Genomic DNA, 57,671 nt, shown 5'->3' on the forward strand with positions numbered 1-57,671 from the left:
AATAATCATCCCGCTACCATAACAAAGATGATGATCCTTGTCATAAATCACTCCATATTGTCCAGGAGCAATTCCTTGAATTTTATCATCACTTTCGATACGGTAAAGGTCACCGATACGGCGTATATAACCATGAGTAAATTCCGGAGTGTGACGGATTTTGAATGTTATTTCCTTTGCATCATCAAACTCGCCCCAAGGATCTTCAGTTATGAAATCAAAACCTTGAAGGTTTACAGTCTTTCCGTATTGTGTTTCCGGATCATATCCGTTGGATACATATATTATATTACGCTTTATATCTTTCTTGATAACGAACCACGGACCGCCGCTCAAGCCCAAACCTTTGCGCTGACCGATAGTGTGGAACCAATATCCGTTGTGCTTGCCGAGAACCTTTCCTGTTTCAAGCTCGATTATTTTTCCGGTGCGGCGTCCCAGATAACGCTCAATAAAATCATTGTAATTGATTTTACCGAGAAAACAAATTCCCTGACTGTCTTTTCTCTTTGCGCTAGGCAATTTCTGAGCCTCGGCAATAGCGCGCACTTCGCTTTTCATCAGATGTCCGATAGGAAACATCAGTTTCTGAATCTGCAAACGAGTGATTTGTCCAAGGAAGTCAGTCTGGTCTTTCACCGGGTCTTTAGCTGTTGAAAGCCACACTTTACCGTCAATCTCAGTTGTTGTGGCATAATGTCCGGTTGCAATCTTATCGAAATCCTTTCCCCACTTTTCTTCGAAGCAACCAAACTTTATAAACTTATTGCACATCATATCCGGGTTTGGAGTCAGACCACGCTTCACTGATTCGATAGTGTAGCTGACAACTTTCTCCCAATATTCATCATGCAAGGAAACCTGCTCAAAACGGCAACCATATTTCTTGGCGATATATGAAGTTATTTCAATATCTTCCTCAGCCGGACAATCAATATATCCGTCTTTATCTTCCATACCGATACGGATGTAGAAGATTGTCGGGTCATAACCCGCCTCCTTTAACTGATGAACAACAACAGAGCTGTCCACTCCACCTGATACTAATGCTGCTATTTCCATAAATCTTTATCCTTTCGTCTGCAAAGTTACATATTATCCCTGAATTAGGAAGTATATTAGAAGTTCATAGAAGCATAAATGCCACAGTGTCCGTTTCCGGCAACCGGACTGATAGTAAGATTATGCTTTTTTGCAAAAGGTCTTGTAAATATATATGAACTGCCAACGCCAATCACGGCTCCCGCAGCCACATCCCACCAGTCGTGTTTCTTTCCGTAAACGCGGCTCCAGCCGACATAAGTGGAAAGCAAATATGCCGGAACTCCCCATTTCCATCCGTAACGTCGCTGTATGAATGCTGCTCCGGCAAAAGAAACAGAAGTGTGCATTGAAGGGAAAGACTGGAAATCACTCCTGTCCGGACGCTGCTTATCAACTATTAATTTCAGAGCATAAGTAACACCAACCGTTGTCACACCAGCCAAAGCTCCTTGCTTTAATCCTTCCCAATCCTGAAGGGCAAGAACAGTGGCAAGACTGGCAACCGGAGTAACAAACACCAACACATCTCCCGATGTGCGCACAGCCTTCCTGGCTCCGGTAACCTGTATTTCTTGTGCCGTCACCGAAAAGCCACAGATAATAAGCATTAATGATAATAAAATTTGCCTCATTGATAATGTATTTATAATTGAAGTTGACAAGACTACAGATACGAGTTGACAAGGATTATATTCTATGCTAAATAAGCGCAAGTATTTTAGGAATAAAAATAATCAATCCTACTGTTGCAGCAGCAATAGCCAGAATAAGAACCGCTCCTGCGGCAAGATCTTTAGCTTTCTTTATTGCCTCATTATAGCCGGGCGACACAAGATCGCACAACGCCTCGATTGAGGAATTGACAGCCTCAGCAGCCAAAACCATTCCTATGGCAACCGAAACAGCTATCCACTCGTAACTTTCTATATCCAGCAAAAAGCCCAAAACGATAACACATACAGCTGCAAAACAATGTATCCATGCATTATGTTCATTCCGGATAAGCATATATATGCCATTGAAAGCATAGGTAAAGCTTTTCAACCGCTTTTTCAAGGTGAAACCTTTATTGTCCATAAACAAAGAGAGTTGAAAGATTAAAGTTGACAAGGCAACAGAAACAAGTTGACAAGGTAACAAGAGTTAGTGTTTCTATCTTGTCAACTCGTCCCTGAAGCCTTGTCAACTATCCTAGTGTTTTATAATCATCAGCGAGAAATAAGGGAAAACCTTGCTTATCAGTTCTTCCTTATCAGTTGTATAATATTCTCTTTCCGGCAATGATGCGTTTTCAATATAATGATAATTCAGCTCCGGATGATTTACTATATATTCTTTCACTACATCCTGGCATTTCGACAGTTTCATAATCACAACAGTATGGTTTGTTGCAAAATAACTGTCCAACTCTTCTGCTGTAACATTTCCCGGAACAACAACCAGACGTTCATCCTGTTCCACCATTTGCAACTGCGCACATGCTCCGGCAGCAATAAAGGAAGGAACACCACTTATCTGAGATACGGGAATATTCATCTCCTTAAGGAAATCCATAATATAATGAGTTGATGCATAAATGCCGGCATCACCCTCAACAGCCACAACAATACGTTTTTCCTGCAATGAAAATTCGTTTATTTCATCGGCTATGGCTCTATATATTTCTAAAGCTTTAGTACGGTCTCTTTCCATCGGAACGATAAACAGACGGATACATTTCTTCAAACCAAGGTCGCATATCAAATCATTAGTACGTGAAATCACATTGCCATCCTTGTTTTTAGTAGCCGGACAAAATATAATATCTGCATCAGAAAGTCTTCTAAGTGCCTTCATTGTAATATAGTCCACATATCCGGGACCGAGGGAAACAAACGAAACTGTTTTGCTCATAATTGTTGGTTCTTTTATATTTTCATAGTGCAAAAATCAGTAAAATAACTAAATGAAACAAGATAAAACCGATTATCTTTTAATAAGAGAGAACACGCTTCGGGAAAGCAAAATCAAAAACAAGTTTTTTTTCCTATCTTTGCCATCAATAAAAAACACATCAATGAAGAATCTATGGTTTGCATCCATGCTGTTTGCATTTTTAGGTCTAATTGGTTGCCAGGAAAAAACAAACTCCACTAGCGGACAGCATAATACAGTTATATCAGATACATCATCTGTCAGAATTTCTCCTTCTTACGCAAAAGGATTCAAAGTGTCGTATCCAAGTAATGGAGTCAGACTTGTTGATATCCAGGACCCGCAAGGAAAGCAAGGCGGGACATATCACTATGCTCTTGTGAACAAAGGTGCCGGCACTAATAATATTCCAAGTGAATATACAGTGATTGAAGTCCCTATCAAAAAGACTATTTGCATGACTTCTCTCCAGCTTTCCAACTTCATAAAATTGGGTGCTTTGGATTTTGTGGCAGGAATCACCAGCACCAGACATCTTTTCAACGAAGAAATGCAGGAAAGACTGAAAACGGGAAAAACTGCAAAAATAGGAATTGAAGGGAATTTCGACAATGAAATTATTATAGCTGCCAATCCGGATGTTATCCTTATCTCTCCTTTCAAACGTGGAGGATATGACGCTCTGAAGGAAGTCGGCATTCCTCTGATTCCTCATCTTGGATATAAGGAGATGACTCCTCTGGGTCAGGCAGAATGGATAAAATTTGTCGGTATGCTCACCGGAATAGAGGAAAAAGCAAACAAAAGTTTCGAAGCTATAGAAAAGCGATATAATGAACTGATGGCTCTTTCACGCAGTGTTGACAAACGTCCTGTCGTATTCAGCGGTGAGATTAGAGGCGGAAACTGGTATGCTGTTGGCGGACAAAGTTTCCTTGCCCAGCTATTTGAAGATGCCGGTGCCGATTATTTTCTGAAAGATGACCCACGTTCCGGCGGTGTTACTCTCGATTTCGAAACAGTTTACAGCCAGGCTGCTCATGCCGACTACTGGAGAATCGTAAACAGTTTCCACGGCGACTTCTCTTATGATGTTCTCAAAGACGAAGACCCTAGATATTCTGATTTCGACGCTTTCAACAACAGGAAGATTATATATTGTAATATGAGACTTATCCCGTTCTATGAAAGTATGCCGACAGAACCGGAAATCGTGCTTGCCGACCTTATAAAGATTTTCCACCCGGACTTGCTTCCGGAGCATCAGCCTAAGTATTATACACTTCTCAAATAAACGGTTATGAGCAGGAAAGTCGTCATTTACATGCTTCTTATCACAGCATCAATATTTTTCTTTTTCTGCCTGAATCTGCTTTTGGGTTCAGTTTCCATTCCATTCCGTTCGATTTGGAATATTCTTTGGGGCAGCGGAGATTCTCCGGTAATTTGGGAGAATATTGTTTGGAAATCCAGAGTTCCGCAAGCTCTTACTGCATTGGTTGCCGGAGCCGGATTGTCAGTCAGCGGATTACAGATGCAGACTGTTTTCCATAATCCTCTTGCCGGACCGTCGGTTCTTGGTATCAGTTCCGGTGCTAGTATGGGAGTTGCCTTTGTTGTTCTGCTTTCAGGTAGTATCGGAGGTGTTGCCCTCAGCAGCATAGGTGTTATTGGAGAAGTGGCGCTCACGATAGCGGCAATCATTGGTTCGCTGTCCGTAATGGCGCTGATAGTTTTCGTGTCGCAAAAGGTACACGGAAATGTAACCCTTCTTATTATCGGTGTGATGATTGGATACGTAGCAAACGCTGTAATCGGAGTTCTGAAATATTTCAGTGTGGAAGAAGATATCAGAGCTTACGTAATCTGGGGTTTGGGCAGCTTTGCCCGTGTTTCCGGAGACCAGATGAATCTTTTCATCTGCCTTATGGCAATACTTCTTCCATTGTCATTCTTATTAATTAAAACAATGAATCTGCTATTGCTCGGAGAGTCGTATGCACGAAATCTCGGTCTTAATATCAAGCGGGCAAGACTTATGGTAATCGGTAGTGCCGGTATTCTCACGGCTATAGTCACTGCTTATTGTGGACCTATCTCCTTCCTCGGACTTGCAGTTCCACATTTGTGCAGAGGAATATTCCAGACATCAGACCATCGTATTCTTATGCCTGCATCACTTCTTGTCGGGGCATCACTTGCGCTGGTATGCAATCTTATTGCCCGTATGCCGGGATTCGAAGGAGCATTGCCGGTCAACTCCGTAACTGCACTTATCGGAGCACCGGTTGTTATGTCAGTATTGTTCAACAAGCGTAAAGAATCTATACAGGAATGAAACAGGCTGCCATAAAACTAAGAAATCTCACTACCGGCTATTCAACTAAGAACAGCACAAAAATAGTAGCCGACAAAATAAACGCTTCTATCTACAGTGGCGAACTGACTTGCCTTTTGGGTTCCAACGGAGCCGGCAAATCAACTTTGCTACGCACTCTCTCAGCCTTTCTTCCTGCAATATCCGGAGATGTGGAAATTCTTGGGAAAAGTCTTTCCCTTTATTCGGACAAGCAGTTGGCACGCATCATCGGTGTAGTTCTCACCGAACGATGCAATATCCGCAATATGTCAGTCATAGAACTTATCGGTTTGGGCAGAAGTCCGTACACCGGCTTTTGGGGAACTTTGGATAAAAAAGACCGTGAAATTGTTGACGAAGCTATCACTCAGGTTGGAATCGAAAGTCTGCGCAACCGCATGGTGCATACTCTAAGCGATGGCGAACGCCAAAAGGTGATGATTGCGAAAGCCCTTGCACAGCAAACTCCGGTGATTTTCCTCGACGAGCCTACTGCTTTCCTTGATTTCCCTAGCAAGGTGGAAATGATGCAACTCCTGCATCACCTCTCCCGCACTCTGAACAAAACTATTTTCCTTTCCACTCACGACCTGGAACTAGCTCTTCAGATTGCCGACAAAATTTGGCTGATGGATAAAGAACGTGGCATTGCCATAGGAACACCCGAAGACCTTTCCCTCAGCGGTAAATTAAGTTCTTTCTTCTCCCGCAAAGGAATTTCATTTGATATGGAAAGCGGACTTTTCCGTATCGACAATGATTTCAACCGGGAGCTGCGCCTCGTAGGCTATGGCTGCAAATATTCAATGGTTAGAAAAGCTCTGCAAAGAAACGGAATCAAAGCTGATCGACACATCGATTCCAAAGCATTCATCGAATGTGGCAATATGGAATCGGATTGTTTTGTGTGGCATCCGGAAAGTGGGGAGGAACTAAAGGTTAGGAGCATTGAGGAGCTTTTGGAAGTGGTTTTAAGGGGATAAAACACAGAGGCACAGGGACACGGAGTTTTATTTATTATATTTATAATCAATATAATTTACACTTCTCCCTGTGTTATTTAACGTGAGTTCGATGAATTAAAAATGCTAACAGATTTGGGAAATAATTATTCCAGGAAAAAGGACATAATATTAAGGCTGAAAGCCTTGATAGATAGTTCAGGATTCGTCGAACTCTCGTTATTTAATTTTCTGTTCCAACGGATTTGCAATCCGTTGGTCTGATTAGGCGGATTTGCAATCCGCATTATAAGGTAAGGATTACAAATCCTTGATTAATTTAACATCGGATTGCAAATCCGATGGAACAGACACAAAACAGAAGGCTGCCTCCCCGAAGAGAAACAGCCTTCCTTAGACATTTAATTTTTATTCACATGCCCTTTCATTCCTCACGGAGTTACTTTTTGTGGGCTTAGAACTTTTTATTACACTATTATTATTAATAACTAAAAATTAAAGGTTTCGCTCTCACGAGTTACTTTATAAATTGAAAATTGAGAATTGAAAATTGAAATCATCATCCAACCCAATCCTCAATTTTCTTTTTCTACGTTTTATTGCTTATTGAACTTGAAAATTTACTCACCGAACTTCTAATTTTCAATTTTTAATTTTCAATTTTCAATTAAAATCAACGAACGTTGATTTTGAAGCTTTCACCTTCAACAGCAACTACCACGATACCTGCAGGAACATTGATTGTTGCATTGTCTGATGTCAATACTTCGTTAGCTACTACCTGACCTAAGATTGTAGATACTACTACGTTCTTACCAGCAGCGTTCTTAACTACTACTGAACCGTTGTTAGCTACAACTTTAACTTCAGATGTTGCTAGACCTTCGTTTGATGTTGGAGCTTCAGCAGCAACTACATCGAATTTAGCAGCCTGATCTTCATCGTTTGTAAATACAACTACATCGTTCAATACTTTAACGAAGTTAGAGCTACCGTTCTTCAATACAGCCTGACCATCAATATCATAAACATTGAACTTGAATGGTTTCAAGTCTTCAGCCTTAGTATAAGTTGTGTCAGCCAAAGCTACTTTATCAGCTGCTTCATATTTAGCTTTCTGGAATTTAACCATCACTTCGCCATTCTTCATGTAAGCATCTCTCTTAGCTTCCAATTCTGCAATTTCTTCAGCATCAAATACTGGGCTAAGTTCAGAGATTTCCTTGTTGATAGCAGCGATTTCGTTAGCTGGGCTATACATCATCTTACCATTTGAAGACAAGTAGTAAGAAGGAGTCTTAGCTTCTTCCTTATCAGCGCTGAATGCATAGAATGAGAATGAAGCATCAGCAACTGTTGATTTCAATAATGAAGTATCATTAGTCATGATAGCGTTGCCATCAGCTTTAGAACCAAGGTATGCGCCGTTAATCTGCAATGCGATATGAGATTCTGGAACATCGTATGCTGGAGCTTCGAATTTGATTGCGTTCAAAGAGAACAACTGGTTATTATTTTCTGTACTAGTATTTGCTTTAATAGTCCCCGTAAACTTGAACTCTTTAGAATCTAGTTTAAGCATATTATGAGTTGCTGTATAATCACCTTTCAAAGCAATCTGATACTGTTCACCGACCTTACGGAAGATTACATTAACAGCAGTTTCATCTCCATCTTTCTTAATAGCTAAATCATTTCCGGAACTTGCTTTATAAACTTTATTCTTATCACCTACATTCTGCAAGTCAACGAAGTTATAGCTGATAGCCTTCAATGTATCTTTAGCAGGAGTGTAAACACCATCCTTATAATAACCATAAGAAATAACATTTACCATCACTGTATCTTTCTTAGTAGCATCATCTACCTTAATAGATGCAGGTGAAAGTTTAAATTTGAATGCTTTATCTACGTTGTCATCTTCGCCAACAATCAAGCCTTCTTTATCTTCATTTGGCACAACAGCCAATTCTGTTTCAGCGAACATATCTTTTGTATTTTCAACACTCAAAGAGTATTCTGTGCTGTTGATATCTTCATCAGAAACCTTCAAGAAACCATCCCACTGAGATGTGTTTTCAACTGTGCGAAGTTCTACATAGCATTCTGTTAAAGCTTTTCCAGATTCTGAAGCTGTAATACCTGTCGCAGCTGTAGAAAGAGAATAAACACCTTCTTTTGGAGTTGTAAACAATGTTACATTTTCAATCTTGAAGCCAGACTCACGGTTGATAAATGTTACTGTATTTGCATCTTTATTAGCACTTACAACCCACTGAGCATAAACGGCATCCTTATGTGCATTTGTTTCATCTGTACTACCTGAAATTGTTGCACCTTTAGAAGTTGCCTGTGTTGCATAAAGAACTCTCTTCATCACTGTTGAGTTCTTATCTTCAGAAGCCAAGATATTAACTACCCACTGACCTTTAACCAAGTTCTTAACTTCTACTGCAGAACCACCTGTTACTGTTATCCAAGAAGGATTTTCTGCTGATGCCAAAGCATCCTCTGCTCCACCTACTCCGGCATCTGCATAGCCGATATATGAAGGTTTATTAGTTGCATTAGTATCTTCATAATTACCGCTCGCATCCACTGTCCAGATACCTGCACTCTTGAATGCATATTTACCTTCATGGTTAGCATTCTTTTCTGCAGTAAATATTGCATTCTGAGCTGCCTGCTTTCCTTCAGTTTGAGCACTACCATTACTAGCAAATTCCAATTTTTCACCTTTAACCTTAGTGTAAGTATAACCTACAGAACCGCTTGGTGTAACACCTTCAGCAGCTTTCGGTGTCAATACAATGAACTCAGCAGCTTTGAAAGCTTTTTTATGATCTTCATTTTCTTTCAAATCATAATTAGAATAAGCCGCCTTACCCACTTGAATTAAGAATGCACCACTTTCAGTATTAAAAGAAGAATTAATCAAGTCACCAGCAGAAACTGTAACAAAAGAAACTTCTTTGAAAAGATCTTCTCCATCAATAGCTCCTTCCAAGTCCATCTTAACTCCTGTACCGATGTTCTTAAGTTCTGTGATATCAGAAACCGGAGCATTTTCGACCTCAACTAACAAAACTTTTTTTCCTGAAGCAGTTAATTCCAGACCAGTATTAACACTTAAATAATGGCTATTCTCTCCATCATAATTCAAAGTATTATCGTCAAGCACCCATTTACTATCCAATTCAGAACCATTTGAGTATTCCTGAGTATTCACTACCAATGCACCATTGTTATCAAGATTAACAGCCAAAGGAAGACCTGTTTCAGCATTCACCAATGTTACATTAGTCTCATCATTAACAGTTTCAACCACAACTTTCCATATATATTGATTCTCTTTACCTGAATCAAAATCTGGCAACTCAGAACCACTAATTTTTTTATTAATATCATAAGATATTACTCCTGAATTTTTATTTACAGAAGAGCCTAAAACCACATCATCATCAGTTACTGTAGTAGATGCTGCTAACACAACATGATAAGACTTTCCGTTGTCTTCTTTTGTTATTCCATCACCTGTTACAGCCGCATTAGCCGAGAAACCAGCAGCCAACAGTGCAGCCACCATAAAAGTAAATTTCTTGTTCATAATAATTTAATTTTAAAATGTTAATAAAAATAGTTCCGTAAGAAGAAGCATTTCCGGCTCAACATCTTAAAATCTTTGATTAAGTATGAACATAAAAAAAGCGCAGACGTTGTATTTATTATTTAATTGAAGGCTCTGGAATGCCCGTTGCACAAATAATAAAACAACAGCCTGCGCTTATTCGGTTATATAAAGTATCCTATATATATGTATATAGATACACATCTCACTCTTGAATAAAAAGGTGTGACTTTAGTGTATGAAATATACACGAATAGATACAACAATGTCATATAATCCGTCAGCGCAAGCATTTCATGTTGTCTATCATTCCGTGCAACTAAAAATTTTCCAGATTTTCAATTTGGAATAATCACCATAAAATGCTTACATAAATATGTCCTTCCTCAAGTGCAGAACGCTATCTGCCTAATGGAATTGCTGCAAAGTTAAGTAGTAATTATTAATCTGCAAGAGAAAGTTGGTATTTTTTTTCAACATAGTGGGTTTATGGGACGAAATATAGGGTTTTGGGGGATAAAACATTTAAACACGGAGAAGCAAAGACACAGAGGAATATTTAAACAGAGAGAAAAGAGGAAATATGGAAGATACGGAGAAAACAGAGTTTTTTCTATTATATAATTCTCTGTGTCTCTGCGCCTCTGTGTTGAAAATATACAATAAGGGTGTATTAGATTTCAGACCGAAAAGTAAAGAAAACCGATTTTGTAAATCCGCCGAATCCGCCGAATCCGCCATATCCTCCCATTCCGGCGGACTTTACTTACATAAACAGCTTTATATTTCTGATACACATATTATTATATAGATTTCACCTGTATTTTCGCCAAGTATTTGCAATGCCCATTTGGACGGTACTAAAAAACTCATTTTTGGAGCATATTGAAGGCTTTTTGAAGGAGATATTATTACTTTATTTTATACAATAAGGGGGGGGGCATTGCAAAAGTAATTTAAACACAGAGTCACAGAAACACAGAGATTTTTATTTTTGTTATTCTCAATTATTACCTCTGTGACTCCGTACCTCTGCGTTTGATTTTTTCTGCTTTTACACCCCTTATTGTAAAATTCAACAGCAATATCCCCATCAATATATGGTAAAAACGAGAGCGACCGGAAGGAGATTGGAGAGAATATCAGAAAAGAGGTCTACAAACACCGACAAAATACATATATCCGCTTATTATTCAACACTTTATTCAACTACACAAAACAAAACTTCCAACACTTCACCTAAAAATTGGCGGATTCGGCGGATTCGGCGGATTCGGCGGACTTTTTCTGCGGATTTTGCCCCGAAATAATAGGGACTTATTGTAAAAAACACTGCAGTGTTTCCCAGGAAACATCACAGTGTTTTTCCGGAAACATTACAGTGTTTTTTTGAACCCACCAATTCCCCATCCTCCAATATAACATAAATCCTCAAATCACCTTTCGGATAGACTTTGGCACAATGCTTATGGCAAGATTGTAAGAGAGCTTGCAGGAAAAGCTGCAAATCTTCCGGCGGGAAAAGTTCGGCAATCTCACGGGCAAGAGTTATATTATCCAAAATATTGAGTGATTGCGGAGAACAACCGGCATGCAAGGCTAGGGATTTGATGAAATCACGGTCCATCACCACCTTGTGGCTGTGAGTATCCAGATGTCCAGCGGCAAGTTTCACCGCCTTTCCCATCATTATACCAAGGGTTACGTTTGCAATACCAAGGTCGGCAGCAATACTGAGAGTATCACCGATAAAGTTTCCGAAATGAATGAAAGCCTGGGGCTTGAAATCGGGATAAAGCTGGCGGATATATTTTTCGCTTTTCGCTCCGGAATTTATCACCACATGATTTACTTCCAAGGCAACAGCCACTTCCATTTCGCGGCGGATTGCATCTACAAATGCTTCGGATGAGAAAGGACGGACAATTCCGGATGTTCCAATGATAGATATTCCGCCCGTAATACCCAACTTAGGATTGAAAGTGCGTTTTGCAAGTTCCTCTCCGTCGGGAACAGAAATTACAACATCGAGGGCTCCTGGATAGATTGCAGAAAGTTCGCGTTCTATCATTCGACGTGGAGTGATATTGATGGCAGGCTCGCCAACAGGAATACCAAGTCCGGGAAGAGTTACCAAGCCAATGCCTTCGCCTCTGATAAAATTGATGCCACTGTCACGGGAAGCAGAAAAAGAAACCTTCACGCAAATTGGATGGCGGTGAGTCACATCGGGGTCGTCGCCTGCATCTTTTATCACTGTTGCTATGCAACCTCCGGAGCAAGGTTCTACTCGGGCAACGGGCATACGCAAAACTTCGCCATCGGGTAAAGTAAACGGCACAAGTGCCGGAACTTCTTTCCCAAGCAAAGCCATCAGTGCCGCCTTTGCAGCAACAGTGGCGCACGATCCGGTTGTGAATCCGCTGCGTAAAGGATAGAATGAAGGAACAATGCTTTCCACAGCCTTTCTCAATCCATGATTTCCTGTCACAACAATAAATGACGGTGATAATCTTGGACGGGAAACAACAAACAGTGGGATTCCGGCTTTGCGGCAAGCTTCTTCTTTTTCGGCAAATCCGCCGCTCTCACCGCTTTCCTTTGTTATTACGGCATCCGGTGAGAATCGTGAAATCAAATCTCCAACAGGTTCGCTTGCATCATAAGTAATCAAAGCGGATTTAGGAAAACCTGCAGATTCAGCCAGCTGATATGATTCTTCTCTGTCCAATATACGGAAAAAACATTCATGCTCTTTCCAGAAATCTTTTAGGCGGGATATGGTTTTAACTCCCGTAAGAGCAAGCAATCGCCTGACACCATGGTGTTTCATCTTTACCACAGCATCATCATAGTCCGTACAAACAATATCGGAATGATGAAGGGACGGGAATATTCTTTCATAGCGAACAACAGGCAAGTCGCATTCTTCGGAAACCTCAGAAATGGTACGATGAAGCTCTGCTGCAAAAGGATGTGCAGCATCAACGATAAGATGGATTCCATTCTCACGGCAGAACGAAACCATAGTTGTTGCGTTCATAGCTCCGGTAAGGCGTGTACCATTACGGCTCTCCACCACCTGCTCCGCTCCGCGTGTGGAATAGAAAAAGGGAGAGCCTGCCTCGTCGAGAGTTTTCACGCAAGCTCTTCCTTCTGTTGTTCCTCCAAAAACAAGTATCATTTTCTGAACAAATGTTTGAACTCGTCGGCATAAAGGCGCGACAAGCCGTGTCGGTTGTCAATTGCATCACCCACAACAAGCAGGGTTGTCAGAGTGAGTTTGTTTTCCTTCACTATCTTGGCAAGGTCTTTAAGCACTCCGCGATATATACGCTCGTCTTTCCATGTCAACTTATAACATGCTGCGACAGGAGTTTCTGGCGGATAAGCCTGAAGAAGTTCTTCCTGAACTTTTTCCACTATTCCGGCACTCAAATAGATACACATTGTACTCTGGGATTTAGCCAATTTATGAAGCTGCTCTTTTTCCGGCATCGGAGTTCTGCCCTCGCCACGAGTCAGAATTATTGTCTGGACTTTCTCAGGAATTGTGAACTGAGAGCGCAAAGCTGCGGCAGCAGCCTGGAAAGAAGAGATTCCCGGAGTGATATGATAACTCATATTATACTGGTCGAAATATGCCATTTGTTCCTGGATGGCACCATAGATACAAGGGTCGCCTGTATGAAGACGGACTACGAGAAGACCACGGTCGTAGAACTCTTTCATAAGTTCAAATTGTTCCTCAAGATTCATACTTGCCGAGCTGCGGACAGTTGCACCAGGCTTTGCATAATAAGTAAGTTCCACAGGAACAAGACTTCCGGCATAGAGAATCAAATCTGCCTGCTGAAGGAAATGTTTTCCACGGACAGAAACAAGCTCTGGGTCGCCCGGTCCGGCACCAACAATCTCGATATGGCCTTTGCGTACAGCTGATTTGCTGATTGCCACGGCAAAAGTGAAGTTTGAATTATCGTTAAGCACACCTTTCTGTTTTTCAACAACAAGGCTTCCCATATCGCTACTTTTGATTGCTGTGCTTTCAGCAACACCATATACACCGGTAACTTCAAAAGCTTTTTCCGATGGATTTGGAACTGCTATATCTTTCAATTCTTCTGCAGAATATATTTCCGGAGAAGATATGTTGAAATAAGAGGCAAGCGACTGAAGAAGCGGTTCTTCTTTTTTCAGTTCTATAGTGGAAACTGAGGCTATTGAGGAAGATGCTATTCCTTTTGAAGCTAATTCTTTTCCGATATATTCAGCTATTCCTTCCGGATTGCATTGCTTGCGGCAACCTACACCAAGATGTAAAACCTGAGGACGGTAATATAATACAGGCAAACTTGTCTCATAAATGAATGGAGTAACCGCTATCAGAAGTTCATATTCTTCAGGATTGATATCACCGAAATTGTAATATACTTTGATATGCGAAGGCAAAGAACCTTCAAGGAAATCTGTTCCACGGTCACGGATGTCGAGCAGCAAAGCTGTCGGTCGGCGATTGACGAAAGACGAGATAAGAGCATTCATGCTTGCGCCTTTTGTCTCGGTCTTCCAGTTATATTTTGCACCGATTGTATCCAAAGCCCAAAGACCTTCATTGTCACTTTGAGTAGTGACTACGGCTGTAGCGCTGATAATTCCGGCAATGCGTGTTGCAAGAAGATTTGCACCGCCAACGTGTCCTGAAAGTACAGGTATTACGAACTTACCGGTACTGTCGATGCAAACCACAGCCGGGTCTTCGTATTTATTCTTTATATATGGAGCAATTTCACGGACACAAATTCCCATTGCACCGATAAATACTATATTGTCGTATGCATGGAAAGATTCACTTATTTTCTTTCGGAAAGAATCAAGGCGAACGCAGCCTTCGGCATCAGCTTTGGTGAAAACTACGGATTCCGTAAGTTCACGGCTGATAAGTTGCGCCATAGGAATACTGCTTTCCGATATTACAAATATCGCTGTCTTTATATTATTCATTGTACTTTCAATATTTCAATAGGATTAAACGAATCAACGGCAAGATGAACGGACGATACTATTTCCATACCCAATTCCGACGCGCCTTCACGGAAAAGACGCAAACTTTCTTCGGAAACGGAATTGAAGACAATCACTCCGCCTGGCGACATTACTGATTTTACTTTACGCATAATATCCTTCAACTGTCCGTTGTGACCGCCGATAAATACAGCGTCGGGAACGGGAAACTTATCCAAATCTGCCTGCATAAAATCACCAATGTGGACATTTATTCCGGGAGTTCCGAATTTACGGCTGTTGAGCCTCATCAGCTCCTCTCCTTCCGGACGCACTTCAAATGAAGTAACCTTCAAATGCGGGAATTGCAACTTTGCCTCAACAGATATGGAACCGGTACAGAAACCTATATCCCAAAGAGAAGAACGGTTATGCAAATCCAACATCGAAAGACTGAGAAGACGTATCGGCATTTTTGTTATCATCTTTGTCCTGCCGTTAAGGAGATGAAACTCACTTTCCGGTATTCCGAAAAATCTGTCCTTGCGTGATGTACGCTGAAGGATTATACAATTCGGGAATTTGAAGTCCGATGTTTCCGCAGCCTCTTCAATTGTAAACGAACGGACACGCTCTGCCTCATCATTTCCGAGAGATTCACCGACATACATAATATAATTGTCATATCCGTAATCTCTCATTCTGGAAGCTATGACTGAAGGAGTGTTGTTTCTGTCGGTGAGCACGCCCATCATTTTTTCCTGATTAATCAAAGCCTCATCAAAGGCATCCCAAGGTCTGCCCGTAAGCGACACCATATGCATATCCTGATATGGAAGCTCAAGTCTGTGAGCTAGCATTTGCAGGGAATTGAACGAAGGGAAAACCTTGATACTTGCCTGTGGCAAACGTGACTTCAGTGTATTGGCAAAACCGAAGAACAGCGGGTCGCCCGAAGCGAACACCACAATATCCGTATATTGACGGTATGAATCGAAAACCTTATCCAAAGGCACAACTATATCAATCCATACCGAATCCTCCGGCAAGAATGGCTTCATTATTTCATAATGCCTTTTTCCTCCGGAAAATACTTTGCTTCCGGAAATAACAGACATTATTTGTGGCGGGAAAAACTGATTCCTGCTATCACTTATCCCTATTACTGTAAATGACTGGACAGACATTAATATAGGATTTAAAAATCAGACATCTCTTCCCGGACGCAACTGCTCTGCATCATTATAACACAAAATAGCATTTGTCAATGTTGCCGCAAGGTTGCTTCCGCCTTTTCTTCCTTCAACAATGAGTTTAGGAATATGAGTGAAAGGTTTCACCATGTGTTTTGATTCGCATACATGAACAAAACCGACAGGAGCTGCAATTATTCCGCAAGGTTTTGCCTTGCCTTTCCTTATCAGGTCGCAAAGCTCCATCAATGCAGTAGGCGCATTTCCGAAAACAAAAAGAGCGTCAGGATGCTCGGCTACGGCTAGTCTTATTCCTGCCTGTGTGCGGGTTATACCTTTTTCTTTTGCCAGTTCAACAGCACGTTCGTCGGACAAATAACATTTCACTTCCAGTCCCATCCTTTGAAGAGCACCTTTTCGGATACCGGATGCAGCCATTGTAACATCCGTAACTATTGTACGGACTTTTCCACTGCTCAGTGTTTCATATAAAGAAGGAACAGCGTTATCGTCGATAAGCAGGACATTCTCCATATCGAAATCTGCTGTTGTATGTATGGCATGAAGCAAAGCCCACTTCTTGTCCAAAGGAATATTCGGATTCTTAAGTTCCTTTTCGATAGTGCGGAAGCTGTTAATCATTATTTCCTGTCCGATACCGGCTGCTTCGGTTGTCTGATTACGGTAATATCCGCGCGGAGTTATAAAATGATTGTCGTAGATATAGGATTGAGAGTTACCGATAATCACAATGGTAAACATATCAATATCTTCAGGATTGAATTCGCCTAAAGTAGTGACTGTGACATTCTGCTCCTCACGTCCTGCCTGACGCACGAAACCGACAGGAGTAGCTGCATCTCTGTATTGCAGGAATATCTCCTTCAGTCTGTAAAGTTGCCAATATCTTCCCTCGCTTTTAGGATTATAAACGGCTGTGATGAAATCACCGTCGGCAGCTGCTTTGATACGTTTCTCGATACGCTCCCAAGGTGTCATCAAATCAGACATTGATACGATACAGAAATCATGACCAATTGGCGCGCCAAGCAATGAAGCTGCTTTCTGGAAAGCACTTATTCCCGGAAGAACCTCGATTTCTATATCACTTCCACGGTCACGCTTCATTTCATAGATAAGTGGAGCCATTCCATATATTCCGGAATCACCTGAGCTTATCACGCAGACAGTGTTACCTTCTTCTGCCATTTCAAATGCTTGCTGGGCACGAAGTTTCTCACGTTTCATTCCGGTATCGATACAACGAGTTTCCGGTCTTAAGTATGATTTTATAAACTGAAAGTAATAGTTATATCCTACAACTATATCGCTTTGGGCAACAGCCTCAAGCACTGCAGGAGTTATATCTGATGCGGAACCGGGACCAATGCCGGCAACTATAATTCGTCCTTGTTTCATTGATAGTCTTTAACGTTTATGAATGGATTGGTAAAGATACGAAGATTTTCACAGAATTTTTCCCTCTATTGCCACCTTTATCACTCCGTCTTCTCTGTTCTCGAAAACCTGATAGGCACGCTCTATATCACTCAAAGGGAAACGGTGAGTTATCAGCGGAGTCGTATCAATCTTTCCTTCAGATATAAGCTTTAATATTTCCGGGCAATCGCAACCGTCAACTCCACCCGTCTTGAATGTCAGATTCTTCCCATACATTTCAGGCAAAGGCAAAATCTGAGGTTTGTCATAGAGGGCAACTATTGTGACCGTTGCGTTTGGACGGGCACATTCCCAAGCCATGCGGAATGTGTCATCTGTTCCGGCAACTTCAAGCACTACATCTGCACCTCCGTGCAATGAATTGTCAAGCACATCGGATTTACAGTTTTCCGGACTGGTTACAATCACTCCGGGATAATGTTTCCTGACAAATTCTCTTCTTTCTTCCGACTTTTCACACACGATGATTTTCCGTGGAGATTTTAGTATAACACAGAGGAGAGTACAAATCCCAGTCGGACCAGCTCCTATAATAAGAACCGTATCTTCCTGTTTGATATCAGAAATGCGTGCGGCCCAAAATCCTGTTGCCAAAATGTCTCCCACAAAGAGAGCCTGCTCGTCAGTTACCGAATCAGGAATAATGCTCAATCCCTGATCTGCATAAGGAACACGTACATATTCTGCTTGTCCGCCGTCAATACGGCACCCTAAAGCCCAACCTCCGTTTTTATCCGTACAGTTATTTACGTAACCGTTACGACAAAAGAAACATTCGCCACAAAATGTCTCAACATTGACAGCAACCCTATCACCTGGTTTTACGGAACGGACATCCTTGCCGACTTGCTCGACAACTCCTACCATTTCGTGCCCGACTGTTATACCGGGAACAGCACGCGGAACACTGCCATGCTTTATATGAAGATCACTTGTGCATATACTTCCCAATGTTATACGCACCAATGCATCACGCGAATCCAATATTTCCGGCTTCTTCTTCTCCAGAAGCTGGAATTTTCCTTTTTCTATAAATGTATATGCTAGCATAGATGAAGATATTTATAGTTGACGAGGCTACAGAGACAAGTTAACAAGGTATATTTTGTACAAACAAATATTCTGTCAACTTATCACCACGTCCATATAAAAACAAAGTTCGGAACATTTCATATATCATGAAACATTCCGAACCCTATTTTAGTTCCAATAGTCCCTATTTATTAAATACTTTTATTCATCACGATTAGCTCCAAGGAACATCATTACATAATATAACAATGTAGCCAAAGAACCCAAAGCAGCGACAACATATGTGTAAGCAGCTGAACGCAAAGCATCTTCAGCCTTATCATGTATTGCAACATTTGTTATACCTGCACGGCTCAACCAAACCAAAGCTCGCTGGCTGGCATTAATTTCAACCGGCAATGTTATCAAACTGAACAATGTTGTTGATGCAAACAAGATTATACCGAAAAGCATAAGCTGAGGGAAAGAATGAAGCAAAAGCATTCCACCAAGCAAAACCCACTGCACAATATTTGAAGCAAAGCTTACAACCGGAACCAATGCAGAACGCATCTTCAACGGAGCATAAGCTACAGCATGCTGAACTGCGTGTCCGCATTCATGGGCAGCAACGGCAGCAGCTGCAACACTGTTACTATAATATACACTTTCACTCAAGTTCACTGTTTTGTCCATCGGGTTGTAATGGTCTGTCAAATGTCCCGGTGTACATGTCACTTTTACATCGTAAATACCATTATCATGCAACATTTTTTCTGCTACATCTCTACCTGTCATACCCGAAGGCAAAGGTATTTCCGAATACAACTCAAATTTCTTCTGCAAACGTGAAGAAACCAACCAACTCAACACGGCTACGCCGATAAATATAATCCAATAAATCATATAAAATAAATTTCTAATTATTGTTTATCAATATAATAGCAAAAAGTTTGCCAAATAAAAAATGGCAGAAAAAGTCCTTATAAAGGAAACATTTTTCTGCCATTTTTACCTATTTCGTTAAATTCAAGACCTTTTGTCGGCTAAATTCCAGTTCGATACGGATTTAAAGCCTTGTCAACTTGTTTTCTTGTCAAGCTGAGCAATCAGTCTTCTTCTGTATATCTTTCGATAGTCTGTTCGCGGTCCGGACCAACTGAAACAATCTTGATACGAACACCAAGTTCTTCTTCAAGGAATGTCAGGTAAGCGTTGAATTCTTCTGGGAATTCATCTTCGCTCTGCATTTTTGTCATATCAGTTTTCCAACCAGGAAGTTCTACATAAACAGGTTCAACACCTTCATCAATTGAATATGGGAATTCTGTTACTTCCTCACCGTTTATCTTGTATGCAACGCAAGCCTTGATAGTGTCGAATGTGTCAAGAACGTCACTCTTCATCATAATCAACTGGCTTACACCATTGATTGTAATTGCATATTTCAAAGCTACAAGGTCAATCCAACCGCAACGACGTTTACGGCCTGTAACGGCACCGAATTCATGACCCAACTGACCAATCTTCTCTCCAACTTCATCAAACAATTCTGTTGGGAAAGGACCACTACCTACACGTGTGCAGTATGCCTTGAAAATACCATATACTTCACCGATATTACGTGGAGAAACGCCCAAACCTGTACAGCAACCTGCACAAATAGTATTTGAAGAAGTAACGAACGGATAAGAACCGAAGTCAACATCAAGCATTGTTCCCTGAGCTCCTTCAGCCAACACAGACTTGCCTTCCTTTAGCAAGTTGTTAACAACATGTTCGCTATCAATCAACTTGAATTGTTTCAAATAGTTCAATGAGTCAAACCATTTTGCTTCCAATTCAGTAATATCATATTCATAATTCAAAGAACGCAAAATAGCTTCGTGTTTTGCTTTTGCTGCTGCATAGATTGAATCGAAGTCACGCAACAAATCACCAACGCGAACGCCATTACGGCTAACTTTATCTGTATAAGTCGGACCAATACCTTTACCGGTTGTTCCAATCTTACCAGCACCTTTTGCTGCTTCATAAGCTGCGTCCAACATGCGGTGAGTAGGCAAAATCAAATGAGCTTTCTTAGAAATATAAAGCTGCTTTGTGATGTCATGTCCGCTGGCAGCCAAAGCTTCAGCTTCTTCTTTGAACAAGACAGGATCCAATACGACACCGTTTCCGATTACGTTTATCTTTCCTCCCTGGAATATACCTGAAGGAATTGAACGCAACACATATTTTTCACCGTTGAATTCCAATGTATGACCTGCGTTTGGGCCGCCTTGGAAACGAGCAACAACATCGTATTTCGGAGTCAATACGTCGACAACTTTACCCTTGCCTTCGTCGCCCCACTGTAATCCTAGCAATACATCTACTTTCATGTTCTTTATATAATAGACTGTTAATATACTTATTTTTGGAGGTTGTCGCATTTAGAGCTTAAACCACACAAAGGTAGCTTATTTATAGGAACAAGCAAAAACTTATGGAACTTTATTTGCATAAAGCTGATTTTACAAGCCCTAATCAAAGCAATCCATTCGACTTTAACCATCTCTTTCCGGATGGAGTCAGAAACCATAAAAGAGCCAAAGCACATGGTATTCCAACCATTGACAAAACAAATATAGTTGCCATAATTACACCATTTGGTTTTTACAAAAATAGGCAATCTCTGCTTGAATATCAAGCAAAAACTGCCTATTTAAATGTTATTAGTCAATTTAAGTTTCGCAAGTTGCTCAACTTAACAAGTCAACAAGGCTTCAGAGACAAGTTGACAAGGTCAAAATACCTCCAAATTATTTAATGCTCTTGTCAACTTGTTTCCTTGTCAACTTGTCACCTAAAATTGAACTTCCGAAACCTCTCAATCACTCAAAAAAATATTCGAACTCAAACTTCAAGTCATTGAATATTTCTTCCAATTCCGCCTTTCCACAATTCTCATATTCCGAAACCAGGTCCATAACTTTTGCCGCAGAGTTACGGTCTTTCCTGCCATAACGCTTCAAAGCAAGAGAAGCCGAACGCTGTGATGTAGAAATTCCACAATTCAAAACTTCTTTGGCTTTAGCAAAGAACTTGGTTTCCAGTTCCTGAGAAACTGTTTTTTCCTTTATATACATATTTGCCAATGTAAGGAATGCACATACATATGTATATTCAGAAGGTGTATCACTTTCAAGGCAAGCGCTAACTATTTCCTCAACAGAAGGAGAATTTGGAATAAGATTGGAACAAAGCTGTTCCGCTATCTCCATATATTTTATATCCGCAATCCATTGCAAAGCCGTTTCTTTCCGAAAATCACCCGCCGGATATAAAAGTGTTGCCAATATTTTCAGCTCACGGACATCTTCTTTCCATAAATCTTCTGCCAATGAAACACTTGGAGTGCAACTGCCGGCAATAAGCTTTATTTCAGGTATTGGAGTACCGAAGATAAGCTTATAGTTCATTCCTTTCTCACGCAGGCTTGTCGAAATAACTCCATTCATAGCAAGACGGAGTTTTTTTCGTATTTGCTGAACTTCAGTATTCATTTACAATAGTTTTAGATACGAGGTGACAAGGTTTCATGAACAAGGTAAAAATCCTTGTCAACTCGTTACCTTGTCCACTCGTCCCATATAATCAATTATAACTAGGCAAGAATGAATAATCACGGCTATAACGAAGCATCTGTTCAACATAGCCTTCTGTATAGTCAAGAACTATATCAGTAACTTCACCGTTATCATTCTTAACTTCTTTCATAACCGGATTTACAAATCCTTTGTATGGAGCAAGATTAAGTTTCTTGTATCTTTCAAGAACTTCCTTATGCAAATCCTGATCCACTTTCACTGCATAATCCTCAACAAGACGTTTTCCGGCTTCAAAATCACCTTCACTCTTCACACGCTGAACTTCTGCCAACAGCTGAGCGAACAAGCCACGCAATTTATCATAATCGTTTACGACTACATAAGTTTTGCCATCACGCTGTTTCAACTCAACAACATTGTCGGCTTTACCTTTTTCGTAAGCCCATTTAGCAATAAGCTGGCGGTTACGCATATGTGCTTCTTCAACATCTTTTCCTGGTTCGATACGCACAAGCTGAGTCATCAAACCATTCATCATATACTGATAATATGCAGCTTTGTATGCATCTGCATCAGGAAGCAAGCCCAAATCTACCATTTTCTGATCTGCCATATAATACAAACCGAACAAGTCTGCACGTGCTTCTTCCAATGTTGAGCTGTAAGCACCCAAAGCATCAGGATCAACACCATCAAGCAATTTACCTGAACCGTGACCCAGACATTCATGTAAGTCTGTATGCAAGTTATCTGTCATAAAGCCGTATTTCTTAGCCTGTTCACGCTCTGCGTCACTCCACATGAATTCTGCAGACATACCACTTCTCAGAGAAGCTTTGTCATAAGCTTCAGTAATATTTTCGATTGTCACAGACTTAGAACCATGGTCGCGACGAATCCAGTCTGCATTAGGCAAGTTAATACCGATAGGAGTTGAAGGATAGCAGTCGCCACCAAGCATTGCAACAGTGATAACCTTTGCACTCACACCTTTAACTTTTTCCTTGCGGAAACGTGGGTCGATTGGTGAATTATCTTCAAACCACTGTGCGTTTTCGCTTATTATCTTTGTGCGCTCAGTAGCTTTTTTGTTTATGAAATTAACTGTTGATTCCCAGCTAGCCTTACGTCCAAGAGGGTCGCCATAAGTTTCGATGAAACCATTTACGAAGTCAACATCTGATTTTGTATCTTCAACCCAAAGAACTGAATAAGCATCGAAAGTCTTCAAATCACCAGTCTGATAATATTCAATCAACTTTTCGATGATAGCCTTCTGAGCATCGTTTTCAGCGAAAGCTACAGCCTTCTGCAATTCTGCTACGATATGCTCGATTGCTTCAGTGTACAAACCGCCGACTTTCCATACCTTTTCATAAATCTTTCCGTTTTCCTTAACAAGGCGGCTGTTCAAACCATAAGAAATAGGTCTTACTGAATCCTGACCAATCTTCATTTTATTATAGAAGTCGTTGACTTCAGTCTGAGTCAAATCTCCTTCATAATAATTGTTTGCAGAAGCTTTGATAATATCATTTGCTCCACTCTGAACTGTTCGTTTGTTCAAAACAGCAGGATCAAACATTACCGGAGTAAGTTCTTCGATAAGCTGCTCAACTGTTTCTCCTTCGCGCAAAGGCAATGCCGACGGCTCAACTTGTTTTACACATTCAGCAAAAAACTCTTTTGAGAAAGTTGGCAAGAATTTATCTTCTGCATAATGATGATGAATACCATTTGCAAACCAAACTCTTTTAAGATAAGTTTCCAAAGCCTTGAACTCTTCACTGTTCTTATCGCCCTTATAAGAAGTATAAACAGCTTCCAAAGTGCGACGGATAGGCAAATTGTAACGGCAATTCTGGTCTGCAAGAATATCACGACCCATCAATGCCGCTTCCGACAAATGATATAATAATTGTTTCTGACGAAGTGTCAGTTCTTCAAAACCAGGCACCTGATAGCGGAGAATCTGCAAATCTGCAAATTGATCTACCACATAATTAAAGTCATTGTTTACAGCCTCAACCGTTTTTGTTTGCTGTCCACCGGTGCAAGCTGTCATTCCAATAGCTGTCATAACAGATAAAATTACGTTTTTCATATTTCTATTGTGTTTTTTATTCCAATGCGCAAAGATAGGAAAAATAAAAAAAAGACCAATCGGAACTTGCACAAGCTCCGATCGGCCTTATTATATCATCTTATAGAGATAATTCTTTTTTCAGTTCAAGAGTAAAAATAGAGTCATATTTCAGAATGTCATATTATCTAAATCTGCTGCTTTCACACGAATAATCTGTCCGTTACGAGAGAATACCAATTCGCCGTTTTCTTTCTTTTTCTGGCTTACCAAGCGCTGAAAAGCCATATTAGCACCCTTTACTATATTCTCTTCAAATTCTCTAAGTTCTTGTTCATTCATGATTCTCTAATTTTTTATAGATAACCGGATTATATATTTCGATTTTATCTCTTTTGAAGCCTTTTGCAATAATCTGCATCGGCGACATAGAGTTATCGGCTATCATCCAATAGTCACTAATAGAAAGGTACAGTTCAAACAAATTGCGAATTCCGGCAGCATAACGTCTTCTGATTGTTTCTACCGGTATATTGTGTCCTCCGGCTGAAACTCTCATTTTTACTCGTTCTATTGCCAGCTCCGGCGTGTTAAGCCAGAAATACAATAAGGTGACGTAATAACCTTCCTTTTGAGCCTCCCGTATCAGGTTTGCCACCGAACGGGTTGCCAGCGTAGTTTCCATCGCAAAGGTCTCGCCTGCAGCGATTAGTTCCTTGATGCGTTTATACATAATACGACTTGCTTCTACGGCCACCGCAATGCTGTCAGAATTAAAGGGAGAGAGACCTTTCGCGATCTCGTCAGAGTTAACGAACTCTTTACATTTAAGCATTTCCGGCAGTATAGTAAATGAAGCAGTTGTTTTTCCTGCTCCGTTACAACCCGCTATTATATATAGGTATGGCACTGTTTCGCTTATTTTTCCGGCTACAAATATATGAAGAAGTTTTATATCTCCACACATTTTTGACACAAAAATGCGATATGTGTGCAAAAAAAGTACTTGATAACCTCAATTTCGTCATAAAAACCGGTGCATTGGTACTAAATTTACACCCACAACAGGTCGCTCATTATGCCGTCGGATATAAAAACTCCTTTCTCTGTTAAGGTAAGATTTCCGTCTTTCCGGGATATCAAATCCTGCTCAATATATTTTTTTGCCTGCACTTCGCAATATTTGCGGCGTTTATCTCCGTATCGTTTTTCAATTTCATCGAGATTTATTCCCCACATCGTACGCAAGCCTGTAATGATATAATCGTTATAGCTTGTGTCTGCATCTTCAACCTCTTTCTCAACGGCTGGTTTTCCGACAGCCAAAGCCTCAATCCATTTTGGCAGTGATGACACGTTCCATTCCCTTCCTTCGCCATTAAATGAATGTGCCGAAGGGCCAAGTCCCAAATAGCTTATGCCTTTCCAATATGAACTGTTGTGACGCGAGAAAAATCCTTCTCTGGCAAAATTGGAAATCTCATAATGCAAATATCCGGCTTCCTTGAGTCGGGATATCAATTGCGAGAACAATTCAACGCTGGTTTCCTCATCGACGGACGAAACCTTTCCCGCCTCCCAAAGTTTATACAAAGCTGTGCCTTCTTCATATATTAAATGATATGCCGAAATATGCGGTATGTCTAACGAAATAGCTTTCTGCAGATTTTTCTCCCATTTCTCTGGTGTCTGACCGGGAAGTCCGTATATCAAATCTATACTTATATTATATATATCATGATTTTTGCATATCTCAACGGCACGGATTGCCTGTTCACTGGTGTGACGGCGGTTAAGAAACACCAAATCTTCCGAATCAAAACTCTGCACTCCCATACTGATTCGATTGAACGGAAGAGTTCTCAATTCCGACATATATTTATCTGTAACGTCATCTGGATTTGCCTCAAGGGTTATTTCGGGATTGTCACTTACATTATATATATGGTATATCGAATCAAATATCTCCGAAAAGTCTGACGCATCCAGTTGCGAAGGTGTTCCTCCACCAAAATATATGGTTTCAATCTCCTCTCCTTTCAGATAATCTGCACGGAGCTGCATTTCCTTTATGACCGAAGACACATAACGGCGCTTATAGCTCATGTCCGTATTTGAATAGAAATCACAATACAAGCATCTTTTGGCACAAAACGGAACGTGAATATACAATCCTGCCATAATCAATTAAATTTCTCTGTCTAAATAAAGATTTTTCGGATACAAAAATAGAGAAAGGCGGGGGGAGAGCAAAATAATAAACTTGTTTTTGATTTTACTATTCCGAGCCGCATCCTATCTTATCAAAAATAATGAGAAATATCATTTTGGCATATCTCCGGTTTTTCATCGCAATGAAACTTTTTTTCCACATATTATGAAAAACTTTTTCCACATATTATGAAAAACTTTTTCCATATATTATGAAAATTCTTTTTCATCAGCATGAAAATTTATTTCCATATATTATGAAAAAAGTTTTTCAAGGCATAGAAATACGATGAAAATGTAAATACAAGATTATAAACATATTAACAAAATCGATTCAGAATACTACATTTTAGACAAAATACAGCTTAAAAACATGCAAAAGTTATAATACAAGAATATTGAACAATAGAAACAAGCCCTAAAAACATAGTTAATAATCAGATAAGCGGACAAATAAGGCTATACAACTGCTGAACAACATTGTTTTCAAACAACAGATATCTTTTGCTTTTCTAGAAGAGTATTTATAATTTGCGCTCACGATAAAACAAAAATCGTAACAAAACTATATGTTTAACCTTTAAATACCTATATGATATGAAAGTATACCAAACTAATGAAATTAAGAATATCTCCATATTGGGAAGTTCAGGCTCTGGGAAAACCACTCTCGCTGAAGCAATGCTTTTCGAGGGTGGAGTTATAAAACGTCGCGGTTCCGTTGAAAACGGGAATACTGTGTGCGACTATTTCCCGGTTGAGAAAGAATACGGATATTCTGTTTTCTCAACCGTTTTCAGTGTTGAATGGCAAGACAGAAAACTGAACTTCATTGACTGCCCGGGTTCTGATGACTTTATCGGAGGTGCGGTTTCAGCTCTGAATGTTACAGATACAGCATTGATGGTGTTGAACGCACAATATGGTGTTGAAGTTGGTACAATAAATCAATTCCGCTATACAGACCAGTTCCACAAGCCTGTAATCTTCGTTGTCAATCAGTTGGATAATGACAAAGCAGATTATGAAGGTACTGTAGCCCAGCTTAAAGACCGTTGGGGCAGCAAGGTGGTTCAGATTCAGTATCCTGTAACTTGCGGTGCTTCATTCAATGCCGTTGTGGACGTGTTGAAGATGAAAATGTATCGCTGGAAACCGGAAGGCGGTGTTCCTGAAGTTCTTGAAATCCCGGCTGAAGAATCTGAAAAAGCTATGGAATTGCACAAGGCATTGGTTGAATCTGCAGCAGAACACGACGATGCTTTGATGGAAAAATTCTTTGAAGAAGGTACTTTGAGCGAAGACGATATGCGTGCCGGTATCCGTGCTGGTTTGGTTACTCGCAATATGTTCCCTGTATTCTGCGTATGTGCAGGCAGAGATATGTGCGTTCGCCGTACATTGGAATTCCTTGGCAACGTTGTTCCTTGCACAGACAAGATGCCACGTTTGGTTACAACTGAAGGTGTTGAAGTTACTCCAGATGTAAACGGACCAACAAGCTTGTTCTTCTTCAAAACTACTGTTGAGCCTCATATCGGACAAGTTTCATACTTTAAGGTATTATCAGGTAAGGTTAAAGCCGGCGACGATTTGCAGAATGCCGACAGAGGTTCAAAAGAACGTATCACTCAGTTGTTCTGCATTGCCGGTCAGAACAGAACAGAAGTTCCTGAAATGGTTGCAGGTGATATAGGTGCAACTGTTAAACTTAAAGACGTTCGCCGTGGAAACACATTGAACGGCAAAGGTTGTGACTATCGTTTCGACTTCATTAAATATCCGGATCCAAAATATCGCCGTGCTATCAAGCCTGTCAACGAGGCTGACGCTGAAAAGATGATGGAAATTCTTTTCCGTATGCGCGAAGAGGACCCGACATGGATTATCGAACAATCAAAAGAATTGAAACAGACAATCGTTCTCGGACAGGGAGAATTCCACTTGCGTACTCTGAAATGGAGAATCGAGAACAACGACAAATTGGCTGTTGAATTTATGGAACCGAAGATTCCATATCGTGAAACTATCACTAAGGCAGCTCGCGCTGACTACAGACACAAGAAACAGTCTGGTGGTGCTGGCCAATTCGGTGAAGTTCACCTGATTGTTGAACCTTATTACGAAGGTATGCCTGTTCCTGACACATATCGTTTTGGCGGTCAGGAATATAAGATGAACGTAAGAGATACTCAAATAATTGATTTGGATTGGGGTGGTAAACTGGTATTCGTAAACTGTATTGTTGGTGGTGCAATTGATTCACGTTTCTTGCCTGCAATTTTAAAAGGTATTATGGGACGCATGGAACAAGGTCCATTGACTGGCTCATATGCACGCGACGTACGTATCTGCGTTTATGATGGTAAGATGCACCCGGTTGACAGTAACGAAATTTCATTTATGCTTGCCGGACGTAATGCATTCAGTGCAGCGTTCAAAGAAGCAGGACCTAAGATTCTTGAACCTGTTTATGATGTAGAAGTTTCAGTACCGGCAGATTTCCTTGGCGACGTGATGAGTGACCTACAGAGCCGCCGAGCATTGATTATGGGTATGAATAGTGAAAAAGGTTTTGAAAAGCTATTGGCTAAGGTTCCTTTGAAAGAAATGTCTAACTATTCTACTTCATTAAGTTCTATCACCGGTGGACGAGCTTCGTTCACAATGAAGTTTGCTTCATACGAATTGGTTCCTTCAGATGTTCAGGAAAAACTGTTGAAGGCTTATGAAGCATCACAAACCGAAGACTAATATTTTTTTGTTTTAGGTTAAATAATAAAGGCGGCTAGTTTCGTGAGAAACAGGCCGCCTTGCTTTTTATCAAATATAACTTATTATCTCGTCAACTCATTAACTCGTCAACTATAATTATCTATTCAACGCTTGCTCAATATCAGCAATTATATCATCAGCATTTTCAATACCAACAGAGAAACGGATAAGGTCCGGAGCAATTCCTGCCTCACGCAACTGTTCGTCGGACAACTGACGGTGAGTGTGACTGGCCGGATGCAATACGCATGTACGAGCATCAGCAACGTGAGTAACGATTGCTGCCAACTTAAGATTATCCATAAAGCGGATTGCTACATCACGACCACCTTTCAAACCGAATGAAAGAACACCGCAAGAACCGTTAGGAAGATATTTCTGAGCTAGGTCATAATATTTGTTGCTCTTCAATCCAGGATAATTTACCCATGCTACTTTGTCGCACTTTTCAAGCCACTCTGCAACCTTCTGAGCGTTTTTACAATGCTGTGGAACACGGAGATGCAAAGATTCAAGACCAAGGTTCAGAAGGAAAGCATTCTGAGGTGACTGGATTGAGCCAAGGTCGCGCATAAGCTGTGAAGTTGCCTTTGTGATAAATGCCAGTTTTCCGAATGTCTTTGTATAAGTCAATCCGTGATATGATTCATCTGGAGTGCACAAGCCAGGGAATTTGTCTGCATGAGCATCCCAGTCGAAATTACCGCTATCAACAATGCAACCACCAACACAACAAGCATGGCCATCCATATATTTTGTAGTTGAATGAGTAACAATATCAGCTCCCCATTCAAACGGACGGCAGTTGATTGGTGTAGCAAAAGTGTTGTCGACAACCAATGGCACTCCATGTTTGTGAGCAATACGGGCAAACTTCTCAATATCCAGAACCATCACGCCAGGATTAGACAAAGTTTCGCCAAACATCATTTTAGTGTTAGGGCGGAAAGCTTTGCTTATTTCTTCCTCGCTAGCATCCTGGTCAACAAAAGTACATTCGATGCCCATCTTTTTCAGCGTAACAGAAAGAAGATTGTATGTTCCACCATAGATACTTGTTGCACTTACGATATGGTCGCCAACCTCACAAATATTGAAGAATGTGAAGAAATTTGCAGCCTGACCTGAAGAAGTAAGCATTGCAGCCACACCGCCTTCAAGAGCTGCTATCTTTGAAGCAACAGCATCATTTGTAGGATTCTGAAGACGAGTGTAGAAATATCCGCTGTCCTCCAAATCAAACAGACGTGCCATCTGCTCGCTGGTTTCATATTTGAATGTTGTACTCTGATAAATAGGAAGCACACGAGGCTCTCCTTTTTTAGGATTCCATCCTGCCTGAACACAAAGTGTTTCCGGCTTAAATTGCTTTTCCATATAATTTAAATATTTGAATTATTACAATCAGACTATCAATAATGTCAAATCGACACGCAAATATACCTAATTTATCCAAGTTTTCACCAGATTTTCTTTTCAAGGATTCTGAACCATATAAAAGAAACTATACCTTTCAATATGCTGGAAATACTGATAGCCCACCATACACCTGCAATTCCGAATCCTATATAACCAAGGAAGATTGCCAACGGAAGACGAAGAGTATTGAATGTTATACTTATTATTGCCGGAGGGACAGTGCGTCCGGTGCCATAAAACAAACCCTGCATGGTTATTTCAATCATCATGAAAATCATTGAATATCCGTCAATTTTCAGGAACAGACCTCCGGCTTCATATGCAGCCTTTTCAGGAACAATCACAGAGAATAGTTCTCCACCAAAGAAAACAAACAACAAAGTGCAGAACAGTCCGAACACAGAAGTCATCAACATAGTAGTGCGATATGCACTGTAAACCCTTTCTCTTTTTCGTGCAGCATAATTTTGTGCAGTAAAAGCACTCAGAGCAGTGCTGAATCCCTGAGACGTATTCCATGCAATTGCTTCAATTTGTCCACCTGCGGTAAGAGCCATCAATCCGTAATGTCCGCCATAAGTAGAAGCTGTTCGTCCCATCAAAAGATTTATCACAGCAAAGAAACAGTTAAGCAAAGCAACCGGAAGACCCAAATGAATTATTTTACTGCAATATGAAGATTTGAGAGGAACAAAGAAGTTGAAGTTGTCCCACAACGGATGCCGTTTTTTCAACTGATAGACAAAAAGCAACACTACCAGCAATTGTGAACACCAAGTAGCGTAAGCTGCACCTGCTGTTCCCCAGCCAAACACCAGTATAAACAAAGGGTCCAAAATCATATTCAACAGAAGACCGGTTCCGCTAATATAGAAGGGAACTTTACTCAGCCCTGCAGCATTGTGTATCCCTGTGAAGGCTGAAGTCAGAAATATAAACGGGAAACCGGAAGCAACAATACGCAAATATTCTACAGCCTTTTCCGTGATACTGTCTTCCAGTTTATATAAAGAAATAATGGGAAATGCAAAGGTAAACAACAAAGTGCCCCACACTATTGAAATAATCAGCGCCATTGTAAGATTATGCGAAGCATAAGCCTTTGCTTCATCTGTATTTCTGGCACCAATGCTTTGTCCGACTGAAACCTCAGAACCAACCTTGTTAAGGTAAGAAAGAGACTGAGTCATCCAGGTCAGAATACCAACTGCACCGATTGCAGCTACAGCCTCACTTCCCAAACGTCCAACCCAAGCCATATCAGTCAAGCTATAAGCCATCTGAATGAAAGACGTTCCCATTATCGGCAAAGCAAGATTGAACAACTGTTTCTTAATCGGTCCTTCTGTTAAATTTTTAGTTCCCATTATCAAATAATGAATGACAATTATAAAACAATAAAAAAGGAATGAAGAAAAAGTATCATCTTACAAATGAATACAATTTCTTCATTCCCGAATTATATTATTCGCAAAATATTATCGGATAAACAAAAGCTCACGATATTTTGGCAACGGCCACATCTGGTTATCTACCATCAACTCCAATTCATCAATATGATTACGGATTTCATCCAAATATGGAGCAACAGTGTCATGATATGCTATTGCTTTTGTTCTCAAGTCAGAAATTCTGTTTGCTTTCTTTCTAGCTTCAACCATTTCGTCCACCTTCTTTGTTACGGCATTAATATGTCCGGCAATCTTTCTTACAAGGCGACGTGGTTCTTCTGAAAGTTCTGCATATTCAGCATCACCGAAGCTTTCCTTCAATTTAGCAATATTATCCAAAAGAACAGACTGATAACGGATAACAACCGGAATAATATGGTTCAAAGACAAATCGCCAAGAACTCTGGCTTCAATCTGTACTTTCTTTATATATACTTCCCATTTAACTTCGTTGCGGGCTTCAAGTTCCTTCTTGCTTAGAACACCTGTTTCTTCGAACATCTTGATTACTTCAGGTTTCAGATAAGCGTCATACTGCAATGGAACACTGTTTTCGCAATCCAAACCACGGCGCAATGCTTCTTCTTTCCACTCATCGCTATATCCGTTTCCATCAAAACGAATTGGTTTTGATTCCTTGATATAAGCTTTAAGAACTTCAAAGATTGCCTGCTCCTTACTCTTTCCGGCAGCACGCAAAGACTCAACATCTGCCTTGAACTGGCGAAGCTGATAAGCAACTGCTGAATTCAATGCCAACATTGCTGCACCACAGTTTGCAGATGAACCCAATGCACGGAATTCAAAACGGTTTCCTGTGAATGCAAAAGGTGAAGTTCGGTTACGGTCTGTATTGTCTACCAACAATTCAGGAATCTGACCGAATCCTAAATGCAAACGGTTCTTATCGTCAATTTCAATTGCATCTTCTATTGAGCAATTCTCAAACTTATCCAATACTTCTGAAATCTGAGAACCCAAGAAAGAAGAAATGATTGCTGGAGGAGCTTCATTTGCACCCAAACGGTGAGCATTAGTTGCAGAAGCAATACTTGCTTTCAACAATGCGTTATATTTATAAACCGCCATGATAGCATTCACAACGAATGTTATAAAGCGAAGGTTGTCCTCACGGTTCTTTCCTGGAGAGAACAAGTTGATACCTGTGTCTGTTCCCATTGACCAGTTACAGTGTTTACCTGAACCATTCACACCCTTAAACGGTTTTTCATGGAGCAAAACACGGAAATTATGCTGGCGGGCAACACGTTTCATTACAGACATCAACAGCTGGTTATGGTCGTTTGCCAAGTTACATTCCTCATAAATCGGAGCCAACTCAAACTGGTTAGGAGCAACCTCATTATGACGAGTCTTAACAGGAATACCAAGTTTGTAGCATTCTACTTCCAAATCTTTCATGAATTCCTGCACACGTGAAGGAATAGCGCCGAAATAATGGTCGTCCAACTGCTGGTTTTTAGCACTCTCATGACCTAACAAAGTACGTTCAGTCAACGACAAGTCCGGACGAGCAGAATACAAATCCTCATCTACAAGGAAATATTCCTGTTCCCATCCCAAATATGAAATAATCTTATTTACATCTTCATTGAAATAATGACAAACATCTTTAGCTGCGCTAGTCAAAGCTTCAATTGAACGGATAAGAGGAGTTTTATAGTCCAAAGCTTCACCAGTATATGCTATAAAGATAGTAGGGATACACAATGTATCATCGATAATAAATGCCGGAGATGAAGGATCCCACGCAGAATATCCACGAGCCTCGAAAGTGTTTCTTAACCCACCGTTAGGGAAACTGGATGCATCAGGTTCCTGCTGGACAAGCAACTTACCGCTGAACTCTTCAATCATTCCACCATTTCCGTCATGTTCCACAAAAGCATCATGTTTTTCTGCTGTTCCGTCAGTCAAAGGCTGGAACCAGTGAGTGTAGTGTGTAACACCTTTTTCCAAAGCCCACATACGCATGCCGGCTGCAACCAGATTTGCTATTTCACGGTCAATCGGTGTACCACTGTCAATTGCCTGAGTCAAGGCTTTGTAGGTTTCTTTTGAGAGATACTTTTGCATCGCTTTGCGATTAAATACATTCTCGCCAAAGAATTCCGATACTTTCTGTTCTGGAGCCACAGCTTCAACCGCCTTACGATTAGAAGCTTTCTCCACTGCATTAAAGCGTGAGATTGACATAATCTTCTGTTTATATTATTGTATAATTAATTGCAAAGATACTGGATTTTACGCGTTATTTCTACGCTATTTATTTTTTTTAGCTAAAGTCAATTGTTTCATTAAAAAAGGCATGAACACAAATTGTGTCCATGCCCAATATATTGCCTTTGAAAAGAATAGGCTTAAATAACATACAAAGAGCTGATAGATTCACCGCTACATACACGACGGATAGCTTCAGCAAACATATCTGCTACAGAAAGAATCTTAACCTTATCACATTTCTTAGAATAAGGAATAGAATCTGTGAAAATCATTTCAGAAAGAGCAGACTGGTCAACACGTGTTGAAGCAGGATCTGACATTACTGCATGGCTGGCAATAGCACGTACAGATTTTGCACCGTTTTCCAACATCAAGTTTGCAGCTTTTGTAATTGTACCTGCTGTATCAACCATATCGTCAACCAACAATACGTCCAAACCTTCAACGTCACCGATAATTCTCATTTCAGCAACTTCATTTGCACGCAAACGTGACTTATGGCAGATAACCATAGGAACGCCAAGATACTTAGCATAGCTACTTGCACGCTTAGTTCCACCAACATCCGGAGTTGCAATACACAAGTTATCCAGAGAAAGATTATTCTTGATGTAATCCAAGAAAATAGAAGAAGCATACAAGTGGTCAACAGGAACATTGAAGAATCCCTGAATCTGATCAGCATGGAAGTCCATTGTAATCAGACGGTCGATACCAGCTGCACTCAACATATCTGCAATGAGTTTTGCACCGATAGCAACACGTGGTTTGTCTTTTCTGTCCTGACGAGCCCAACCAAAGTAAGGAATAACAGCTATGATAGAGTGAGCAGAAGCACGCTTTGCAGCATCAATCATAAGCAACAATTCCATCAAATTGTCAGCATTCGGGAATGTTGACTGAACCAAGAAAACATCACGGCCACGGATTGATTCTTCATAAGAAACAGAGAACTCTCCGTCAGCAAAATGCTGAATGTTCATCTGTCCAAGAGGACAACCTAAGCTTTTACAAATTTTCTCTGCAAGATAACGGGTGTTTGTACCTGAAAACACCAAGAAAGGAGTTTGTGCACTCATTATTCCGAATTTTTATCTTAAGTGAATATAATAAATTTGTTGCAAAGGTATGAAAAGATTATTAATTACTCAAGTTTAAGCACATTTTCAATACACAAACTTGATTATTCTTGCCGAATATCCAGGAATTACCACTTGATACGGCCATGATTCTGTCAATGTACTTACAGTTTCAAACCCACTGAACAAATCAATTTGTCTTGCAGCCTTATTATCCTCAAATCCCAATACATTAAAGGCATCTGAAGGAATTTCAACACGCACTTTTTGCTCGCTCTTGTCGAAATTAGCTACAATGAGAATGACTTCATTATCATATTTCCTTAAAAATGCATACTGACGATGAGTATTAAAATATGGATTCGATGAATTTGCATACATCAAATCATAAAATTCCCCTTTGACAATAGCTGGCTCTTCTTTTGCCAAATGAAGTATTTTAGAATATGTTTGACGCAAATATTTCTGTTCTTCACTAAGACCTGCCCCGTCAAACTTTCCATTGTTATTCCAGTCACGCAACGATTTCAAACTCCAATAATCAAATATGGTTGTTCGTCCGTCACGGCCACTAAAGCCTTCCTCATCCATTCCCGGCTCACCTAATTCCTGACCGCAATAAATCATAACCGGATTCGTATTCATAAGTGCAGAAACAGCCATAGCTGGTATTCCAGGAAGTGCATTCCCGGCGAAAAAGTCTGAAGCAATTCTCTGCTCATCATGATTTTCAAGGAAATTCAGCATATTGCTTTGTATTCCGTCAAGTGATTGCCAGCAATATGATATATCTGAAGCATATTGATTTCCGCACATCACATTACGAAGAGTATCATACAATCCAACTTTATCATACAAATAATCAAAATGACCATTGAAGATATAGTTTCTATATTCAGATGGATTATAAACTTCAGCAATAAAACATACAGGATATTTCTCTTTTACTGCCGGTATTGCCCAATTCCAAAACTCAACAGGCACCATTTCTGCCATGTCACAACGGAAACCATCAATACCTTTAGCAGCCCAGAACAAAAGAATGTTAAGCATTTTCTTCCATGTACTTGGTATAGGATTGAAATGCTTAGTTCTTCCATTCATGTAATCAACTCCGTAATTCAACTTCACAGTTTCATACCAGTCATTTTGAGAAGGGAAAGCAGAAAAACAGTCGTTTCCTGTAACCTTTGCCGGGAATTCGCTGTATTCATAATCTTCGCATTGAGCTCCGAAATGAAGCACCAAAGGTTGATCAGGTATATAATAGAAATTGTTGTTTGGATCAAAAGCTTTAGTACAATCATCTTTTTCTCCCAAACCTTCAATATATGAATGACGGACATCCGACTTGTACTGACGAGCAACATGATTAGGGACAAAATCAATTATAATTTTCATACCAGCTTCATGAGTTCGCTCAACAAGAGCCTCGAATTCCTCCATTCTATTAGTAACATTGTCCGCCAAATCAGGATCAATATCAAAATAGTCCTTGATTGCATATGGAGAACCGGCGTTACCTTTTACAACCGCATCATGGTCTTTTGCTATATTATATAATGTATAATCTGTTTTTGTGGCATGTTCGATTACACCAGTGTACCAGATATGATTTACACCTAGTTCCTTTATTTTGGATAAAGCTTCCGGAGTAAAATCAGAAAACTTTCCCACACCATTTTCAAATATACTTCCGTTTTTCACTGGCGATGTGGTCATGTTTCCAAACCAGCGTGGGAACACTTGGTAAATAACCATTTTCTCTGTTTGTTTTCTATCAGTTTTCATAGGTCTATATATTTAGCATAATAGCGAAAGCTTATTATGCATTCATTATCTTTATTAATTAAGTTAAGTTTCGCTAGTTGCTCAACTTATATAAAGTAAACAAGGCTTCAGATACAAGTTGACAAGATCAGAACACCTGTAATTTCACAAATTATTATCCAAAAATCTTGTTAACTTGTCTTCTTGTCAACTTGTTATCTGGAAGTTGAGCTTGCGAAACTTAAATTATTATGATTCCAAGGCTTTACGTTTACCTGCATCTATAGCCTTGATCAAAGCTTCACACTTATTTTCGCCGATCATCTTTGCAAAGGCTTTTGCAGACTCTTCATAACCAATATTAGCAATTTCATCAATACTATCCAGATCAAATGTTTTATAAAGACCAACCTCCTGTGCTTCTATAAGCAAGTCACAAAGTTCACGGTCTTCCAAAGAATTCGCCTGAAAAATATAATTATAAGAACGCACTGCTATATGGAACAAAGTCTGTTTATATTTTTTCGGGATAAGAGGACTTACATTAACACCAATAATTCTCTCACATTCATCACGGATAACAGAAACCGGGAAATTCTTAAACAATCCACCGTCAACATAATTTATCCCATCAATCTCAACAGGACTGAAAATTATTGGAATACTACATGAAGCAGTTACAGCCTCAACTATCGGCCCCTCACGGAACTCGCGGCTGACACCATTATCAAGGTCAGTGGCAACTATAACCATTGGTATTTTCAAGTCTTCAATCCTTTTCGCTCTTAAATGACGTTTAAGAAAATCCTGAAAACGTTCTGTATCAAACAGACCAGACTTTGGTATTTGTAACTGAGCGAACTCTGAAAACTCTCTATCAGTAAAAAGGCGTTTTATTTCTTCTGCCGTATATCCATCAGCAAACAGTGTACCCATCAAAGCTCCAGCACTTGTACCTGCAATTATATCAGGTTTCAAACCGCACTCTTCCAACATTTTGAAGGCGCCTAGGTGAGCAAAACCTCTTGCGCCTCCACCACTTAATGCCAAGCCTAATTTATACGGCATGGGAGTTTTCTCATCTGTCATATATCAACTCTTTTATTATCGTCTCTCAAAGATGTAACTTTTTTTCGGATAAAGTGTTACATTTTTGTGTTTTTTTGTATGGAGACGAAATAACAGCCTAAAGCAACAGCGAGCTGTCGCCATAACTCAGAAAACGGAAACCATTATTCAATGCATAATCATATATTGGTCTCCAATTTCCTTTAACAAAAGCTGAAATAAGAAGAATCAACGTACTCTTAGGCTGATGGAAATTGGTTATTATACCTCTTACAACCTTAAATTCATATCCCGGAGCAATTATTATCTGGGTTGAACCAACAAGAGCTTCCAGTTTATGACTGTCCAAATAGTTGAGAATATTCTGAAAAGCCTCATCCGCCGAAATAAGATTATTTTCTTCTGAATATGGCATCCATTGTTTAATATGAATATCTTCAGCTGCAATATCAGGATTATTTCCCAAAAGAACTCCTATGTAATAAAGACTTTCGAGTGTTCTCACCGAGGTAGTTCCTACAGCTATGATATTTCCCAATTTCCCCTTTATATTTTCAATTGCCGAACGTTTCACTGAAATAAATTCAGTATGCATCTCATGACCTTCAATAGTCTCGCTCTTCACAGGCTTAAAAGTTCCTGCACCTACATGAAGAGTAACCTCCTCTCTCATTATTCCATGAGCATCAACATCTGCAAGGACTTCAGGTGTAAAATGCAAACCGGCAGTTGGAGCTGCAACCGAACCTTTTATTTTAGAATATACAGTCTGATAGGTCTGCAAATCGCTTTTCTGTGTCTCTCGATGCAAATATGGAGGAATCGGAAGAACTCCGGCAGCATCAAGCAAATCAGCAAAAGTATAATCAGAATTATCCCATTTGAATTCAATCAAATGAGTATCACCATAACTTTCTTTCTTTTCAGCCGTCATTGTAACCTCATTACCATCAATAATGACAGTTTTAGTCAATGCTCCTTCTTTCCACTTCTTAAGATTTCCGACAAGGCAATTCCAGCTACATGATTCGTTCTGCTGAAACACCAATGCATAATCATGAGGAACAACAGGCTCAAGGCAGAATATTTCAATCTTTGCTCCTGTTGATTTCTGGAACAACAGGCGAGCCTGAATTACACGCGTATTGTTATAAACCAACAATGATTTCTCCGGCAATAATGACGCTATATTCTTAAACTGGCTCTCGCTTATATTACCATTCTTATAAACAAGTAATTTTGATTCATCTCTGCGTGGAAGCGGAAACTTGGCTATTCTCTCATCCGGCAGTTCATAATTGAAATCGTCTATGTGTATTTGCTGCGTATTCATCTCGAATAATTGATTATGGCGCAAAGTTAATCAAAAAACATGAGTTCAATAACTAAAAAGCCCCGAAGAACCGAAGCTCTCCGAGGCTATTAATAATATATGTGAGTCAAATATTGGTAGTTCGGTTTACAAAGTCCAACCTGCAGTCCAGTTATTGTCTGCGCTTACAGCACCTTTATAAGGAGCGTCAACAAAGAAAGAATCTTCAACTTTTGAACCACCTTCAATTGTTCCTACGAACAAGTCTGACAATTCAAATTTCTGATTAGTCAAGTTACCTGCTTTTACAAACATATCATTTGTATAAATTGAATTTTCAGAATCCAATTCTGTGCTGATAGCAACATTCTCCAAAACAGAAGTACCGTCTGCCAATGAATTTTCTGTTTCTACAGTTTCAACTGTCAATGCTTTACCCTTATTTGCAATGATAGCGTTATACAATTCTACCTGAGTACCGGCACGAAGACGTACGCCCTGTTTTTCACCACCGTTACCAACTAATGTCACGTTTGCCAAAACCGGATGTGATTTTGGAGTTGCAGCCAAGTCCTTACTGTTGTTATCGCATTCCATCAAGCAGTCGCAATCATAACCCAATGAGCTTTCACCTTCCTGATAAGCAACAAGGAACTGTCCTTTACCGTTCCAGCCTTCAGTCCAGTCGAAAGAGTCATCACTACAGCTTGTAACAACGATATTCTTAACATTTACAGAACCACCGAAGAATTCCAAACCGTCATCAGCACCTTTGTATGCCTGGATATTTTCAACAACTGTTCCGTTTCCTACACCATAGAAAGAAATACCGTTTGATTCATGTTCTTCGTCCAAAGCGAAACCTGTATATTCCAAACGGATATATTTCAAAGTACCTGAGTTGTCGGCATCATCATCTCCACCATAAGTAGCGCCACCGATTTCAGAAACACCAGTACCACCAGAAACATTAGTATGAGCATAACCGCAAATATGCAAACCACCCCAAGAACCAACTTCTTCTTTTGAACTTGTCATCACGATTGGTTTTTCAGCTGTACCAACTGCATTGATTTTTGCACCCTGCTCAATCAAAATATAATCAGCAACATCATCGTATTGAGCTACAATCTTAACTCCTTCAGGAATACTCAAAGTAGCACCTTTCTTAACATGAACACCGCCACTCAATGTATAAGTCTGACCTGCTTCCAAAGTCATGTCTGATGTAATTTCACCCTCAAGTTTATATTCTACCGGATTTGGTTCTGGATCTGGAGTTGGATCATTACCATCTTCATTATCACAAGAAGTGAATGCAGTCATACCTGCTAACATTGACATTGTTAAGAATTTCCAATTAGTTGTTTTCATACGATCAAAATTTAATATAATTATATATTTAGTTTGTTAGTTTGTTAGTTTGTTAGTTTGTTAGTTTTTATTTCAACTCAAAAACTTATCACAATGTATATCCGAAACCTACCTCAAAATTCACACCTTTCTTGAATCTTTCCACCTCAACAGTTGTGTTCTCTCTTGGAACTTCCTGTTCGAAAACAATTGCCTGGTTTAGGATATCGTTTACTTTCAGTTTAAGTGAGAATTTCTCGTTTATCTGATAATTAGCATTGAAATTCAAAGTATGCTGCGGACGTTGTTTGACATCACCCAAACCTGAAATACCTACTGAGTGAATACGCGGACCTTGCAAGTTATAAAGCAACGCTGCGCTAAGTGCCTGCTTATCATTTATGCGTGGAGAATATGTCAAGTCGGCATTAACCAAATAAGGTGAAGCGCCCTGCAACGCTCTCTGGCTGTTTGTGTAAGCACCACCTTCAGGCAATTTTACGTTTGTGTACATGAACGAACCGTTAACACCAAGTTTCAATTCACGTGTAAGAGCTTTTCTCATTTCAATTTCCAAACCTGCTGCCAAACCATCTTCTGCGTTTCGGAAAGAGTGAACAGCAGCACCACCGGCCAATGTCTGAATTCGTTCGATTGGTGAATTCAAATACTTATAATAACCTGTAACCGAAATCATATCCTGATTCTGCTTGAACAATTCATATCTCAAATCCAGGTTGTAGTTATATCCGTTCTGCAAATCTTCGTTACCTCGAATCTGAGCTGATCCGTATGATTCCTGATAAAGGAACGGAGCCATTTCGATAAATGACGGGCGAGTGATTGTTCTTGAGAATGACAGTCGCAAGCTGTTTTCGTCGTTCAACTGATATTTGAAGTTTGTTGCCGGGAAGAAATCATCCTTATCCAAGTTTCTTCTTTTAGCAATACCGTCGTCACCGTAATAATCAACCCACTGGCGGCTTGATTCATAACGTACGCCAACGTTAATCAACAATGCCGATATCGGATAATAATCTGCCGAAACATATCCTGCATAGATATCGTTACCAGCCTTATATCCATCACGAGGCTGACGGCTGCGCTGAATAACGATTGTTCCATTCTGGACATTCTCAAAATTCATATAATCATCAGTATCATATATATTTGAGATTTCAGGATTCAATTTGTTCAGATTATAGTAGAAACGAGTACTGCTATAATCACGACTCTTATTCTTCATATTGAAACCGAACTGAATCTTGTTCATTTCGCCAAACTTATATGTACTACTGATATTTGCAGCAAACTCATCTTCATCAAGTTGGCCAAAGTAGCGCATTGTTTCCTGTCTGTTCAATTTGAACAATTCTAGTTTACCGTTATTTTCAATAAACATTATCTGACGGCGGTCCGGTTCATCACTACCAGTCTTACTGTATGAAGCTCCCCAGTTTAGCAACCAGTTATCACCGAAACTATGTTTTCCATTCAACTGATGATTCTGCAAGCTGTAAATATGTGTAACGCTATGGCTACCGAACAAATGATGATCTTCATAGTCCATACCTTCACGATTCAGATAAGTATCACTGGCATTACGTGCATAGAAGAATGTATAGCTTAATAAATCCGCACCTTTCAACTGATAGGCCAAACTACCCAAACCGGCAATCTTAAGCTCATTAGTATAACTGTCATATTCAAATTCGTTAAGAGTAGTTCCTGTTGCCTCAAGAGTTTTCACTGTAGCATCACGCATAGTCTGCAAACCATTGCTAATACCTAATGAAGCAAGAATGCTGAGATTATGACCGTTAATATCATAAGTCTTTCCCCATCCGATATTACCGCCAAATTCAGGAAGAGCAGTTCTTTTTGAAGTCTGAAATGTTGTATTGAATATATTGTTCTTTGATGAATAATCTTCAAAATCAGCCAAAGGCATATTCAGAACATTTGAACTCATATTATTGTTTCTGAACAAAGTTCCATTTCTATCCATCTGGTAAAACTCACGGCCGAGAGTATTGAATTTACCACCTGTATTCAATGACACAGAGAAGAAATCCTCACCTGTCTGATCCTTAGTACTGATATCAATATGCGCACCAGAGTAGTCAGCAAACGAACTTGCTTCATATACTTTACTTACAGTAATATTCTTTACAGTAGAAGTAGGGAATAAATCAAGTGGAATCAACTTATTATCAGGGTTAGGTGAAGCGATTGGCAATCCGTTCAACGTAGTTGTACTGTAACGGTCACCCAATCCACGCACAATCAACTGTCCTGCCGATGCTATCGAAATACCTGTAATTTTCTTCACTCCATCCTCAACAGTCGAAATACCTTTGATGCTCATTTCCTTCGAACCAATATTCTCGATTGCAACCGAAGCTTTCTGTCTTTCCATCAAAAGAGCCTGTTCCGACTCAAGCTTTTTACGTGCAACCACTGTTACCTCATCTATCTGTTGATTATCTGGAGAAAGTACGATTTCTATACTTGTAGTCTGGTTAGTGTTTACTACTATTTGTTCTGCCTTATAAGACACATAAGAAGCAATCAAAGTGTAAGTTCCTTTATCCAGTCCTGAGAGAACAAAGTTACCATCAATGTCAGTTATGGCTCCAACTGTTGTTCCTTGAATCTGCACTGTTGCACCAATCAAAGGTTCCTGATTGGTTTTGTCTTTCACAACTCCTTTTAAGTCAACTGCCTTAATCAACGAGGCAGGGATTAATGTTAATAGTAAAAGTAATAAATACTTCGTTGATAAAAATCTATTCATATAACTACCATAATTTTCACGACGCAAAATTATGGCTGCGATATTTCATAACAGAAACACTTATGTTTTACATCTTTTACGATTTTATTTCATATATGTTACGATGTGTTTAGATTTTGTTACAAGCTAAAAAATCTATTTTTTTTCTGATTTTTCTCCAATGACCTCTTTTCCGACAACTTCCTGGCTTATAAGTTTTCCATCTTCAAATACAAAAGCAGAAGTCAATACATACCATTCTGATGAATATAAACTCTCCTGATACAATAATCTTTCCACAGGCTTATTATTATAACGATTAGTCGTCATTTCTTTAGCAAAAGGTTTTCCGCATATTTTAAGAAATTCATCTTTGCTCATTCCTATTTCAATTTTCTCAGAAGTAAATCTACTTACACCTAAAGAAGAAGAAAAACATCCACTCATTATAATACAGCATGTCAAGAATGCCAAAACCTTTAATGATTTCATATTTTAATAAAGTATTTATTATTTCTCTGGAATTCCCAAAAGTAGGAAAAAATGACAAAAACAATATGAGTTTTCAAATAAAAGCAAGATTAGTTAATAACTATTGTCATCAAATATATTCAATTTATAAACTTTTTATAATTGTATATCGAACAGAGAAACAAAACATTTAAAAAGATACAATGATTCAGACACTAGTTGACAAGGATAAAAGTTTTTTCTTTGAAATATTAATTCTTTTCTATTAATTTGTAGAACTATGTTTAATCAAATCCAAATTACTATGGGAAATAACGTATTTATCAGTCCTTTTGTGGACAGAGGTTTTAAAATCCTTTTCGGTCAGGAAAATAGCAAAGAGTTGTTAATAGATTTATTGAACGACCTCCTCGAAGGCGAACGTTATATCGAAGACCTTACATATATGAATACGGAAATGTCTCCGGAAACGACTGATGGCAGAACAGCAGTGTTCGACCTTCGCTGCAAGGACAAAGACGGCAATATGTTTATAGTAGAAATGCAAAATTGCAACCAGCCTTATATTTATGAGCGTGGTCTTTATTATATTTGCCGTGCAATAACAGCTCAGGACAAGATCGGAGATGGATGGAATTTCGAGATAGTACCCGTATATGGAATATTCTTCCTGAATTTTAAAAGTGGCAAGACTAACAAGGTGCGCACTGACATAATCCTTGCCGACAAGGAAACGGGCGAACCTGTATCAAAAATGATAAGGGAGATATTCATCGAATTTCCATTATTCAACAAAACGGAAAAAGAATGTGAAACGCCATTGGATTATTGGCTATACAATTTAAAGCATATGGAGAAATTGGAATCTTTACAGTTCAAAGGACAGAAAGCCCTTTTCCAGCGTCTGGAAGAGCTTGCCCGTATTGTCAATATGAACAAGAAAGAACGTGATGAATATGAAGCCTGCCTCAAAGTTTACCGTGATAATTATAATACATGGAATTACATGAAGGAGCAGGCGATTGCTGAAGGAAGAGCCGAAGGATTTGAGGAAGGAATGGAAAAAGGTAAAAAAGAAAATTCATATGATGTTGCCCGAAATCTTAAGCAGCTAGGGGTTTCTGCTGATATTATATCCAAAAGTACAGGATTAAGCATATCAGAAATAGAAAATATAGATTAAACCCCAATCTGTCATTAGGATGCGGTCAGATAACATAAATACATAATCTGAATTTAACATTATGCATCCTAATGACGTTTTGGTTTAACTTACAGGCTATGCGAAGCAGAGCCATAACTCCATATAACGTCTTTAACTCCTATAAGTTGAGCTTTACGAAACTTGTAGGAGTTATAAATATCTTATACTCCCAAAACTATATTAGCATCAATATTTAATTTTTGGCTTATAACACGTGCAACTTTCAATGTAGGTTCACATTTGCCGGAAATGTAATCACTCAGACGAGAAGGTGCTACTCAAAATACCTTTTCATACAATAAATCCCTATTTCCATATATTCCATAAATAGCTATTTTTGCAATTAGAAACTCAAAAACACAAATCAATATGAAAATTGGAGATAAAGTCCGCTTTCTTAACTCAGTTGGCGGAGGAGTGATAAAAGGATTCCAGGGAAAAGACCAGGTGTTAGTTGAAGATGAAGACGGTTTTGAAATCCCGGCTTTTATTCGTGAATGTGTAGTGGTGGGCGACAGCGACATGCAGGTTCACAGCAACAACAAACCAAAGATTGAGGTTCCGGTTGAAGAGCCAAAGGCTGAACCTGAAGTTGAAGTGGAGGAAACTCCGGAAGGCGAACGTCTGAATATTTTCCTTGCTTTCCTGCCGGATGATCCGAAATCAATTCAAAACTGCGGATATGAAACTTATTTCGTTAACGACAGCAACTATTATCTGTTGTTCAACTATATGAGCCGCGAAAATAACAGCTGGACAAGCAGATATAACGGAATGATTGAGCCTAACACAAAAATTTTCCTCGAGGAATTTGCAAAGGCAGATCTTAACTCTCTTGAGCGTGTTTGCGTTCAGCTCATTGCTTTTAAGAAAGATAAACCTTATTCATTGAAAAATGCTGTTTCGGTGGAACTGCGTATCGACACTGTGAAGTTCTACAAACTGCACTGCTTCATGGCTAATGATTATTTTGATGAAGGTGCTATTATTTATCCTATCGTCAGAAATGATTTGCCGGAAAAAGAAATGCTAGTTTCTGCCGGTGATATTAAGGAAGCTATGCTGCAGAAGGCTCGCGAAGACAGACGAACTACTCCTCAGCCAATTATCAAGAAAAAAGGTGGTGGAAACTCGGCTATCCTTGAAGTGGACCTTCATATCACCGAATTGCTCGACAATACTAATGGTCTGTCAAATGCTGATATGCTGAATTATCAGATGGAGAAATTCCACGAAGTGATGGCTCAGTATGCAAACAATAAAGGCCAGAAGATTGTATTCATTCATGGAAAAGGCGACGGTGTTCTACGCAAAGCTATCGAAAAGGAACTAAAAACAAAATATAAACATCATGACTATCAGGATGCTTCATTCCGGGAGTATGGATATGGGGCAACGATGGTAACGATTAAATAAGACACAAGGGGACAAGTTGACAAGGGAACAAAGGGGAAAGTCTTATTCCTTGTTAACTTGTCAACTCGTCAACTTGTCAACTACCTTTTATGTCTCAAGAAATCGAAAGAAAATTCCTGGTTAAAGGAGACTTTATGCCGGAAGTTTACAATTCACAACGAATTGTGCAAGGTTATATTTGCTCAACTCCGGGCAGAACCGTAAGAGTGCGTATCCGTGGTGAAAAAGGATATCTTACGATTAAGGGTGCTTCGGATGCTTCGGGGATGAGCCGCTACGAGTTTGAACAGGAAATTCCTCTTGCTGATGCCGAGGAATTACTGAAATTATGCGAACCGGGCGCTATCGACAAGGTGAGACATCTTGCCAAACACGGTTCTCATATTTGGGAAATAGATGTTTTTGCCGGCGACAACGAAGGTTTGGTTGTTGCTGAAATCGAGCTCAAATCGGAAGATGAACCTTTCTCTCTTCCGGAATGGGTTGGCGATGAAGTGACCGGTGACAGAAAGTATTATAATTCGATGTTGACGAAGGTGCCGTATTGTAAATGGAGGAGTCAAGAAGTTAAGTAGTCAAGAAGTCAAGAAGATACTACTCTACTACTTAACTACTTGACTCTTTAACTCCTTATTATCAACAACAAACAACAACAATCATGAACAAATTCCTATCAACCATTCTAGCCGCAGCTCTTTCGCTGCCGGTTTTTGCCGACGAAGGTATGTGGTTGCTGCCATTGCTGAAGCAGCAGAACTTTGCAGAAATGCAGTCGCTCGGCTTGAAGCTTCAGGATTATGATGTATATAATCCTAGCGGTGCGTCATTGAAAGATGCAGTAGTTATTTTCGGTGGCGGTTGTACCGGTGAGATTGTGTCGCCGGACGGATTGCTGCTGACTAATCATCATTGCGGATATAGTGCTATCCAGTCGCACAGCACACTGGAACACGATTATCTTACAGATGGTTTCTGGGCTGAATCCAGAGATAAAGAACTTCCTAATCCGGGACTTACGGTGACTTTCATTGATAAAATTGAAGACGTAACAGAGTATGTGAAGAAAGAGCTGGAGAAGGACAACGACCCGAACAGTATGAACTATCTTTCCCCGAAATATCTCAACGGTCTTGCCAAGGCTAAAGTTGGAGAAAAGTTTCTTCAGGACAATCCGGGAACTGAAGTTGAGATAAAGGCTTTCTATGGCGGAAACCAATATTATATGTTTACAAAGAAGATTTATTCGGATGTTCGCCTGGTTGGCGCACCGCCTTCTTCAATCGGGAAATTCGGCGCTGACACTGACAACTGGATGTGGCCGCGACATACGGGTGACTTCTCTGTTTTCCGTGTTTATGCCGACAAAAATGGTAATCCTGCGGAATATTCAGAAAGCAATGTGCCTTTGCGACCGAAACGCTGGTTCAAGATTTCAATCCGTGGAGTTCAGGAAAATGACTATGCCATGATTATGGGATTCCCGGGAAGAACGAACAAATATTATACTTCGTGGGAAGTTGCCGAACGACGTGACATTGATAATTCCGTACGTATTAATATACGCGACCTTCGCCAAAAGGCTATGCTTGAGGAAATGCTGAAAGATCCTCAGGTGAGAATCCAGTATTCAAGCAAATATGCAGGTTCGGAAAATGCTTACAAAAATTCTATCGGTTCGAATTGGGCTATCAACAAGCGTAATTTCGAGAAGGTGAAACACGACGAGCAGGAAGCTCTTCTGGCATGGGCACAGGACAAAGGTGTAACTGAATATAAGGAAGCTCTTTCGGAAATTGAAAGGATTGTTTCCGAGCGCAAGGATCTGCGTTTCCGCCAGTGGATGCTCAGCGAGGCTTTGATGCGAGGCATAGAGTTTTCTTCAGTTCCGACAAATGTAGATGCATTGGCTGAAGCATTAAAGAACAAATCGGCAGACAAACAACAGCTGATTGACCAGCTTACAAAAGATTTCAACAAATTCTTCAATAAGGATTATGCTCCTGATGTGGACCGCAAAATCGCAAAGGTGATGCTTAAGGAATATTGCCGCCTTGTTCCGGCAGAATCCCAGCCTTCATATTTCTCTGTAATTGGCAAAGAATACAAAGGAAACATCGATGCCTTTGTTGATGATTTGTTTGAGAAATCTATTTTCGCTTCTGAAGAGAATTATGAGAAATTCCTTTCAAAACCTTCGGCAAAGAAACTGCTAAACGACCCGATGGTGCTTTTTGCCAAATCTGTTAAGGAAGAATACAAAGCTTTAAATGAAGCTCTCAAAGGTTTTGATGCTGCATATAATCTTGCACACCGTACTTATGTGAAGGGTTTGCTGGAAATGGAAAAAGACCAGCCACACTGGCCGGATGCCAATTTCTCGCTTCGTCTGACTTACGGACAGGTGAAAGGATACAGCCCTCGCGACTGCGACTATTACGGACATCAGACCACTCTGGACGGAGTGATGGAGAAAGAAGACCCGAACAATTGGGAGTTTGTTGTTTCCGACAGACTTAAGGAGTTATACAACAACAAGGATTTTGGCCAGTATGCTATGCCTGACGGACGCATGCCTGTTGCTTTCTGTGCTACGACTCACACAACCGGAGGTAATTCCGGCAGTCCGGTGATGAATGCTAACGGTGAGCTTATCGGTATAAACTTCGACCGTAACTGGGAAGGTGTCGGCGGTGATATCGAATATCTTCCAGACTATCAGCGAAGCATCATTGTTGATATCAGATATGTTCTCTTCCTCATCGACAAATATGGAAAGGCTGGATATTTGTTGGAGGAGATGGAGATTGAGAAATGATAAATTAGGAGTCAAGAAGTTAAGGAGTTAAGGAGTCAAGGAGATACCATCTAACTACTTAACTTCTTGACTTCTTAACTACTCAACTTCTTCCTTCCTTACCGAAACAAGAAAGAACTGACTCAAGGAATAAATTACTACAAGCAAAACAACTGATTCACTTACCCAAACTTTATTGGATTCATGGAAATTGTAATATTCCCCAACCATTGTTCCAGATTCCTGCTCTTCAGATTCTATAAAACTTTGCTCATTATTATACACCTTCATTTCATTCTTGATTCTGACATTTGCCTCATTCTGAAAAGTCGGAACTGCAAAATAAGCAGCAGCACTGAAGAAAACAGTTATCAAAACAGATATGAAAAGTTGCTTCAACTTGTGTGTCCTTCTGTTTATATTCACCTGAAGAAGAAGCCATGCCAGAAGAACGAAATATACACTCTGACCAAGGAGTAATCCCCAGCTATAATTATTGGCACTTATACCTTTACTCAAAATGTGTTCATAGAAATCAAAAAATCTTCCTGTCATAAGCAACACACCGGCTAATAAGGCAACAAACAGAAGAACCGGATGTTTCTGCAATGTAATTGGAGTTTTCATAGGCTTGCTTTTTTACAAAAATAAAAAAAGCATTTTCTATATAGACACAAATTATTTGTAAAAATCACCTACCATACAATAATTATAAGTATTTTTATATCACAACATATTAAGATAAATATTTTTACTCCAAGCTTGATATGAAATACGCATTGATAACAGGAGCATCGTCAGGAATGGGATTGCATTATGCACTGCAACTTGCCCAAAAAGGATATGGTATTATTATTGTCAGTAACAGGCATGATGATAATATTATTGCCGCGGATAAGGTGAGAAATGCTGTTTCCGGAAGTGATGTAAGGATTATTGATGCAGATTTGACTTCTGTATATGCACCGGAATTTATTTACGACACAGTAAAAAAGTGGAACGTGGAAGTAGATGTGCTGGTAAGTAATGCAGGTATTCTTCTTTTCTCAACATTAATCAAAACATCAGCAGCTAATCTTGAACGTATAATAGCACTTCATTGTCTTGCCCCACTCAAGCTGATACGTCTGTTTGCCGAAGATATGACAACACGACGACATGGTTATATTCTTATAGTTTCATCTGCTACGGCATGGATGCCCTATCCTACTATTTCACATTATGCTGCCACAAAAGCTTTCCTGAAAAGTTTCGCCCGTTCACTGTGGTTCGAAATGAGGCGTTATGGTGTTGGAGTCACAACAGTATATCCCGGAGCTGTCGATACTCCGTTATATGAACTTTCCCAAAAGAAAAGAAATATTTTGCGTAAACTTGGAGTTATGCAATCTCCGGAGGAAACCGTATCTACAGCTCTGAAATGTATGTTCCGGAAAAGGCATAAATGTATTCCTGGTACGTTCACTAAAATAATTGTTTTATTATGTTCTGTAACTCCATCAATCATGTTGCTGCCAATTCTTAATCTTCCTGCAATAAAGAAAATTATGGACAAAGTTTGACATACTTTTTTTATAAAATATCTTTGATTTTTCGTTTAATTATTTTATTTTTGGGTAATATAGGATAGGTATTTTAAAAAGGCTTGAACAAGTTTTGGTTTTGCTTTTTTACTTTCTATTTATAAAGGTTGATTCGGTGCTGATGATATATTTTGAGCTGATTGTCTAACTTCTAAAAATCTGCATTATGAAATCAACTGCCACATCTCTATTTGTTGTTTTTCTTGCATTATTGCTGTCCGCACCTGTCTTTTCACAGGAAAACAACAACGATTATATCACAATAGAAGGTTCCGTGCGCGACAAAGACAGCCGCAGGAAACTTGAGTTTGTCCACGTTACAGTTCCCGGCACATCAATTGGCACAATCACCAACAATGACGGTGAATTTATGCTGAAATTGAAAAAGACGGATAATGTAAATAAAATCATGTTTTCACACATCGGCTACAAGAATATGCCATTTACGGTTGATACCGTAAATATGGCTGATATTGATATTTATCTGACTCCGGCAAGCAAAAATCTGAGTGAGGTCATTATCAGAGGTGGTGATGCACGCTTCATTGTTGAAGAAGCTCTGCAGCTTGTGAGTAAGAATTATGCCCAGACCAGCACATTGCAAACAGGATTTTACAGGGAAACGGCTCAGAAAAGGAGACGTTATATTAACATTTCGGAAGCTGTTATAAATACATATAAAACGGCTTACTCCAATAACAATACATTGCGCGACAGAGTGCAGGTGCTCAAAGGAAGAAAACAGCTGAGCCCGAAGACTAGTGACACTCTGGCTGTGAAACTGCTTGGCGGACCAACCCTACCTGTTTTTCTGGATATAGTGAAAAATCCGGACCTTCTTCTTGACCCGGAAATCCTGCCTTACTACAGATTTGACATCAAGGAAATAGCATGGTTGAATGAAAGACCGCACTTCGTTGTTGCTTTCCGTCCACAAGTTGAATTGCCATTTGCTCTGTATAAAGGTCTTCTTTATATCGACCAGGAAAAAATGTCGTTCAGCCGTGCTGAGTTTTCACTAGACATGGAAGATATGCTGAAAGCAACCCAGGCTATTCTTCATAAAAAACCGTTCGGACTGAGATTCAAGCCGGTTGAAGTGCCGTTCCTTGTGACATATCAGGAAAACAACGGATTCTTGCATCTGAATTATGTCCGGAATGTTATCAGATTCAAATGCGACTGGAAACGCCGTCTTTTCTCAACCACTTACACAATTGTTTCGGAAATGGTTGCAACGGACAACAGTATTGCCAACGAAGGCATTTCCTATAAGGATTCTTTCAAGAAGTCGCATTCTTTGTCCGACGAAGTAGATAATTTCGAAGACGAAGATTTCTGGGGTGATTATAATATTATCGAGCCTACGGAATCACTTGAGAATGCTGTTGAGAAGCTGAGGAAACTGAATCTTAAGAACTTAGAGAAGCAAAAACAGCTTTAGAGAAACTGAGAATTTTCATCCGAAAGCAATTTGTTTTTCTTTCGGAACAAATTTCATTTTCTTCCGTATGTAATTGAAATTACTTCCGTAAGTAAATTCTATTAAATTTAGATAGTAAAATAAATTAACTAGGCATCAGAGATAATTTGATAAGGTAGGCATCTTTCAAAAAAAACACTGCAATGTTTCCAGAAAAAGATGCCTACCTTTTTTGAGGAACACTGCAGTATTTTGTTTACAATGATTGTTTTTAAATCCAATCTATTCCATGTATTTTATTCTCGCTAGTTTCACATTTCTTCAATATTATTGATTATCAGAGAAATCATGTGATCAGAGAACATAATTTAACACATCAAGAATTCAATCTCTCAACCGTTTTCACCCCTTTGACGGTCTTGAGCTTTTTCATAAGCATATTCAATGTTATCGTGTCGCGAACCATTACCGTAAAGTTTCCTTGGAACAAACCGTCCACAGAATTGATATTAATTGAACGCAAGTTTATTCCTGCCTCTTTTCCTATAACAGATGTGATGTTTGTAACGATTGCAATATCATCACGACCTACAACTCTGAGCGTAACAATATATCCATTATCACCTTTGCCACTCCATTTTGCACGGATTATACGGTAACCGAAACGGCTGAACATCTCCTGGGCATTAGGACAGTCCATTCTGTGGATTTTGATTCCCTGAGTTGATACAAATCCAAACACCTCGTCGCCATAAATAGGATTACAACATTTTGCCAGTTTATATTCAATACCTGTAAGGTTTTTGTCTATTACAAGAACATCCTTGTTTGTTGAGATTTCCTCAGCTTCAGTTGTAGTAACGAATTCCTCCGCACTGCGGATATTCGTATGTTCCATATTTTCGGACTCACGACGAGTCAGCTCCAGATATTCATCAATAACCACATTCGGGTCAAGTTTTTCCTCACCCAAAGCAATATAGAAGTCTGTTACAGTTTTATATCCCTTACGTTTAATATAGCGCATCAAAGGAGCTTCCTCCATCTCAATCTTACGGTTCTTGAAACGGCGCTGCAACATTTCCTTTGCAAAATTTGCTGTTTTGGCAGCTTCTTCACGCAAAGCCTGTTTTATTCGAACACGAGCCTTTGACGTTACTACAAAATTCAGCCAATCCTGTTTTGGAGATTGTGAAGGAGAAGTTACCACAGAAACCGTATCACCATTCTCCAACACATATTTTATCGGCACATTCTTACCGTTAACCTTTGCAGAAACGCATTTACTACCAAGCTGAGAATGAATGCTGAAAGCAAAATCAAGGACGGTCGCACCTTTTGCAAGTTTAATAAGCTCGCCAGTCGGGGTAAACACATAGATTTCATCCTTATAAAGGTCCATCTTGATATCTTGCATCAAATCCATCGGGCTGGAGTTTTTGTTTTCCAACGCAGCACGCACATTGTTCATAAACTCATCAAGTCCGCTTTCTGCCTTCACACCTTTATATCTCCAGTGTGCAGCCAAACCACGCTCGGCAATTTCGTCCATTCTTTTGGTACGAATCTGAACCTCAACCCATTTGTTCTGCGGGCCCATAACAGTGATATGAAGACTTTCATAACCATTTGATTTCGGGATGGAAATCCAGTCCTTCATTCTGTTAGGATTAGGCTGATACATATCTGTTATTATAGAATAGACTTGCCAGCATTCCGAACGCTCTTTTTCCAATGGAGTGTCAAGCACAACTCTGATGGCAAACAAATCATAGATGCCTTCAAATTCGACTTTCTGCTTTTTCAGCTTATTGTTTATAGAATGTATGGACTTTGTTCTGCCCTTGATGTCGAATTTCAGGCCAGCTTCCTGAAGTTTCTTTTTGATAGGAGCAATAAACTCTGCAATATATGCATCACGCGAACGCTTGGTTTCATTCAGCTTCTTTTTGATAAAATCAAACTGCTTACGGTCTGTATATTTCAAAGACAAATCTTCAAGTTCGCTCTTTATCTTATATAACCCCAGTCGGTGAGCCAAAGGAGCATAAAGATATGCAGCTTCGGTTGCAAGACGGATACGGTCATCTTCCTGAAGTTTCTTTCCCAAACGCATCATGCACAGACGGTCGGCAATCATAAGCAGGATTACTCGAACGTCCTCAGCAAACGTAAACAGCAAATGATGGAAATTTTCAGAATTTACAGCAGTATTACGGGCATACAAATCAGAAGTTTTCAAAAGACGTTGAATCATCAATGTTATGTCCTCTCCGAACATATCTTTCACTTCTTCAATGGTGATTACCTGTTTGTAAACAGGACGGTAAAGCAAAATTGCAATAACAGAAGTGCGCTTCAACCCGATTTCAACCGCAGCAATAAGAGCAGTGTTGATGTTACGAAGCAAACCGTTAATTCCATTTTTGTCTCTACCATAACAATCCTGAGCTACGATATGAGCCATCACCTTTTTCATCTTCGGAATATCCTCTTTCTCCAGGAAAGAAGATAAAGAACGCAACAATAGCCTGTATTTTGAGAGAAATTCTTTTTTCTCTTCGGTGGTAAAAAACGGTTCCTTTTCCATAAACAATCCTTTATTTATGGTTCGCAGAAAACGAACCAGCCGTAAAACATATCGTAAAATTATCTTTTTATTTGCAATAAACATAGTAGTTTGTAAGGTTTTTTATACATTTGTGAAACCAGCTTATAAAAAAGCTCATGAAAAACAAACAGCATTTTCTGAAATTTCTTCGATTATCTGACATGAAATAACAGAACTTGAATGAATGATTATGAAATTCACAAAATATTTATACTATGTTAAACGCAAAAGACTTAGAACTGCTTGCTTCAAAAGGAATCACTCCTGAAGCATTGGAAGAACAGCTGGCATGTTTTGCAAAAGGCTTTCCTTTCCTTGAAATCGAAGCTTCCGCTTCTGTAGAAAAAGGTATTAAAGTTATTTCACAGGACGAACAGGCTACTTATATGGAAGCTTGGGACAAATATCTTGCTGAGAACAAAAAGATTTTGAAATTCGTTCCTGCATCTGGTGCTGCAAGCCGAATGTTCAAGAATCTGTATGAGTTCCTTTCAGCAGATTATTCTACTCCAAGCAATGCTTTCGAACAGAAGTTCTTCAACGAAATCACAAATTTTGCATTCTATAATGCACTGAACAAAGTTTGCCTGAAAAACGAAGGTAAAGACATTCCAGCACTGATTGCTGCGGGTGAATATAAAGCTGTTGTTGCAAATCTCCTTGAAAGCAAAGGTTTGAATTACGGTTCTCTTCCTAAAGGTTTGTTGTTGTTCCACAAATATAATGATGGAGAACGTACTGCTATGGAAGAACATCTTGCCGAAGGTGCAATGTATGCTAAGAACAATGCAGGAGAAGTAAATATCCACTTCACAGTTTCTCCTGAGCATGTAAAGCTTTTCGAACAGCTTGTAATGTCTAAAAAACCTATATTCGAAGATCGTTTTTCTGTAAAATACGATATTTCTTTCAGTGTTCAGAAGCCAAGCACAGACACTGTTGCCGCAGCTATGGACAACACTCCTTTCCGCGACAAGAATGGAAATCTTCTTTTCCGTCCGGGTGGTCACGGTGCTTTGATTGAAAACTTGAATGATGTTGATGCTGATGTTGTTTTCGTTAAGAATATCGATAATGTTGTTCCAGACAGCTTCAAATGCTCAACTGTTATATGGAAAAAAGTACTGGCAGGTGTTTTGGTAACTCTTCAGGAAAAGATATTCGGTTATCTGAATCTTATCGAAACAGGTAAATATTCACACAGCCAGATTGAAGAAATGATTCATTTCTTGCAGAACGAACTTTGTATCCGCAAGCCGGACATCAAAGATTTGGAAGATGCAGAATTGATTCTTTATATAAAGAGCAAACTTCTTCGCCCTATCCGTGTTTGTGGAATGGTTAAGAATGTTGGCGAACCTGGTGGCGGTCCGTTCTTAGCTGTTAATCCTGACGGTACTGTTTCTTTACAGGTTCTGGAAAGTTCTCAGATTGACATGAACGATCCTCAGAAGAAAGCTTTGTTTGAAAAAGGCACTCACTTCAATCCTGTTGATTTGGTTTGTGCTGTCAAGAATCATAAAGGTGAGAAATATAATTTGCCGGACTATGTAGATAAAAATACAGGATTTATCTCTCATAAGAGCAAAGACGGACGTGAGCTGAAGGCTCTGGAATTGCCTGGATTGTGGAATGGCGCAATGAGCAACTGGAATACTGTGTTTGTTGAAGTTCCTATCAGTACATTCAATCCGGTTAAGACTGTAAATGATTTGTTACGTCCTGAGCATCAGTAATTGAAGAATACAAAGAAATATGTTGACAAGGAGACAAGAAGTGTATTCTGTCTCCTTGTTAATTTATCAGCTTGTCACCAAAACCGCCCACAATTTGCACAAATCAACTTTTTTCTATAATATTGTATACAAATTGTACACAATATTAATATGAAGCTAGACAATCTACACTTTGAGACTTTACAATTACACGTTGGTCAAGAACAGCCGGATCCTGCGACAGATGCACGAGCTGTTCCTATTTATCAGACAACTTCCTATGTTTTCAGAAATTCGGCACATGCTGAAGCCAGGTTCAATCTGACTGATGCAGGTAACATATACGGACGCCTTACTAATTCAACTCAAGATGTACTGGAAAAAAGAATTGCTGCGCTTGAAGGTGGTATTGCAGCTCTTGCTGTTGCTTCCGGAGCTGCTGCTATAACTTATGCTTTCCAGAATATTACCCGCTCGGGCGACCATATTGTTGCAGCAAAAACTATTTACGGTGGTACTTATAATCTTCTGGAACATACTTTGCCTCAATATGGAGTATCAACAACTTTTGTTGATCCTTCAAATTTGGAAAATTTCGAGAATGCTATACAGGAAAATACAAAGTTTATATTCATTGAAACATTAGGCAACCCTCATTCCAATATTATTGATATAAGTATAGTTGCCGATATTGCTCACAGACATAATATTCCTCTGATTGTTGACAACACTTTCGCTACACCT

At 39.6% G+C, this 57,671-nt stretch carries 41 protein-coding genes and 1 pseudogene (2 of these 42 only partly in view); 12 read left to right on the plus strand and 30 right to left on the minus strand.

Annotation, left to right across the window (positions count from 1 at the left end; genetic code table 11):
• The 4 genes from mnmA to ACYIAR_RS07060 all read right to left on the minus strand — a co-directional run.
• Positions 1–1,062: the 5' portion of a tRNA 2-thiouridine(34) synthase MnmA gene (gene mnmA / locus ACYIAR_RS07045; RefSeq protein WP_480333007.1), read on the minus strand. 15 nt of this gene lie to the left of the window's left edge; the window shows 1,062 of its 1,077 coding nt (coding positions 1–1,062); it begins with the start codon at positions 1,060–1,062; its stop codon lies off the left edge, out of view.
• A 56-nt stretch (positions 1,063–1,118) separates the two neighbouring features.
• Positions 1,119–1,676, minus strand: a complete 558-nt coding sequence (locus ACYIAR_RS07050) for a phosphatase PAP2 family protein (RefSeq protein WP_480333009.1) — start codon at positions 1,674–1,676, stop codon at positions 1,119–1,121.
• A 67-nt stretch (positions 1,677–1,743) separates the two neighbouring features.
• Positions 1,744–2,121, minus strand: a complete 378-nt coding sequence (locus ACYIAR_RS07055; RefSeq protein WP_480333011.1) for a diacylglycerol kinase family protein — start codon at positions 2,119–2,121, stop codon at positions 1,744–1,746.
• Between the two features lie 114 nt (positions 2,122–2,235).
• Complete coding sequence (locus ACYIAR_RS07060; RefSeq protein ID WP_480333013.1) at positions 2,236–2,937, minus strand: precorrin-2 C(20)-methyltransferase; 702 nt, start codon at positions 2,935–2,937, stop codon at positions 2,236–2,238.
• 163 nt (positions 2,938–3,100) lie between these two features.
• On the opposite strand from ACYIAR_RS07060, the gene ACYIAR_RS07065 reads away from it, so the two are divergent.
• The 3 genes from ACYIAR_RS07065 to ACYIAR_RS07075 are packed head-to-tail and all read left to right on the plus strand — an operon-like array spanning position 3,101 to position 6,300.
• Positions 3,101–4,252: an ABC transporter substrate-binding protein gene (locus tag ACYIAR_RS07065; RefSeq protein WP_480333015.1), complete on the plus strand. Its 1,152-nt coding sequence runs from the start codon at positions 3,101–3,103 to the stop codon at positions 4,250–4,252.
• Between the two features lie 6 nt (positions 4,253–4,258).
• Positions 4,259–5,296 (plus strand): iron chelate uptake ABC transporter family permease subunit, encoded by a 1,038-nt coding sequence (locus ACYIAR_RS07070; RefSeq protein ID WP_480333017.1) that lies wholly within the window; start codon positions 4,259–4,261, stop codon positions 5,294–5,296.
• The gene (locus tag ACYIAR_RS07075; protein ID WP_480333019.1) at positions 5,293–6,300 is read left to right on the plus strand and encodes an ABC transporter ATP-binding protein; all 1,008 of its coding nucleotides are present in this window, start codon (positions 5,293–5,295) and stop codon (positions 6,298–6,300) included. The genes ACYIAR_RS07070 and ACYIAR_RS07075 overlap by 4 nt, the downstream gene beginning before the upstream one ends.
• Before the next feature lie 652 nt (positions 6,301–6,952).
• Here the strand turns inward: ACYIAR_RS07075 and ACYIAR_RS07080 are convergent.
• The 13 genes from ACYIAR_RS07080 to hemW all read right to left on the minus strand — a co-directional run bounded on the left by ACYIAR_RS07080 (position 6,953) and on the right by hemW (position 26,433).
• Entirely contained in the window at positions 6,953–9,886 is a 2,934-nt protein-coding gene (locus ACYIAR_RS07080; RefSeq protein ID WP_480333021.1) for a DUF6383 domain-containing protein, read from the minus strand.
• 1,375 nt (positions 9,887–11,261) lie between these two features.
• Entirely contained in the window at positions 11,262–13,091 is a 1,830-nt protein-coding gene (gene cbiD, locus ACYIAR_RS07085) for a cobalt-precorrin-5B (C(1))-methyltransferase CbiD (protein ID WP_480333023.1), read from the minus strand.
• On the minus strand, positions 13,088–14,911 hold the full coding sequence (cobM, locus tag ACYIAR_RS07090; RefSeq protein WP_480333025.1) for a precorrin-4 C(11)-methyltransferase: 1,824 nt from the start codon (positions 14,909–14,911) through the stop codon (positions 13,088–13,090). The genes cbiD and cobM overlap by 4 nt, the downstream gene beginning before the upstream one ends.
• The gene (cbiE, locus tag ACYIAR_RS07095; protein ID WP_480333027.1) at positions 14,908–16,098 is read right to left on the minus strand and encodes a precorrin-6y C5,15-methyltransferase (decarboxylating) subunit CbiE; all 1,191 of its coding nucleotides are present in this window, start codon (positions 16,096–16,098) and stop codon (positions 14,908–14,910) included. Before cbiE ends, cobM begins: the two co-directional genes overlap by 4 nt.
• Positions 16,099–16,116: 18 nt before the next feature.
• A complete protein-coding gene (gene cobJ, locus ACYIAR_RS07100; RefSeq protein WP_480333029.1) occupies positions 16,117–17,523 on the minus strand; it encodes a precorrin-3B C(17)-methyltransferase in 1,407 nt (468 codons plus the stop codon).
• A gap of 48 nt (positions 17,524–17,571) precedes the next feature.
• Positions 17,572–18,615, minus strand: a complete 1,044-nt coding sequence (locus ACYIAR_RS07105; RefSeq protein ID WP_480333031.1) for an alcohol dehydrogenase — start codon at positions 18,613–18,615, stop codon at positions 17,572–17,574.
• 183 nt (positions 18,616–18,798) lie between these two features.
• The gene (locus tag ACYIAR_RS07110) at positions 18,799–19,482 is read right to left on the minus strand and encodes a zinc metallopeptidase (RefSeq protein WP_480333033.1); all 684 of its coding nucleotides are present in this window, start codon (positions 19,480–19,482) and stop codon (positions 18,799–18,801) included.
• Positions 19,483–19,685: 203 nt separating this feature from the next.
• Positions 19,686–20,960 carry an adenylosuccinate synthase gene (locus tag ACYIAR_RS07115; RefSeq protein ID WP_480333035.1) on the minus strand — a complete coding sequence of 425 codons (1,275 nt, stop codon included), beginning with the start codon at positions 20,958–20,960 and terminating at the stop codon, positions 19,686–19,688.
• A gap of 492 nt (positions 20,961–21,452) precedes the next feature.
• Positions 21,453–22,124 (minus strand): DNA alkylation repair protein, encoded by a 672-nt coding sequence (locus ACYIAR_RS07120; RefSeq protein ID WP_480333037.1) that lies wholly within the window; start codon positions 22,122–22,124, stop codon positions 21,453–21,455.
• A gap of 91 nt (positions 22,125–22,215) precedes the next feature.
• Positions 22,216–24,273, minus strand: a complete 2,058-nt coding sequence (locus ACYIAR_RS07125) for a dipeptidyl-peptidase 3 family protein (RefSeq protein WP_480333039.1) — start codon at positions 24,271–24,273, stop codon at positions 22,216–22,218.
• A gap of 150 nt (positions 24,274–24,423) precedes the next feature.
• Positions 24,424–24,594, minus strand: a complete 171-nt coding sequence (locus tag ACYIAR_RS07130) for a hypothetical protein (RefSeq protein ID WP_480333041.1) — start codon at positions 24,592–24,594, stop codon at positions 24,424–24,426.
• Entirely contained in the window at positions 24,587–25,162 is a 576-nt protein-coding gene (locus ACYIAR_RS07135) for an ATPase (protein WP_480333572.1), read from the minus strand. Before ACYIAR_RS07135 ends, ACYIAR_RS07130 begins: the two co-directional genes overlap by 8 nt.
• 143 nt (positions 25,163–25,305) lie before the next feature.
• Complete coding sequence (gene hemW, locus ACYIAR_RS07140; RefSeq protein ID WP_480333043.1) at positions 25,306–26,433, minus strand: radical SAM family heme chaperone HemW; 1,128 nt, start codon at positions 26,431–26,433, stop codon at positions 25,306–25,308.
• Positions 26,434–27,060: 627 nt separating this feature from the next.
• Between hemW and ACYIAR_RS07145 the strand changes: the two genes are divergently transcribed.
• On the plus strand, positions 27,061–29,217 hold the full coding sequence (locus tag ACYIAR_RS07145) for an elongation factor G (RefSeq protein WP_480333045.1): 2,157 nt from the start codon (positions 27,061–27,063) through the stop codon (positions 29,215–29,217).
• Between the two features lie 117 nt (positions 29,218–29,334).
• Here the strand turns inward: ACYIAR_RS07145 and ACYIAR_RS07150 are convergent, their stop codons facing one another.
• The 10 genes from ACYIAR_RS07150 to ACYIAR_RS07195 form a co-directional block, all read right to left on the minus strand.
• On the minus strand, positions 29,335–30,615 hold the full coding sequence (locus ACYIAR_RS07150) for an O-acetylhomoserine aminocarboxypropyltransferase/cysteine synthase family protein (protein ID WP_480333047.1): 1,281 nt from the start codon (positions 30,613–30,615) through the stop codon (positions 29,335–29,337).
• A gap of 83 nt (positions 30,616–30,698) precedes the next feature.
• Complete coding sequence (locus ACYIAR_RS07155) at positions 30,699–32,027, minus strand: MATE family efflux transporter (RefSeq protein ID WP_480333574.1); 1,329 nt, start codon at positions 32,025–32,027, stop codon at positions 30,699–30,701.
• A gap of 108 nt (positions 32,028–32,135) precedes the next feature.
• Positions 32,136–34,325, minus strand: coding sequence for a glutamine synthetase III family protein (locus ACYIAR_RS07160; RefSeq protein WP_480333049.1), 2,190 nt, complete (start codon positions 34,323–34,325; stop codon positions 32,136–32,138).
• 164 nt (positions 34,326–34,489) lie between these two features.
• Positions 34,490–35,431: a ribose-phosphate pyrophosphokinase gene (locus tag ACYIAR_RS07165; RefSeq protein WP_480333051.1), complete on the minus strand. Its 942-nt coding sequence runs from the start codon at positions 35,429–35,431 to the stop codon at positions 34,490–34,492.
• A gap of 87 nt (positions 35,432–35,518) precedes the next feature.
• Entirely contained in the window at positions 35,519–37,222 is a 1,704-nt protein-coding gene (locus ACYIAR_RS07170; protein ID WP_480333053.1) for an alpha-amylase family glycosyl hydrolase, read from the minus strand.
• Between the two features lie 228 nt (positions 37,223–37,450).
• On the minus strand, positions 37,451–38,290 hold the full coding sequence (locus ACYIAR_RS07175; RefSeq protein WP_480333055.1) for a patatin-like phospholipase family protein: 840 nt from the start codon (positions 38,288–38,290) through the stop codon (positions 37,451–37,453).
• A gap of 97 nt (positions 38,291–38,387) precedes the next feature.
• The gene (locus ACYIAR_RS07180) at positions 38,388–39,602 is read right to left on the minus strand and encodes an S-adenosylmethionine:tRNA ribosyltransferase-isomerase (protein ID WP_480333057.1); all 1,215 of its coding nucleotides are present in this window, start codon (positions 39,600–39,602) and stop codon (positions 38,388–38,390) included.
• Positions 39,603–39,728: 126 nt separating this feature from the next.
• Positions 39,729–40,955: a hypothetical protein gene (locus ACYIAR_RS07185; RefSeq protein ID WP_480333059.1), complete on the minus strand. Its 1,227-nt coding sequence runs from the start codon at positions 40,953–40,955 to the stop codon at positions 39,729–39,731.
• Between the two features lie 88 nt (positions 40,956–41,043).
• Positions 41,044–43,731, minus strand: coding sequence for a TonB-dependent receptor (locus ACYIAR_RS07190; protein WP_480333061.1), 2,688 nt, complete (start codon positions 43,729–43,731; stop codon positions 41,044–41,046).
• 135 nt (positions 43,732–43,866) lie between these two features.
• Positions 43,867–44,202 carry a hypothetical protein gene (locus ACYIAR_RS07195; protein ID WP_480333063.1) on the minus strand — a complete coding sequence of 112 codons (336 nt, stop codon included), beginning with the start codon at positions 44,200–44,202 and terminating at the stop codon, positions 43,867–43,869.
• A gap of 283 nt (positions 44,203–44,485) precedes the next feature.
• On the opposite strand from ACYIAR_RS07195, the gene ACYIAR_RS07200 reads away from it, so the two are divergent.
• Entirely contained in the window at positions 44,486–45,364 is an 879-nt protein-coding gene (locus ACYIAR_RS07200) for an Rpn family recombination-promoting nuclease/putative transposase (protein WP_480333065.1), read from the plus strand.
• A 182-nt stretch (positions 45,365–45,546) separates the two neighbouring features.
• Here ACYIAR_RS07200 and ACYIAR_RS07205 read toward each other — a convergent pair.
• Positions 45,547–45,663, minus strand: a pseudogene (locus ACYIAR_RS07205) (helix-turn-helix domain-containing protein); the annotation flags it as partial.
• Between the two features lie 91 nt (positions 45,664–45,754).
• Here ACYIAR_RS07205 and ACYIAR_RS07210 point away from each other — a divergent pair.
• The 3 genes from ACYIAR_RS07210 (at position 45,755) to ACYIAR_RS07220 (ending at position 49,616) form a co-directional block, all read left to right on the plus strand.
• Complete coding sequence (locus ACYIAR_RS07210) at positions 45,755–46,801, plus strand: DUF2027 domain-containing protein (RefSeq protein ID WP_480333067.1); 1,047 nt, start codon at positions 45,755–45,757, stop codon at positions 46,799–46,801.
• Positions 46,802–46,890: 89 nt separating this feature from the next.
• Positions 46,891–47,376, plus strand: a complete 486-nt coding sequence (locus ACYIAR_RS07215) for a CYTH domain-containing protein (RefSeq protein ID WP_480333069.1) — start codon at positions 46,891–46,893, stop codon at positions 47,374–47,376.
• Between the two features lie 83 nt (positions 47,377–47,459).
• Positions 47,460–49,616, plus strand: coding sequence for a S46 family peptidase (locus ACYIAR_RS07220; RefSeq protein ID WP_480333071.1), 2,157 nt, complete (start codon positions 47,460–47,462; stop codon positions 49,614–49,616).
• A 78-nt stretch (positions 49,617–49,694) separates the two neighbouring features.
• Here the strand turns inward: ACYIAR_RS07220 and ACYIAR_RS07225 are convergent, their stop codons facing one another.
• Entirely contained in the window at positions 49,695–50,222 is a 528-nt protein-coding gene (locus ACYIAR_RS07225; RefSeq protein ID WP_480333073.1) for a hypothetical protein, read from the minus strand.
• Positions 50,223–50,362: 140 nt separating this feature from the next.
• Between ACYIAR_RS07225 and ACYIAR_RS07230 the strand changes: the two genes are divergently transcribed.
• Together ACYIAR_RS07230 and ACYIAR_RS07235 are read left to right on the plus strand one after the other, a co-directional pair.
• A complete protein-coding gene (locus tag ACYIAR_RS07230; RefSeq protein WP_480333075.1) occupies positions 50,363–51,157 on the plus strand; it encodes an SDR family NAD(P)-dependent oxidoreductase in 795 nt (264 codons plus the stop codon).
• A 187-nt stretch (positions 51,158–51,344) separates the two neighbouring features.
• Complete coding sequence (locus tag ACYIAR_RS07235) at positions 51,345–52,622, plus strand: carboxypeptidase-like regulatory domain-containing protein (RefSeq protein WP_480333077.1); 1,278 nt, start codon at positions 51,345–51,347, stop codon at positions 52,620–52,622.
• A 355-nt stretch (positions 52,623–52,977) separates the two neighbouring features.
• Here the strand turns inward: ACYIAR_RS07235 and ACYIAR_RS07240 are convergent, their stop codons facing one another.
• Positions 52,978–55,191, minus strand: a complete 2,214-nt coding sequence (locus tag ACYIAR_RS07240) for a RelA/SpoT family protein (RefSeq protein WP_480333079.1) — start codon at positions 55,189–55,191, stop codon at positions 52,978–52,980.
• A gap of 236 nt (positions 55,192–55,427) precedes the next feature.
• On the opposite strand from ACYIAR_RS07240, the gene ACYIAR_RS07245 reads away from it, so the two are divergent.
• Together ACYIAR_RS07245 and ACYIAR_RS07250 are read left to right on the plus strand one after the other, a co-directional pair.
• Positions 55,428–56,948, plus strand: coding sequence for a DUF4301 family protein (locus ACYIAR_RS07245; RefSeq protein ID WP_480333081.1), 1,521 nt, complete (start codon positions 55,428–55,430; stop codon positions 56,946–56,948).
• Positions 56,949–57,098: 150 nt separating this feature from the next.
• Positions 57,099–57,671, plus strand: partial view of an O-acetylhomoserine aminocarboxypropyltransferase/cysteine synthase family protein gene (locus ACYIAR_RS07250; RefSeq protein ID WP_480333083.1) — the 5' end (the start) only. The gene runs 714 nt beyond the window's last position; only the first 573 of its 1,287 coding nucleotides appear in the window; it begins with the start codon at positions 57,099–57,101; its stop codon lies beyond the right edge, outside the window.

The organism is Parabacteroides sp. KHUB-01, assembly GCF_056640935.1.

Excerpts from the sequence above, each read along its gene's own strand:
- ACYIAR_RS07235 (WP_480333077.1), top strand. The coding sequence starts at position 51,345 with ATGAAATCAACTGCCACATCTCTATTTGTTGTTTTTCTTGCATTATTG.
- ACYIAR_RS07230 (WP_480333075.1), top strand. The coding sequence starts at position 50,363 with ATGAAATACGCATTGATAACAGGAGCATCGTCAGGAATGGGATTGCAT.
- cbiE (WP_480333027.1), bottom strand. The coding sequence starts at position 16,098 with ATGTCTGTCCAGTCATTTACAGTAATAGGGATAAGTGATAGCAGGAAT.
- ACYIAR_RS07150 (WP_480333047.1), bottom strand. The coding sequence starts at position 30,615 with ATGGAAAAGCAATTTAAGCCGGAAACACTTTGTGTTCAGGCAGGATGG.
- ACYIAR_RS07065 (WP_480333015.1), top strand. The coding sequence starts at position 3,101 with ATGAAGAATCTATGGTTTGCATCCATGCTGTTTGCATTTTTAGGTCTA.
- ACYIAR_RS07050 (WP_480333009.1), bottom strand. The coding sequence starts at position 1,676 with ATGAGGCAAATTTTATTATCATTAATGCTTATTATCTGTGGCTTTTCG.
- ACYIAR_RS07195 (WP_480333063.1), bottom strand. The coding sequence starts at position 44,202 with ATGAAATCATTAAAGGTTTTGGCATTCTTGACATGCTGTATTATAATG.
- ACYIAR_RS07170 (WP_480333053.1), bottom strand. The coding sequence starts at position 37,222 with ATGAAAACTGATAGAAAACAAACAGAGAAAATGGTTATTTACCAAGTG.
- ACYIAR_RS07115 (WP_480333035.1), bottom strand. The coding sequence starts at position 20,960 with ATGAAAGTAGATGTATTGCTAGGATTACAGTGGGGCGACGAAGGCAAG.
- ACYIAR_RS07225 (WP_480333073.1), bottom strand. The coding sequence starts at position 50,222 with ATGAAAACTCCAATTACATTGCAGAAACATCCGGTTCTTCTGTTTGTT.
- ACYIAR_RS07105 (WP_480333031.1), bottom strand. The coding sequence starts at position 18,615 with ATGCTAGCATATACATTTATAGAAAAAGGAAAATTCCAGCTTCTGGAG.
- ACYIAR_RS07080 (WP_480333021.1), bottom strand. The coding sequence starts at position 9,886 with ATGAACAAGAAATTTACTTTTATGGTGGCTGCACTGTTGGCTGCTGGT.
- ACYIAR_RS07070 (WP_480333017.1), top strand. The coding sequence starts at position 4,259 with ATGAGCAGGAAAGTCGTCATTTACATGCTTCTTATCACAGCATCAATA.
- ACYIAR_RS07180 (WP_480333057.1), bottom strand. The coding sequence starts at position 39,602 with ATGAATACGCAGCAAATACACATAGACGATTTCAATTATGAACTGCCG.
- ACYIAR_RS07240 (WP_480333079.1), bottom strand. The coding sequence starts at position 55,191 with ATGGAAAAGGAACCGTTTTTTACCACCGAAGAGAAAAAAGAATTTCTC.
- ACYIAR_RS07120 (WP_480333037.1), bottom strand. The coding sequence starts at position 22,124 with ATGAATACTGAAGTTCAGCAAATACGAAAAAAACTCCGTCTTGCTATG.
- cobM (WP_480333025.1), bottom strand. The coding sequence starts at position 14,911 with ATGAATAATATAAAGACAGCGATATTTGTAATATCGGAAAGCAGTATT.
- cbiD (WP_480333023.1), bottom strand. The coding sequence starts at position 13,091 with ATGATACTTGTTTTTGGAGGAACAACAGAAGGAAGAGCTTGCGTGAAA.
- ACYIAR_RS07165 (WP_480333051.1), bottom strand. The coding sequence starts at position 35,431 with ATGAGTGCACAAACTCCTTTCTTGGTGTTTTCAGGTACAAACACCCGT.
- ACYIAR_RS07145 (WP_480333045.1), top strand. The coding sequence starts at position 27,061 with ATGAAAGTATACCAAACTAATGAAATTAAGAATATCTCCATATTGGGA.
- ACYIAR_RS07190 (WP_480333061.1), bottom strand. The coding sequence starts at position 43,731 with ATGAATAGATTTTTATCAACGAAGTATTTATTACTTTTACTATTAACA.
- ACYIAR_RS07185 (WP_480333059.1), bottom strand. The coding sequence starts at position 40,955 with ATGAAAACAACTAATTGGAAATTCTTAACAATGTCAATGTTAGCAGGT.
- ACYIAR_RS07110 (WP_480333033.1), bottom strand. The coding sequence starts at position 19,482 with ATGATTTATTGGATTATATTTATCGGCGTAGCCGTGTTGAGTTGGTTG.
- ACYIAR_RS07220 (WP_480333071.1), top strand. The coding sequence starts at position 47,460 with ATGAACAAATTCCTATCAACCATTCTAGCCGCAGCTCTTTCGCTGCCG.
- ACYIAR_RS07200 (WP_480333065.1), top strand. The coding sequence starts at position 44,486 with ATGGGAAATAACGTATTTATCAGTCCTTTTGTGGACAGAGGTTTTAAA.
- ACYIAR_RS07060 (WP_480333013.1), bottom strand. The coding sequence starts at position 2,937 with ATGAGCAAAACAGTTTCGTTTGTTTCCCTCGGTCCCGGATATGTGGAC.
- ACYIAR_RS07075 (WP_480333019.1), top strand. The coding sequence starts at position 5,293 with ATGAAACAGGCTGCCATAAAACTAAGAAATCTCACTACCGGCTATTCA.
- ACYIAR_RS07130 (WP_480333041.1), bottom strand. The coding sequence starts at position 24,594 with ATGAATGAACAAGAACTTAGAGAATTTGAAGAGAATATAGTAAAGGGT.
- hemW (WP_480333043.1), bottom strand. The coding sequence starts at position 26,433 with ATGGCAGGATTGTATATTCACGTTCCGTTTTGTGCCAAAAGATGCTTG.
- ACYIAR_RS07125 (WP_480333039.1), bottom strand. The coding sequence starts at position 24,273 with ATGAAAAACGTAATTTTATCTGTTATGACAGCTATTGGAATGACAGCT.
- cobJ (WP_480333029.1), bottom strand. The coding sequence starts at position 17,523 with ATGAAACAAGGACGAATTATAGTTGCCGGCATTGGTCCCGGTTCCGCA.
- ACYIAR_RS07245 (WP_480333081.1), top strand. The coding sequence starts at position 55,428 with ATGTTAAACGCAAAAGACTTAGAACTGCTTGCTTCAAAAGGAATCACT.
- ACYIAR_RS07210 (WP_480333067.1), top strand. The coding sequence starts at position 45,755 with ATGAAAATTGGAGATAAAGTCCGCTTTCTTAACTCAGTTGGCGGAGGA.
- ACYIAR_RS07175 (WP_480333055.1), bottom strand. The coding sequence starts at position 38,290 with ATGACAGATGAGAAAACTCCCATGCCGTATAAATTAGGCTTGGCATTA.
- ACYIAR_RS07215 (WP_480333069.1), top strand. The coding sequence starts at position 46,891 with ATGTCTCAAGAAATCGAAAGAAAATTCCTGGTTAAAGGAGACTTTATG.
- ACYIAR_RS07055 (WP_480333011.1), bottom strand. The coding sequence starts at position 2,121 with ATGGACAATAAAGGTTTCACCTTGAAAAAGCGGTTGAAAAGCTTTACC.
- ACYIAR_RS07160 (WP_480333049.1), bottom strand. The coding sequence starts at position 34,325 with ATGTCAATCTCACGCTTTAATGCAGTGGAGAAAGCTTCTAATCGTAAG.